Raw genomic sequence first — 57,671 nt, forward strand, 5'->3', positions numbered from 1 at the left:
CTGGCCCAGCTGGGCCACGCGGCGGGCGAAGCCGCGCAGGGTGGGGTCGCTGAACAGTTCGCGCGCCGGCACCGGATGGCCGAAGGCCTTCTCCAGCTGGTGCGACACGGCGATGGCCAGCAGGCTGTGCCCACCCAGGCGGAAGAAATCGTCCTCCCGACCCACGGCGCCGCAGCCCAGCACCTCCCGCCACGCCGCCGCGATGCGCTCTTCAATTGGCCCCTGGGGCGGGCCGCCGACCGGACCGGCGTCAGCCCGCGCGCCCGACAGGGCCAGCAAGGCACGCAGAGCCGCGCGGTCGATCTTGCCGGACGTGGTCATGGGGATGGCGTCCACCACCAGCAACGCGGCCGGGATCATATAGGCCGGCAACCGATCGGCCAGGATCTCGCGCCAGCCCCGGGCCAGCCATTCGCGGGAACCGCCGGCCTGCGGGCGAACGAAGGCCCACAGGCTTTTGCGGCCGGGCTCGCCAGCGGGTTCGCCACTGGGTTCGCCACCGGGGGCGGCCTCCAGCACCACGACGGCCTGGGCCACGGCGGGGTGGGCTTCCAGCGCCGCCTCGATCTCCCCCAACTCCATGCGAATGCCGTTCAGCTTGACCTGATGGTCGCGCCGGCCCAGCACCTCCAGCACCGGCAGGCCGCCGTCATGGCCGCCACGCCAGCGGCCCAGGTCGCCGGTGCGGTAGCGCCGCTGCTCACCCTCACCGATGAAGGCGGCGGCGGTCAGGTCGGGGCGGTTGAGATAGCCCTCCGCCAGATTCAGGCCGCCCAGCCAGATTTCGCCCACCGCTCCGGGGGCCGCCAGGGCGCCGGCGGCGTCGCGGATCTCCACCAGGGTGTTGGGCAGGGGGCGGCCGGTGGCCAGCACGCCGTCCAGCCCAGCCACGGGCAGGTCGCCCATGGTGCTGGTGATGGCGTTTTCCGTGGGGCCGTAGGCGTTGACATAGCGCTGGCGGTTGCCATAGCGCGCCACGTCACCAGCCAGCGGCGCCTCGCCGCCCGTCACCAGGATGCGCACGCTGTCAGGCAGGGCGCCATCCAGCAGGCGCAGATAGGTGGGCGTCAGGTCGGCCACCGTGACACCGCGATCGCGGATAAGGTCCAACAGAGCTGCCGGCCGCTCGATGACCTCCGCCGTCGCCAGACACAGGGTGGCGCCGAACATCAGTGGCAAGCCGATGTCGGACAGGGACACGTCGAACGCCGGGGAGGCAAACATCAGCGTGCGGTCGTCAGCGGTCAGGCCATAGTCCTCGCCCACGCCCAGCAGGGTGTTCAGCAGGGCGGCGTGGCTCACCCGCACACCCTTGGGCAGGCCGGTGGAACCGGAGGTGTAGAGGATGTAGGCGATGTCGTTGGACCGCCCCTGCGGCAGGGCGATGTCGTCCTGGGCCGCCCGCTCCAGGGCCGCCAGCCCATCCGTCGTCAGGTCCAGGATATGGGCCGCGCCCCCGTCGCGAGCCATGAACTCCTGTCGCTCCGCCGGCAGGTCGGCGGCCAGGGGCAGATACACCGCCCCGGCCTGCCAAAGGGCCAGGAGTACCGCCGGCAGGTCGACGGCGCCGCGCGGCGCGACGACGGCGACTACGGTGCCCGGCGTCGCGCCCTGGACCACCAGGCCGCGCGCCAGCCGGTTGGCGCGGCCCAGCAGCGCGGCGTAGGAAACCACGGCCCCGTCCGCCAGGATCAGGGCGGGATGCTCAGGCCGGGCGGCCGCCTGCGCGGCGATCAGGTCAACCGGGCGGGCATCCGGTCGGAAGGCGGCCGAGCCTGCCTGCCAGCGCCCCAGCAGCGCGTGCTCGGACGGCAGCGCGGTGGGCACGGCGCCGTCCATGGACGGACGGTCCGCCAGCCAGGCGGCCAAGTCCAGCAGGCCTTTCAGCCAATGGTATGCGGTATCAACATCATAGATGGCGGCGTTCATCTGCCACTTCAGCACCAGACCGCCGTCGGGCAGGGCCTCATGCGACAGCGCCATATCCTGGCCGGCCCCGTGGGGCGCCAGTTCATAGTGAATGCCCCCGGCCTCGACGGCGCTGAGCCGCACCAGACGGGTGGCCGCCTGGCCGGCGTCACGCGTGCCGGTCAGGTCCGGCGTTTCGGTCACGACGATGTCGAACAGGGGGAAACGGGCGGGGTCGCGCAGGGTGGGCCGCTCCCGCCACAGGTCGTGGCACAAGCGGGCAAAGGGGTAGCGGGCGCGATGTAGTGCGCGTGCCAGCTCATTCCTTACGGTATCGAAACGGCTGGCGAGGTCCTGGCCGGCCGTCAGCTGGAAAGCGACCGGCACCAGGGTCACGGCATAGCCCACGGCCTCCGCCACCGCCGCATCCTCGCGCAGGGAGACGGTGCTGCCGATCAGGAAATTGCTGCGGCCGGTACGGCGGAACACCTCCGCTCCCAAGAGCGTCAGCATCAGGGTGTGCAGGCTGCCCTGGCCGCGGCGGGCCAGGCGGCGCAGGGCGTCGGCCTGGTGGGCGGGCAACACCGCCTCCAGCCGGTGGCTGTGGGCGGGCGCATCCAGACGGCGGGGATGGTCCAGAGACCACTCCGCAAACGCCGCGTCGGGCAGGGCCTGCAGGATCGCACCCCACGCCTGAGCATCGCGGGCGGCGCCGGGGCTGGCCAGGTAGGCGACCTCATGCCGGGCCAATGCCACGGCATCCACGGCGGGGCCCCGGAACTCGTCGCCGCGCAGCAGTTTGCCCAGGTCACGCAGCAGCACCTCCAGCGAAGCGCCGTCGCCCACCGCATGGTGCAAGGCCAGCCAGAAAAGGGTTTCCCCTTCCGCGACCGTCACGACGCCGGCGCGGTACAGCGGTGCCTGGCGCAAGGACAGCGGCGCGCACTGGCGGTCGCGGATATGGGCCAGGGCCGCGGCGCGGTCGGTAACGGTGGTGAATTCCAGTTCCGCGATCACGGCGTCCCCAGGGGCATCCCCAGGGGGCACCACATGCCGGCGCACCACGCCGTCCGCGTCGGCGGCGAAGGTTGTGCGCAGGGCGCCGTGCCGCGCCACCAGCGCCTGCCAGGCCGCATTCCAGCGCGCCGCGCCCGGCAGCGCTCCCTCCACACGGCGGGTCAGCGGCATGGTGAAATGACCGGTGTCGAGGCCCGCAGCCTCCGCCACCCAAAACTCCCGTTCGCCCAGCGTGGCCAGGGTGGGGTCCACATCGGCGATCGCGGTGCTGTCCGCGACGATCTCCGTCACCGCCAGATGAGAGGCGAATTGGGCGAGGGTCGGCGCGATGAACAGGTCGCGCGCCGGCACAGGGCGGCCCAGGACCTGCGCCAACTGGTGCGCCATGGTCACGGCCAGCAGGCTGTTGCCGCCCAGGGCAAAGAAGTTGTCCTCCCGCGCCACGCGGGGCTCACGCTCGGTCAGGCTTGGTCCCAGCAGGGTGGCCCAGACGCCGGCAACCGATTCCTCCAGCGCGGTCGCCGGCGGTGTGCGCGTACCTTCTTCCAGGGCCGGCGCCAAGGCCAGCAGGGCGCGGGCGTCAACCTTGCCGCTGGCGGTGGTGGGGATCGCGGCTACGGGGGTGAAGCTGGCTGGGATCATGTGCGCCGGCAGGCGGGGGGCCAGCCAGGCCTGCCATGCGTCGCGGGTAGGCAGGGCCTGGTCGTCCTTCGCCACCAGGAAGGCGCGCAGGGCCACATGCCCGGCATCGGCGGAGACCAGAACGGTGGCCTGGCGGATCGCGGCATGGCCCAACAGGGCGGCCTCGATCTCGCCCAGTTCCACCCTTTGGCCGTGCAGCTTGACCTGCTGATCCATGCGGCCCAGCAGTTCCAGGCGGCCGTCGGCCGTCCAGCGGCCCAGGTCGCCGCTGCGGTAGGCGCGGCCCTGGTCCGTCATGACGAAGCGGTCCGCCGTCAATTCGGGGTTGTTGAGGTAACCCTGGGCCACGCCGGCGCCGGCCAACCACAGTTCACCTACCTCACCCGGCGGCACGGGCCTACCGTCAGCCCGGCGCAGGCTGATGCGGGTATTGGCGAGGGGGCGGCCGATGGACAGGGGCCGGCGTGGATCGGCATCGCCGTCCACCAGGCCGATGGTGACGATGATGGAGGTCTCGGTCGGCCCGTAGGCGTTCCAGAAGGCGATGGGGGGGCCATGCCGGGCGGCATCGTTGTGACGCGGCGCTTCGCCACCGGTGTTTAGGATACGCAGGCCCTGGAACGGCGTCTCGGCGCTGACACGCAGGTATGAGGGGGCATGGAAAGCGCAGGTGACGCCCAGGCGGGTGTAATGACGCTTCAGCGCCCAGGGATCGTCGCGCAGCGCCGGGCTGATAGGCACCAGGCCGCCGCCGTTCAGCAGCGCCATGCCCAGCTCCCAGGGGCTGGCGTCGAAGCCCGGGGTCGCCACCAGACTGGTACGGTCGGCGGGAGTCAGTCCGACCGTACCGGCATGGGACAGGATGGTGTTGACGTAGCCGCGATGGGTGACGGCGACCCCTTTGGGCCGGCCGGTGGTTCCCGAGGTGTAGATGATATAGGCTAGGTCGTCCGGCCCGGCGCCGGCATGGTCCACAGTCGTGGCGGACGGCAGGGTGCCCGCGTCCAGCACGGGGCCGCGGCCCATCAGCAGGGCCGGCGGCGGTGTCCGTCCGTCCCCGGAGGGAACGGTGATCAGAACCTTGGCGCCCGCATCGGACGCCATGTAGGCTAGGCGCTCGGCCGGCAAGTCGGCGGCCAAGGGAAGGTAGACGGCCCCCGCCTTCCAGATGCCGAGAATGACGGCCGGCAGGGCCGGCGCGCAGTCGGTGAGGACCGCGACGACGCGATCCGGCCCCAGGTCCAGGGCCAGCAGGCGGTTGGCGACGCCGTTGGCGGCAGCATCCAAGTTGGCGTAGCTTTGGGTTTCCTCCAGGGTCACCACGGCCGCGGCGTCCGGCTGACGCCGGGCCCAATCCTCGAACAGGACCTGGGCACCGACGGCCGGCCGCTCCACGGTGGGTCCGGCTTCCCACGCCGCCAGTGTTGCCGCCTCGTGCGCCAGCAGGGCCGGGGGCGACTGGCGCAGCCGGTCGGGATCGGCCGCAAGCCATTCCGCCCAGGCCACCAGGCTGTCCAGCCAGGCTTGCGCCGTCGTGGCGGCATAGACGTCCGGATTCCAGTGCAGGACCAGGCGCAGATCATCGCCGGCCTGGTCATCGGCCACCTCGGCCCATTCATAGCTGAAGGCCAGATCCACACCGGCCAACGGCGGCAGGCCCAAGCCGGGCAGGGGATGGCGTCGCACGCCGTCCGGGGCACCTTCCGTGGCTGGGGGCGGGTTGGCTGTCAGCGTGATGTCGAACAGGCCAGGGCGTTCCGCCGCACGGCGGCCGGGCCAGCGCTGCTGGAACTCCCGCGCGATCCAGCTGCCAGGATAGCGGGCATGGGCCAATGCGGCGCGCAGCGTGTCGCGGCTGTCCGCCAGCCGGCCGGCCAAGGTGTCGTCCGCCTTGCTCAGCACCAGGGGCAGCACGTTGACATAATGGCCAATGGCGGTCTCAGCCCCCGAGGGGCGGATGGAAAAGCCGCTGCCGATGATGACCTGCGGCCGGCCGCTGCGCCGTTGCGCCTCCCACCCCAGCAGGGCCAGCAGCAGGCCGTGCAGGCCGGTTTCCGCCTGGCGGGCCAGCCGGGCCAGGCCCCGGGCCGTGGCGGCGGGGATGACGGCGTGGCGGGGGGCGGCGGGCGCCCGTTGGGGCGTGGCGGGGCGGCTGTAATCGGTGGCGAGATCCGCCAGGATGTCATCGCCGCCAGCCGCCGCTACGTCCAGCTGGTCCCGCCAATAGCGCTGATCCGCCTCTCGCGCGGCGGAGGCCAGGTAGCGCGCCTCGGCCGTTGTGGCGGCCCGGATGCCGTGCGCGGCCGGGCTGGCGACCTCGCCCCGTAGCCGGCGGGCCAGGTCGTCCTGCAGTTGGCCCATGGCCAAGCCATCCACCACCGCATGATGCGCCGCCACCCAGAACAGCAGGCGCCCCCCGTCGGTGGGGAGGCGGATGAGGCCGGCGCGCGCCAGCGGCGCCTGGCTCAGGTCGAAAGGCTCGGCCACGGCGGCGGCCAACCGGCTCCATGCCTCATTCTCGTCGGCACAGTCCCAGAGAACCGGATCCGGTGCCGTCAGGTGAGCCACGGTGTGCCAATGGACGCCACCGTCGGCCTGCTCATTGAAGGCGGTGCGAAAGGCGGGATGGTCGGCGACCAAGCCGTGCCAGGCGGCGCCCCAGTCTTCAACCGTGTCCCGCCCTCCCGCTTTTTCGAGCACCCGGACGACATGGTGCCCGACCCCCGCCAAGCCAAGGCGATGGGCTAGCCAAAAATCGGCTTGGCCCGCGGTGGCGGGCCCCTCGTTCTCTGCGCCGCCATCGTCGGTGACGGTACCGCCAGCCGCCAGATGGGTCGCCAGGCTGCGCACCGTCAGGGTGGACAGCACGTCCTGGACCGTGGCCGCGTGGCCCAGCGCCTGCAGGCGCAAGGCCACCTCGATGGCGCGCAGGCTGGTACCGCCCAGGCTGAAGAAATTATCGTCGCGCAGGATGAGGCCCGGCCCCAGCACCGCCTGCCAGGCGGCGGCCACAGCCTGCTCCAGATCACCCTGGGGCAGGGTATCGGGCGTCGCGACACGGGCCGAACGCTGGTCGCGGGCCAGTGTCAGCAGGGCCTGGCGATCGATCTTGCCGGCGCTGCTGGTAGGCAGACGGGGAAGGGCGATGACGCGTGCAGGCACCATGTACGCCGGCAGCAGGGTCGCGAGATAGGCCGTCCAGTCGGTGCCGGGCGACACCGTTCCGGCCACGAACCCCACCAGGCCGCCGTCGGCCAGCACGACGCTGGCATGGGTGACGCCGGGATGTCGGGCCAGCGCGCGCTCGATCTCCGCCAAAGCCACGGCCTGGCCGGAGACCTTGACCATGTCGTCGCGACGGCCCAGCGCCTCCAGCAAGCCATCCTCGCGCCAGCGGCCCATGTCGCCGGTGCGGTACGCCCGGCCGAAGGCGGTGTCGACAAAGGTGCGCGCGGTCAAGTCCGGCTGGTTCAGATAGCCGGGCGATAGGCCCTCACCCAGGACATGGACCTCGCCCACCTCACCCGCGGGCACCAGGTTGCCGTCGCCATCCAGGATAAGCACCCGGATGCCGGGGAAGGGACGGCCACTGGGCAGGCGGTCGGCATCGGCCCAACCCTCCGGCGTGACGCGCAGCAGGCAGATGGTGCCGCACACCTCCGTCGCGCCGTGCATGTTCCAATAGGCGATACGGTCGCCATAGTGCAGGGCGTCGGCGATGTTGGGCCGCTCCCCCGCCGTCATCAGGCAGCGCAGGCCCGCAGGCACGCGCCCGTTCAGCAAACGCAGGTAGGAAGGGGTGAAGGACGCGACGCTGACCGCGTGACGCTCCATCAGCGCCAGCAGGGCAGTCGGATCATCCAGAAGGGCGCGGGTGGCCGGCACCTGGGCGGCACCCAAATACAGGGGCAGGCACAGCTCTCGAAAGCCCAGGATGAAGCCCGGCGCGCTGGACAGCAGGAAACGGTCGTTCCGGTGGAACCCCTGCGCCTGGGCGTGGCCACGCGCCATATGGTCGATGCCACCATGGCGGATCAGCACGCCCTTGGGCCGGCCAGTGGAACCGGAGGTGAACAGGATGGCGGCGATGTCGTCGGCCGTCCGCCGCGGGACCGACAAAGGGGCCGTATCGCGGGCTTCGGTGGCCAGGACCGTGACCGGATCGATCAACCCGCCGGACAGCCCAGCCAGCCGGTTCATGACCTCCACCGGCGGTACCAGGCTGTCCAAGGCCACGACGAAACGGATGGCCGCATCCTCCACCATGGCCAGCAGGCGGGCGGGCGGATGGTCGGCGGCCAGCGGCACATAGACGGCGCCCGCGCGCTGGATGGCAAGGAACACAAACGGGAGTTGTTCTGAGCGGTGCACGAACACCCCCACCGCCTCGCCCGGCGCCACGCCGTGAGCGGCCAGGGCGGCGGCCAGGACGTTCGCCTTGCGGTTGACGTCGGCGGCGGTCTGGATGCCGCCATCGGTCAGGATCGCCAGATGATGGGGGTGGCTTTGAGCGTGGCCGTCAAAGGCCTGATCGATGGCGATGAAATGCTGACGGTCGCGTGCAGGCTCCGTCATCGTTGACAGGCCGTCGTCTCTGATGGCTTTAGCGCCTAGAACAGACCCGGGCATAGGAACACCATCGGTGAATTTCGGATAAATAGATGGGCGCGATAAATAGATGCCGTCCGCAACAGCGGGCGAAGGCCGCGTTGCCCCATTAAAGTCAAAACCAGTACACGCTACGTAACCGATATTCTAATTTATGAGTTAAGCTATTGTATTGATTTTCCGGAATATGTTGATCATTCATGAACGTATTAAGGCATTTATATAAACAAACCTTGATTTTTTACATGCGCGTCAAATCGGTTGGGATGCCTCGGTGTGTAGGCTCAGTTAACGATCAAGTTCATAAAAGTTGCATTAACGTGATATCGATGCCCGCGCTAATGGGTGGCATGGGTATAGTGCGGCATGCGGAACATCACAAGGATTATTTCCCTGCCACGTTGTATCCAATAGCCTTAACGCACGCTTGCGCCAGCCGCGCAGCGTGCGGCTGACGGGATAGGGGCGACAACTGTGACGTGTGGCAGAGGGAAGGGGGCGAGGGCGGGGCTGTCGGCTCGTCACTCAATCGCCGCTGCCGGGCGCTGTTTCCCGCATCTGCGTGAGGACGGGAAGCACCAGCAGGGCGACCAGGGCGATCATGACGCCGGGGATCAAGGGCCAAGCCGTGCGGATCACCAGCGCGTGGGCGACGAAAGGGGTCAACCCGCCGAACAAGGCCGTTGCCCCGGTGGCACCCAGGGCCAGACCGGTCAGTCGCCCTTCCCCGGGAAACTGCTCGGCCGTCGCCACGGCGCCCACCGCGCTGACGCCGCCGGCCAGGGCTGCCAGCAGGATGGCCCCGACCAAGGCCCTGCTGGTGGACCCACTCACCATCAGCCAGAACAGGGGCGCCGGCAGCAGCGTGCTTCCCAAGGTGAGGCCGATCAGCACGGGCTTGCGCCCCACGCGATCTGACAGTGCGCCGATGGCCGGCGTCACGGCGATGACCGCCACGGCGGCGATGGTGGACAGCCACAGCGACATGCCTTCGCTCAACGACCCTGTGGCGGTGAGGAAGGCCGGAACATAGGTGATGCCAACATAATAAGTGATCGACCCCAGCGCGGAGACGGCGAATGACCGAAAGATGCCCGCGCGGTGGTGGATGAGGGCGTAGACCAGGGGCCGGGCCGGCGCCGCCCCGGCCGCCGCCTGCCGCTCGAAGTCCGGCGACTCCTCCATCGCCGACCGCGCGATCCAGACACCACCCGCCAGCGCGGCCCCCACCAGGAAGGGGATGCGCCAGCCCCAGGATGCCAGGTCCGTCGCGTCCAACAGGTGCACGGTCAGCGCGGACACGCCGACAGCCAGCAGGCCACCCACCTCGCTGGCCGCCGAGGCGCAGGAGGTGACCAGGCCCCGCCGGCCCGGCTTGGCCCCCTCCAGCAGGTAGGCGACGACGCCGGTATATTCCCCACCCACCGAGAAACTCATGACACAGCGCAGCAACAGCAGCAGCCACCCCGCAAGGGCACCAATGGCCGTGTAGGTCGGCAGGAGGGCCGTGACCAGCATCGCCAGGCTCATCATGGCCATGGACAGCAGCATCATGCGCCGGCGCCCGACGTGGTCGCCGACGTGGCCGAACGCCACGGCCCCCAGCGGCCGCAGCAGGTAGGCGATGGCGAATCCCGCCAGCGCGGTGATCAACGACCCCTTGCCATCGCCGAAAAAGATGCCGGCGATGACGGGCGCGAGATAAAGGTACAGCGTGAAGTCATACCATTCCACCACTGTGGAAAATGCCGCGATCGCCATCGAGCGCCGCGAAACGGTTGGACGTGCCTCGGGCAGGGGCTTGAGGTCATCCACCAGGGTTCTCCCTTGTCACCAATTCGCGCCGCGCCGTTCCTGCACAAGGGTAGCGGCCTTCATGTGCGCACTCCAGGACTGATGCCATCGGACCGGAATGTCGCGCTTCGGGATTGAATCCAACCGCCTACATTGCGCCTACATACCAAAAACCGATAAGGATAATTATGGAAAAGAACCCTTGAGCGTGCCCTAGAGGCGACGACAGTTCATATGCGTGCCGCTTAGCCCCGCTTCGGTGAAAGCCGGGCCGTGGACCGGCGGGGAATGAGCGTGGGGGCGGAAACCCTGATCCTGTCGCTCACGGCGGTCGGATCCTCTGTCAGCAAATCAAGCGCGACCGATGCGATCTGGTCGAAGGGCACCCGCAATGTGGTCAATGGCGTTGGCAGGTGGCTAACGATGGGGATGTCATTGTACCCCACGACGGAGACGTCGCCGGGCACCGCATACCCCATTCTGGCAAGCGCTGACAGGGCGCCGATGGCCGTGTTGTCGTTGACCGCGAAAACGGCGGTGGGCTTGGGGTCCAAGCGCATCAGGGCCAAGGCCGCCTCCGCGCCGGACTCAATGCCGAAAGTTGACTCGATGATGTAGGCGGGGTCCTGCGACACCCCGGCCTCGGTGAGCGCCTGCTTGTATCCCTCAACGCGACCGCGCGCGCTGGATGCGTAAGAGGGACCGGCAATCAGGCCAATATGGCGGTGCCCCAGGTCCAGGAGATGCCGGGTGGCGAGATACCCGCCCAACATGTCATCCCCCACGGAGGACGAGCTGCGGCCATCCGTGCGCAGGGCCAGGACATGAGGCACGCCGCGCCGCGTCAGATCGTCCGGGAAGTCATCATCCTGCCGGGCGGTGGACAAGACCAGGCCGTCAACCCCCCGCCGCAACAGGGTTTCCGCCGCCACCCTGTCGGCCTTGGGTCTGTCGTCCGTCGTCGCGACAATGGCGAACCGCCCCGACCGGACGCAAGCCTTGGTGAGCGCCTCATAGAGCATCGCCATCGCCGTGTCGGTCAGGCGCGGCACGATCACGCCAATGGTCATCGTCTTTCCGCGCCGCAGACTGGCGGCCGAGACGTCACGGATATAGCCAAGACCGGCGGCCACTTGCCGGACCCGCCGGGCCGTTTCGCTGTCCGACTGCGGCAACCGCTCATCCAGGATGCGCGATACGGTGGACTTGGACACCCCCGCCGCCGCCGCCACGTCGTGCAAGGTCACACGCCCCGGGGTCCCCCGCGCCGGGCCGCCAGCCATATCTTCCTTTTCCATCAAGACACTCTCCCCGCCATCGACCTGATGCCACCGCGCAGGCCCTGCCCTCCTTTCTGTATGCCCCAAGATCGGGCTTGACTCCAGTAGGCTTTGGATCGATCGTGGGAACGTTCCCGCGATCGATCCCTAAGCAAACAATGGGATGTCGCCTGAAACCGATAACTGTGAGGAAACCCATGAACGCGCCCATCTCCCGACAGGAGAAGTCTGCCTTTCGCACCCCCGTCATGGATTTGCGTGGCCTGAGCCCGGCCCCGGTGACGGCCTTCACCAAGGACGGTAAGGTGGATTACGAAGCCAACGCCGCGCTGGCGAAATGGCTGGTCTCCATCAATGGGGTGAAGAGCCTGGTTTGCCTGGGTCACGCCGGTGAAGGCACCTTCCTGACCCAGGATGAGCAGGTGAAACTCATTGAAACGCTGGTGGAGGCGGTGGGCGGCCAGGTTCCCATCATTGCCGGCATTACCGGCGAAGGCACTGAAGTGGCGGCGAAGGAAGCGCGCCGCGCCGCCGACGCCGGCGCCATCGGGGCACTGGTCTACCCGTCCCATGGCTGGCTGCGTTTCGGCTTCCAGGACGGGGCGCCGCAGGATCGCTACAAGGCCATCCATGAAGAGTCCGGCCTGCAGTGCATCCTGTTCCAGTACCCCGACGTCACCAAGGCCAGTTACAACCTGAAGACCCAGTTGGAGATCGCCGCCCAGCCGGGCGTCGTGGCCACCAAGAACGGCGTGCGCAACATGCGCCGCTGGGACACGGAAATCCCCGTCCTGCGCAACGAATTCCCCGACCTGCAGATCCTCACCTGCCACGATGAGTACCTGCTGCACACCATGTTCGACGTGGACGGCGCGCTGGTCGGATACGGCAACGTGGCGCCTGAGCTGTTGGTGGAGTTCATCGCCGCGGGGAAGGCCAAGGACTATCCCAAGGCCCGGAAGATTCATGACCAGCTGCTGCCGGTCACCAAGGCCATCTATCATCGCGGGTCGCATATGGAGGGCACGGTGGCCCTGAAGATCGCACTGGTGGCCCGCGGCATCCTGAAGAACGCGACGATCCGCTCCCCCCTTCGGGACCTGTCCCCTGAAGCGGAGGCTGAGATCAAGGCCGCGCTGAAGGCGGCGTCCATCATCTGAGTCCGGCTGCGAGGCACCCCAGGCCCGCTGGGGTGCCTTGACCACCCATATAAAGACAATAAGACATGCCACACGCCCGGTACGCTGGGGCGGGAAGGCGTGCGTCAGAGGGAGGGGTCAAATGGATATGATCTTGATGGACGACGCGAAGCGACGGAGCGCCACGTCCATGACCGAAGGTGCCCGCCTCATCGCCCGGCTGGAACGCCTGCCGGTAACCAAGCCCGTCATGTGGGCGCGGGGATGCGTCGGCATGGCGACGTTCTTCGATGGGTACACGACCATCGCCATCGCCTATGCCATGCCCATCCTGTCGAAGGAATGGGCGCTGACGCCGGCGGCCACGGCCGCCATCATTTCCTCCGGATATTTCGGCCAGCTGATCGGCGCGGTTATCTTCGGCTGGTTGGCTGAGCGCCTGGGACGCCTGCCCGTCCTGGCCATCGCCATCGCCATCTTTGCGGCCATGAGCTGCGCCTGCATCTTCGCCTGGGACGCGCACTCCCTCATGCTGTTCCGTTTCCTCCAGGGGATAGGAACAGGCGGCGAGGTTCCCGTGGCCAGCGCCTATGTCAACGAGTTGTCAGGCGCCAAGAAACGGGGGCGTTTCTTTCTGCTGTACGAACTGCTGTTCCTGGTGGGCCTCACATCCGCCGGCGCCATCGGCCTGGTGCTGGTTCCGGAGGCCGGATGGAAGGCCATGTTCATTGTGGGCATGGTGCCAGTCGCCCTGGTCATACCCTTGCGCTTCTTCCTGTCGGAAAGCCCACGCTGGCTGATCGGCAAGGGGCGGCTGGCCCAAGCGGAGGCCATCGTGGCCCGCCTGGAGGCGAGCGCGATCCGCAGCGGCAAGGCTCTGCCGGAACCGGCCGTTGCCACGACGGTGATCGCTCCAAAGGCCCAGGGCTCGGTGAAGGAGCTCTTCGGTCCCCTCTATGGTCCGCGGACGCTGCTGCTGTGGGTCATGTGGTTCGGCGCCTATATGATCAATAACGGCTTGGTCACCTGGCTGCCGACCCTTTACAAGACGGTCTTCAACATGCCGGTCGGGCAGGCCATCGGTTATGGCTTCATCACCACCGGCGCCGCCTTGGTGGCCTCCTTCATCTGCGCCCTGGTCATCGACCGGGTCGGTCGCCGCCGCTGGTATGTCGGTGCCCTGGCCTTCGCCGTCATCCCGCTGGCGGCGCTCTACCTGCAGGGGGCGAGCAGCGCGCTGACCGTCCTCTTGCTCGCCACCCCTGCCTTCGCCGCCATCCAGACCGTCACCTATTCCCTCTACCTTTACTCCGGCGAGCTGTATCCGACGCGCCTGCGCTCCTTGGGGGCCGGCCTGGGCAGCGCCTGGCTGCGCGCCGGATCCATGGCGGGGCCCTGGGTGATCGGCATGGTCGTCGCGCAAGGCTCCGTGGCGCCCGTCTTCCTGGTCTTCGCTGTCGTATCAGCCTTCACAGGCTTGGCCGTGTGGTTGCGCGCGCCGGAGACGACCGGCAAGTCCTTGGAGACCCTGTCGCCCTAAAGCCGGGGCAAAGGCATCCGAACACACTTCGACATTTCAACGGAACTTCGCGCGAGACGAAGTCCGAAAGGGGAGGCTTTATCCATGAAAACGCTGGCGGCGCTGGTGGGGTGCATCGTCTTGGGCACGACCCCCGGCCTGGCTGAAACCACACCTGAAACCGTACAAGAAAAACCGGCTATCATCGCTGAAGGTCAGGCGGCGCCGAACACTGAAACCGATCGTGCCCGGGTCATTCCCCAACTCCACATCCTCCCACCGCCCGGAAGCGGATTCACGCCCCCTCCTCCCGACGGACCTTTCAGCGACATCGGCCAAGCCTTGGCCGACCGGGGCGTTTACCTGCGCGCCCTGGTCGTGGATGAGTTCGCGGCCAACACCACGGGCGGCCAGGGACAGGGCAAGGCCAATTCACTGGCCACCCCCTTCGGCACCGACCTCGACCTCGATAAGATGGTCGGCTGGTCGGGCGCGACATTCCATATGTCGATCAATGACTCCATCGGCACATCCCTGGCTGCCGAGCACACCTTGAACGCCGTCAGCTTTCAGACGCGTTTCAAGACCTACCACAACATGCGCCTTTCCGCCCTGTCGCTGGATCAGGACTTGTTCGATGGCAAGATCAACATCACCGGCGGGCGCGTCTCTGCGCTGACCTTCTTTAACGCCTCAACCATCTACTGCAACTTCCAGAATAATTCCGTCTGCTTCAACCCCGCCGTCCTGCCGATCCAGAACAAGACCCTGTCTTTCTTTCCCTACGGCACCTGGGGCGGACGGGTGAAGGCCAACCTGTCCAAGACCTTCTACGTCCAGGCGGGGGCGTTCGAAGCCAATACCTCCCTCATCCCCACCAACGGGTTTGACTGGTCGACCAAGGGCGGGACCGGGGTGCAAACCGCGGGTGAGATGGGCTTCCAGTCCGCATCGCCCTTGGAAGACCATGCCTATCACGTGCGCCTGGGCGGTTTCCGCAACACCTCCCCCGTCTCCGACCCATTCCTCAACAGCCGCGGCGTATCACGCATCGCCTACAAGGGCGCGGCGCTGGTCCATGACGAAGGCCAAACCGGCTGGTACGCCATGGGGGACATGGTCGTGGCCCGCTTCAGCGGGGACCGGCAGCGCAACCTGACGCTGTTCGGGGGCATGATCGGGTCGACCGCGGATTATACCCAATTCAAGAAGCAGACGTTGCTGGGGTTCGTGCTGACGGGGCCATTCGAAAGCAGACCGGACGACACCTTCGGCATCGTCGGCAGCTATATCCAATTGGGCCCGCGTGAGGTGGATTTCCTGCGCGCCTCGCGTGCCGCGGCCGGCGGCACGGATCCCGTGCACAACGCCGAAGGCATCTTTGAAATCAACTACGGCTACAAGGTCGCGCGCGGCATCAAGGTCAGCCCCAACATCCAGTACGTTCTGGATCCGGATAACATCCTGCGGCCCGGCGCCGTTCATCAGTCCAAGGACATCCTGGCGTTCGGCGTGCGCCTGTCGGTCGAGCTGGGCGCCGTGTTGGGCTTCCCCGTCTGGCGATAAGGTAAGCCTTGAATATGAGGATCGTGACGGGCGACTTGATCACCACCCCGGCATGCGCAGCACCGGCTTCACCGTCCGCCCGGCTTCGGCGTCGTGGATGGCCTGGTTGATCTCCGCCAGGGGATAGAAAGTGATCAGCCGGTCGAAGGGGAACTGCCCGGCGAGGTACAGGTCGATCAGGGCCGGGATGAACTGGTGCGGGTCGGCGTCACCTTCCACGATGCCGCGCACGCTGCGGCCGCCGCTCATCAAGTGGCCGCCGTCCACCGGCAGGATCTGGCCAAAGGGCATGGCGCCCACCAGGCCGCAGACGCCGCGCGGCGCCAGGCAGCGTACGGCGTCGCCCACGACGGCCAGGCGGGCGGTGGTGTCCAGGGCATAGTCGACGCCCATCCCACCGGTTAGCGCCATGATCCCGTCTACCACTGAGGTGCGACCGGGGTTGAACACGTGGGTGGCGCCCAGCTCTCGCGCCAAGTCCAGCCGGGCCTCCACCAAATCGATAGCGATGATGGAGGCCGCCCCCATCACGCGGGCCGCCATCACGGCGCTGAGGCCGACCGCCCCGGTGCCGAAGACGGCCAGGGACTGGCCGCGCGCCACCCGCAGGGCGTTCATGACCGCGCCCGCCCCAGTCAGGACGCCACAGCCCAGCGGCCCCAGGATCTCCAGGGGCGCCGTCGCCGGCACCTTCACCACGTTGCGTTCAGGACACAAAGCATGGGTGGCGAAGGAGGACTGGCCGAAAACGTTGCCGCCCAGCACCCGCCCTTCCCCCGGCCCCGGCCAGCTCAGGCCACTGCTGCCATCGGCGCGCCGGCCGCTGAAGTTGCGGCCGAAGAAATCATGGCAATAGGCTGGAATATGGTCGTGGCAGGAGGGACAGGCGCCGCAGGAATTGAAGCTCATGACCACACGGTCGCCCGGGGCGACGCGGGTGACGCCCGCCCCCACCCGCACGACGATGCCCGCCCCCTCATGCCCCAGCACCGCCGGCGGCGGCACCGGCAATTCCTGGTCGCGCATGGCCATGTCGGTGTGGCAGACGCCGGTGGCCACCACCCGCACCAGCACCTCATCCGGACGGGGGTCCTCGATCTCCACGGTTTCCAGGGTCAAGGGGGCCTTGACGCCGTGGGCCACGGCGGCGGTGATCTGCATGGGTCGCTGTTTCCTCAGCAAGTCAGAAGGGATAGGCGGGGGCCTGGGGCTGGGTAGTGGTCCAGCGCCAAGTGGTGAACTCATCCCAATTGGCGGGGCCGCTGATGCGGCTGCCGTTGCCGGAAGCCCCCATGCCGCCGAAGGGCGCCTGGGGTTCGGCCACCACGGTCTGGTCGTTGATGTGCAGGTGGCCCGTGCGCAGGCGGGCGCCCAGGCGGGCGGCCCGATCGACATTGGCGCCGATGACACCGGCCGCCAGCCCATAGGTGCCCCGATTGGCCAGATCCACCGCTTGGTCATCATCGGTATAGGCCGTGACCACCGCCACCGGGCCGAAGATTTCCTCCTCGAACGCCGGCATGCTGGGAGTGACACCGGCCAGCACGGTGGGGGCGTAGCAGCGGCCATCATGCGTGCCGCCAGCCAGCAGCTTGGCGCCGGCCGCCACGCTGGCCTCGACGATGGCATGCACCCGGGCCACCTGGCCCGGATCGATCAGCGGGCCGACGGCGACACCGTCCAGCGGGTCGCCCACCGGCAGGGCCCGCGCCTTGGCCACCAGGCGCTCCACCAGGGCGTCGTGCAGGCTGTGGTGCACCAGGATGCGGCCCGTGCTCATGCAGATCTGGCCCTGGTGTAGCCAGGCGCCCCAGGCGGCGTTGCGGGCGGCCAGGTCGATGTCGGCGTCGTCCAGGATGACCAGGGCGTTCTTGCCGCCCAGTTCCAGCTGAACCTTCTTCAGGTGGCGCCCGGCCAGCTCCCCCACCGCGCGGCCGGCGCCGGTGGAACCGGTGAAGGTGATCATGGCGATGTCGGGGTCGGCGCACATGGCCTGCCCCACTTCCGCCCCGCCAGGCAGGATGTGCAGCAGTCCCGGCGGCAGGCCGGCGGCGGCGAAGGCCTGGGCGATGAGGAAGCCGCCGGAGACGGGTGTGCGGGGATCGGGCTTCAGCACCACGGCATTGCCGGCGGCCAGGGCCGGCGCCACCGCGCGGATGGACAGGACCAGCGGGAAGTTGAAGGGGGAGATGACGCCCACCACGCCCAGGGGCACCCGCTCCGCCACGCTGGTGCGCGGCGGGGCCGAAGCCAGGATGTGGCCGCAGGGCTCCAAGGCCATGGCAGCAGCGTGGCGCAGGAAGCCCAGCGCGTGCTCATGCTCCACCTGCGCCTTGCCGCCGGCGGACCCGCCCTCGCGCATCAGCCAGCGCACCACGGCGTCGCCCATGGCGCCCATCACCCGGGCCGCGTCCTCCACCACCCGGGCGCGGGCCGCAGCGGGCAAGGCGGCCCAGGCCGGCTGGGCTGCCCGCGCGACCTGGGCGGCGGCGCGGACATCCGCCGGATTCGCCCGCCCCACCAGGGTGAGGAGCCGGCCGGTCGCCGGCTCCGTCACCTCGATTACCCCGCCCCGGGCCGCGACCCAGGCGCCGGTGAAAATCCGCCCCTCGCCTCGAGCATCCCCCGAGGTGTTCCACGGGCCGTCGAGGCGGGCGTCAGACGCATCGGACACCAACTGCTTGGTCATTTCTTCTTTCCCGGGATCAGTATTTGTATTTCAGGGTGGCGAACCACTGGGCCGGCGGGCTGTAGGTGCCGAAGATGACGCCGGCGGCGTCGTTCTCGTTGCCGGTGGTCAGGTAGCGGTCGTTGGTGATGTTGCTGCCGCCCACCGTGGCCTGCCAGCGTTCGTCCGCCGTGGTGTAGGTGACGGAGGCGTTGACCACGTTGGTCGACTGCCGCTCCAGCAGTGCGGTGTTGGCGGTGTCGTTGTACATGGGATTGGTGTGGGTATAGTCGACGGTGACCCGCAGGCTGGCGCCGTTGGCCAGGCTGGCGGTGTAGGCCGGGCTGACGCTGAACTTCAGGTCCGGCGTCTTGGGCAGGCGGCTGTCCAATGTCACGCCCACCACACGGGGATCGACGCTGGTATAGCGGGCGTGCAGGTAGCCCAGCGTGCCGTCCAGGGTGAAGCCGCCACCCAGCAGGGCCTGCGCCTCCACCTCGCCGCCCCAGATTTCGGCGTCCCCAGCGTTGTGCAGGGTGGGCGATACCCCTTCCTGGAAGTTCAGCTGGATGCCGGTGTAGTCGGTGTGGAAACCCGCCACGTTCAGGCGCAGGCGCCGGTCCAGCAGTTCCGACTTCACGCCCAATTCCACCGTTTCCGCCTTTTCCGGGCCGAAGCCGGGGGCGGTGCCGAGCGGGTTGGACAGGCGCGTGGTCCAACTGCCCGACTTGAAGCCCTTGGACCAGGAGGTATAGGCCATGACGTCGTCGGTCAGGTGGTACTCCGCCCCTAGCCGAGGCGTGAAGATGTAGAAGTCCTTGGTGTTGACGCCGGCGGGGTAGTAGCGCAACGGCTCCCCCGACACGGGGAAGCCCAGGGCCGCGCGGCAGGCCTCCGACACCGGATAGCAGCCGGAAATCTTGTAGTTCAGGCCGTTCAGGTCGGATTGGAAGCCCTCGAACGTCTTGTGTTCCCAGGTGTAGCGGCCGCCCAGCGTCAGGCCGATGCGGTCGGTCAGCTGATAGTTCAGGTGGGTGTAGGCGGCGACCGAGGTGGTATCCAGCTTGTTGGGCCCGTCCAGCTGCAGCAGCCCTTCGTCGAAGGTGACGTAGTCGTGCAGGTTGCCGCCTTCGTTGAAGAAATAGAGGCCGTTGACGAAGTGCAGCCGGCCGTCCAGGGCCTTGCCCGTCAGCTGGAATTCTTGCGAGGTCTGGTGCTGGTCCATGCTGAACGACAGCTCGGCGATGGTGAGTGGCGAGCCGTCGGCGTCCAGGCCCGTTCGCCACAGCAGGCGGCGATAGGCGGTGATGGACTTCAGGTCCAGATCCTCGCCCAGCTCCCAGTCCAGGGTGTTGGCGAGGCCGTAGGATTGCAGCCGGGAGAAGCTGAGGCCGTTGCCGTAGGTCTTGTCGATGTCGCCCGTCAGGAACTGGTTGCCGAAGGTCAGGCGCGGACCCGTGGTCAAGGCAGTTCCCACCACTGCGCGAGGCACGGTGCACAGGTTGGTGAAGTTGGGGTTGCCGCCCACGCCGCTGATGGCGTTCAGGGTCGCCACCGGCAAGGTGACGCAAGCGTTATAGAGGGCCGACAGGCCGCCGCCGGTCACCGTGCCCAGCAGGCTGTTGGCCGTGGCCGACTGGTCCTCCTGCGTGTAGTCGGCGACCAGCGTGTCGGTGACGGGGCCAGACCCCTTCCAATAAAGTTTGGCCCGCACCGTCTGGCTGTTCTGCCCGCCCTGGGTGTCCGAGGTACCGTTGCCGGAGCGGGAGAAGGCGGCGGCATCCGTCACCGTGCCGGCCGCTCCGGGATAAGGCACCACCTGCTGATAGCCGTCCCGCTTCTTGGAGGAGACGGTGATGGTGCTGAACAGGGTGTCGGTCAGCGGGATGTCGGCGGAGGCGCCGACATCGATGCGGTTGAAGCTGCCGCCGGTGATGGCCGCCGTGGCGTGATACTGCTCCGACGGTTGGCGGGTGACGATGCTGATGGCGCCGCCGATGGTGTTGCGGCCGAACAGCGTGCCCTGCGGGCCCTTCAGCACCTCGATATGGTCGACGTCCATCAGGTCGCTGTTGGCGCCCACGGTGCGCGCCAGATAGACGCCGTCGACATAGACGCCCACACCAGGGTCCAGGTTGAAGGCGAAGTCATCCTGGCCGATGCCACGGATGGAGGCGGAAAGGACGGAAGTGGAGCCGGAGAAGGGTGAGCCCGCGTCCAAGGTGACGTTGGGAGCCAGGCCGCCGATGCGCTGGACGTCGTCGATGCCCTTGCCCTCCAGGGCGGCGGAGGAAAAGCTGGAGACGGCGATGGGCACGTCCTGCACGTTTTCCGCCCGCTTCTGCGCGGTCACGATCACGTCCTGCAGTTGGTCGACCACAGGGGGCGTTTCCGCCGCCAGGGCCGCCGGCGCCACCACCAGGGCAGAGACGCCGGCCAGCAGGCCCCAGCGCCGCAAGCCCGGCACATGCATGGCTATCCTCATCCTCATCACCTCCCGTTCCTGTCCGGGCCTTGAAACCGGCCCGGTTATCGATGACGACAGAAGAACACGGGTTGCCGCACCGGATCTTGGAACGGAGCGAAGGGGATTTGACGCGGGGCGAAGGAAAAGACACCGGGTCATTGCGGGCCGCGATAGTCACCCCAGGCGACCCGCAGCGCCGCACGCGGATCGCCCTCCTCCCGGTCCGCCGTATCGATGATGCGCGTCAGCCGGGTGTCCGCGTCGTATGTCGGCCAGCCGGGCGACATGCCGTCGGCGAAATTCAGGAAGGCTCCCTGGAAGCGCTGGCTGACCCGCTTGGACGTCTGGCGGCGGAACAGGTCCAGGCGGCCCAAATCCCCCTCCCCCGTCGTGCCGAACAGCAACGGTAGATCCAGCGCGTGGGTGGCGCCACCGAACATCAGGCGGGCCAAGGGCGTCGCATAGTCGATGCGGTACATCCAGGTGTCGGCGACGTCCGCGTGCCCTTCGGCGATCAGGACGGACGGCGCCCAGAAGATGAAGTCGCCCCCCATGTCGACCGCCGACCGGCGGGAGGGGTAGCCGCAATAGGCGGGGGCCACCCGGCCCCGCACCGCCGGGTCCGTGGCCTGGAACATGGCGTCCAGCCGGTTCACGCGGCTGGGCAGCAGGGGCAGGCCCTTGTCGAGGATCGCCCCCTCGCGCGCCATGGTGCCGATGACCAGCGGTATGGGATGAGCCCTTCCCTGGCGGAACGCGTCCACCGGATGCCAAGGCAGGAAATCGCCGTCGATGACCGGTGAGGTCGCCAGGACGCCGGGGTAGGCGTCCGGCCCCTTGTCAAAGAACAGGCGGAACGACGCCTCCACCAGGCGATCGGCGGGCAGGTCGTGCAAGGCCCGCCCCACGGCCGCCTTATCCTTATGATCGATCTGCAACGCGGTCAGCAGGTCGCGCGCCAGACCGGCATGCCGCTGCGGGCCGTAGGCGCATTGGGCGGCCGGACTCATCACGAAGGCGCGGTGGAACAGGCCGGCGGCGACCGGTGCACACATGAGGCACAGCACCGACATGGCGCCCGCCGAATGGCCGGCGAGGGTCACGTTGGCCGGATCCCCGCCAAAGGCGGCGATGTTGCGCTTCACCCACGCCAGGGCGGCCACCTGGTCACGCAGGCCCACATTGCTGTCCAGGGGGCGGGCAGGCATGGACCACGCGTTGAAGTCGCTGAAGCCGAAGACGCCGATCCGGTAGTTCAGGCTGACGAAGATGACGTCGCCGTCCTTGACGATGCGGTCACCGCGATAGAGCGGGCCGCGCGAGCCGCCCAGGGCGAAGGCGCCACCGTAAAGCCAGACCACCACGGGGCGGGGCGCCCTGGCGGGCGCCAAGGGTGCCGTGATGTTGAGGGTCAGGCAATCCTCGGATATGGGCGTCGTGTCGCCAGCGCCGCCCATGTGTTCGAACCCGCGCGGCTGCATGGGAATGGGGCCGAACTCATGCGCCGCGCGGATGCCCCGCCACGGCACGACGGGGCGTGGCGCGCGGAAACGCAACTCCCCCACCGGCGGTGCCGCGTACGGGATCCCGCGCCAGGCCCGCACCCCATCCTCGACCATGCCGAGGACGTCACCCCCTTCCGTCCGTACCCGAAGGGTGTCCGCCTGATCCATCGCCAACATTCGAGTCCCCTTGGCCAACGCACCGCATGCGGGCCCCGAGGGGCCGCTGGACGCAGCTAACCATGCGCGTGGGCGGGAGTTCTTGGCACCGGGCGAAAGGAACTTGGCGTGGGGCGAAAAGAAGCCCCGGCCAGCGTCGCGGCGACATTTTCGTCATCACAATTGTTGTGTCATATAACAATCATGGCTATGCTGACGGCAAGCGGCATTCCGGTGGGCAAGCGGCCCATTCCGCGGATGTCCGAAACAGGGAGGAAAAAGAGCCATGGGCCTCATGGAGCGCTTTTCCGTGGACACCATAGCGCCGGAACAGCGGCGGGCGTGCTGGAACGACATCGTCGCCCAGGCCTTTCCGAATGTGGCCGTCGATCCCCGGGATGAAGGCTTCACCGCCCATCTCGTCCGCCAGCCCCTCGGGCGGCTGGACTTCGCCTATGTCAATTCCAGCCCGGCCAAGGTGTGCCGCCTGCCGCAGGGCCGACCGCAGGCGGCGGAGGAACCCTATTTCAAGATCCACGCCCAACACCGGGGCAGCAGCCTCAACCGTCAAGGGGGGCGCGAGGCTTGGCTGAACGACGGCGACTGGACGCTGTGCGACAGCCGCAGCCCCTATTCCATCGCCTTCGCCGACACCAACCAGATGCTGGTGGTGAAGCTGCCGCAGTCGCTGCTGACCCGGCGGGTGCCGGATCCGGAACGCCTGGTCGGGGTGCGCATGGGGGCCGACCGGCCGGAGTCCCGCATGCTGCTGTCGCTGCTGCGCTCCCTGGCGCCGCAGGCCGATCTGCCGACGGAACCGGGCTGGACCGGCGCCGTGGCCGACATCCTGCTGGACGTACTGGCGCTGGCCTGCCGGGGCGACGCCGCGTGTGAGCCGGCCCCGGACGGCGACGGCGTTCCGGTCCAGGGCGCGCTGGCCCACTGGACCCGGCAGGTGCGGGGGCATGTGGACGCCCATTTGCGCGACCCCTGCCTGAACAGCGCCCGCATCGCAACGGCGCTGGGCATCTCATCCCGCTATGTACAGATGGCGTTCGCCAGCCTGGGCACCACCGCGACCGCCTACATCCTGAGCCGCCGCCTGGAATTGGCCGCCACCACGCTGCGACAGGCGCACTACACCGCCGGCGGCACCATCAGCGACATCGCCTACGATGTCGGCTTCAACGACCTCTCCCACTTCAGCCGCAGCTTCCGCGCCCATTTCGGCGTCAGCCCCCGCGCCTACCGCGCGGGCCGGTTCGCCGCCTGACCCCATTATCGAATTAACCAACCAAAAAGGGGTCGTGCGACCCCGTGACAGGAAAACAGGACCATGACTGCCGATACCGTTGCTTACCATGTCGCCGATGGCATCGCCTGGGTGCGTTTCAACCGGCCTGAAAAGCGCAACTGCATGAACCCCGCCCTGAACCGCCGCATGATGGAGGTGCTGGACGAGCTGGAGTTTCGCGACGACGTCGGCGTGCTGGTCCTGTCGGGTGAGGGCAGCGCCTGGTCAGCCGGCATGGACCTGAAGGAATATTTCCGCGAGACGGAGGCCAAAGGCCTGGGCGCCGTGCGCCAGTCGCAGCGGGAAAGCTATGGCTGGTGGCGGGCCCTGCGCTGGTACCAGAAGCCGACCATCGCCATGGTCAACGGCTGGTGCTTCGGCGGCGGCTATGGCCCGCTCTACGCCTGTGACTTGGCCATCGCCGCCGAGGAGGCCAAGTTCGCCCTGTCAGAGATCAACTGGGGCATCCTGCCCGGTGGCGGCGCGACCAAGGTGGTGGTCGACCTGATGCCCCTGCGCGACGCCATGTACCATGCCCTGACCGGTGAACTGATCGATGGCAAGAAGGCCGCCGAATGGCGACTGGTGAACGAGGCGGTGCCATTGGACCGGTTGCAGGACCGGGTGACGCAGGTGGCCAGGATGCTGCTGGAAAAGAACCCGGCGGCGCTGAAAGCCACGAAGGACGCGGTGCGCCGGGTCAAGGAAATGACCTACGATAATGCCGAGGACTATCTGGTCCGCGCGCAGGAGGCGGCCAATTTCCATGACAACACCGGCCGCAAGGAAGGCATCCGCCAGTTCATCGACGAGAAAAGCTACAAGCCCGGCCTGGGCGCCTACCGGCGGGGATGAGGGCGCCTTCCCCTTTCCCCCGTCCATCCCCCTCGGCAACCGCGAAGCCCGCCGCCATGACCGTGCCCCCCTCCTTCCTGCCCGCACCGGATCCGGTCGCCTTCCAGGCGGCGGCGCAGCCGGACACGCTGGCCCTGGCCGACCTGACCAGTGGCCGGCGGTACACCTATGCCGCGCTGGACCAGGCGGTAAACCGCTGCGCCACCTGGCTGGCGGCGACGCTGGGCGCCCCCGCCGGCCAGCGCATCGCCGTCCTGGGCCGCAACGATGCGGCCATGATCGTGCTGCATCTGGCCGGCGCGCGGCTGGGGTCCATCTTCGCGCCGCTGAACTGGCGCCTCACCGTGCCGGAACTGGCCTTCCAGGTGCAGGACGCCGAACCCGCCCTGTTGCTGGCCGATGCCGAGTTCCTGGAGACCGCCCGCCGGGCGGCGGATGGCACGGGGACACGGGTCATGACCCTGGCGTCGGCCGAAGCCGATTGGGACCAGGCCGTCCCCGTCCGCCCGGCCGGCCCGCCCCATGCCGACGCGCCCAGCACCCTGCTCTACACCTCCGGCACGTCCGGCCGGCCTAAGGGTGCCCTGCTGACGGAAACCAACCTGTTCTTCACCACCATCAATTTCGGGCTGATGAACAGGATCAGCGGCGGTTCCGTCGTGCTGTGCGACATGCCGCTATTCCATGTGGTGGGCCTGGTATCGCTGGCGCGCACGCCGCTGACCCACGGCGGCACGCTGCTGGTGTCCCGGGGGTTCGAACCGGCGGCGACCCTGACCCGCCTGGCCGACCCGGCGCTGGGCGTCACCCATTACATGTGCGTGCCGCAGATGGCCCAGACGCTGCGCCAGCATCCCGACTATGACCCGGCGCGGCTGCGGCGGCTGGTGGCCCTGTGCACCGGCGGCGCGCCCATGCCGGCCGCCCTGATCCAGCGCTTCTGCGACGATGGCATTACCATCGCGGATGGCTACGGCATGAGCGAGGCGGGGACCGTGCTGGGCATGCCCCTGGGCGATCGTGACCGCATTGCCGCCAAGGCGGGGTCGGCCGGTATCCCCGGCCCCACGGTGCGCCTGCGCCTGGTGGACGACGAAGGGCGGGACGTGCCCGATGGCCAGGTGGGGGAGGTGTGGATCAGCGGCCCTAACCTGTCGGCCGGATACTGGCGCCGGCCGGAACTGCCCACGCTGGCGCACCTGGGCGGCTGGCTGCGCACCGGCGATGCCGCCCGGCGGGACGCCGACGGTTACTACTATCTGGTGGACCGCAAGAAGGACATGTTCATCTCCGGCGGGGAAAACGTCTATCCGGCGGAGGTGGAGGCGGCGGTCATGGAGCTGGACTGCGTGGCCGAGGTCGCGGTCATCGGCGTGCCGGACGAGCGCTGGGGGGAGGCCGGCTGGGCCTATGTCGTGGTCCGCGCGGGACAGACCGTGACGCCGGAGCAGGTGCTGGCCCACCTGGATGGCCGCATCGCCCGTTACAAGCGTCCCCAGCGGGTGCTGATCGTGGACAGCCTGCCCCGCACCGGATCCGGCAAGGTGCAGAAGCATGTGCTGCGGCAGCAGGCGGCGGCGGATTGACACCCAAGGAAAAGGCTGGCGGCCCGGTGACGGACCGCCAGCCCGCCCCTCACCTCAGAACTTGGTGTCCAGCCGGATGTAGACCTGCCGGCCCAGCGCATCCTCCAGGCTGGGCAGATAGCCGGTGAACTTGGCCCAGGGCGGGTCGCGGTCCAGCAGGTTGACCGCACCCACGCTGACCCGGACGGCATCCGTGGCCTGGAAGGCGTACTGCGCGTCCCACACCACCCAGGACCCCACCGTGGCCGAACTGGCCGCCCCCAGGTTCACGCCGTAATCGTCGACCACGCCGGAGGTGTAGCGCATGGTCAGGGTGGCGGTGTGGGGCCCGTGTTCCCAGGTCAGATAGGTGTTGTCGCGCCAGCGCGGCGTGACGGGGGCGAAGCTGTTGGCGTTGCGGTGGCCCACCACTTCATAGATGGGGCCGCCAGGATTGTTCTGGATCTCATAGCTGTGGATGTAGGCCAGCGTGCTGCGCAGGGTCACTTCATGACCGTCCAGGTCCCAGGTATAGGCGGCGGAGACGTCGATGCCGTCGGTTGTGACCGCCCCGGCATTGAAATAGCCGACATTGACACCCACCAGCGTGCCGCTGGCGTCGCGGATGACGGCCGGCCCCGTCGGGTCGGCGTTGATCACGGCCTGGGCGTTCTGCAGCGCGATCTTCTTCTTGAAGTCATAGTTCCAGTAATCGACCGACACCTCGGCGTGGCGGATCGGGTTCCAGGTGATGCCCAGATCGTAGTTGGTTGAGGTTTCCGGCTGCAGCTTGTTGTTGGGCACCGTGTTGACGTTGCGGAAGGTACCCTTGTCCCCGGCCACCAGCGGGTCATACAGGTTGGACGTGCCGCCGGTGGCAGCACTGCCCACCGATTGGGCCAGGGCCGGGGCGCGGAAGGCGGTGCTGGCCGCGGCCCGCAGGGTCAGTTCCGGCGTCGCATGCCAGTTGACGCCGATCTTGGGGTCGACGCTGTCGAAGGGGCCGTAATCCTCATATCGGATGGCGCCGTCGACATAGAGGTCTTTCAGGATGGGCAGGCCCAGCTCGGCGAAGCCGCTGCCGATCTGGCGGGTGCCCGATCCCGACACCCCCGGCGGCAGGTAGGCGGTGCGGCCGCTGGTGCGGAAGGCGTCATAGAGGATGGAGCGATATTCGTTACGGAACTGACCGCCCACGGCTAGCGCGCTGGTGCCCCCCGGCAGGTCGAACAGCTTCCCGGTCACCACCCCCTCCGCGATCATGTATTCCGACACGGTGCGCGAAGTGGTGTAGGTGAAGAACTGGTCGATGACCGCCTGGCTGTTGACCTTCTGGTCCTTGCCGAAGGGGCTGAAGTAGGAACAGCCGTTGGTGCCGGGGGCGAAGCTGGCGGTGCCGTTGAAGGACACCGGGCACCCGGCGCCGCCATAGCCGTTGACGGCGTATTGTAGCGACACCAGGTCGGTTTCCTTGACGTCGTAGACCTGCTGTTCACGGGAATAGACGCCGTCCAGCGAATATTCCCAATCGCCCCACAGCTTGCCCTTGGCGCCCAGCACCAGGTGGGTGCCGGTTAAATCCGTCTTATCGTCGTCATGGGGACCGTTCACGCCCATGACACGGCCGAGGAAGGTGACGGGGACGCCGAAGGGATTGCCGGGGTTGCTGGCGGGCACGATGATGTTGCCGCGGGTGATAGGCGTGCTGGCCACCCCGTAGCGGTCGGAATCCTGGAAGTAATAGCGGCCTTCGAAGAAGATCTGCTGGGTGTCCGTCAGGTCATAGGTGCCGCGCACATGCGACAGCACCTGCTTGTAGGCCGGTTGGATGGGGTTCATGGCCTGGTAGCTGAACTGGCAGGCGCCCAGGGGGAAGCTGTTGCCCACGAACACGCCGCCGGTGCCGGGAACATCACAGCTGGGGTCCGCCACCTGCACGTTCTTGGTGGCCGCCACCGTGGGGTTGGCCCCGGCGGCGACGCGGGCCGCCACGGTGTTGTTGTACAGCTGGGTATAATCAATGGCGCCGTTGACGCCGTTGTTGATGACGACGTCGCCGCCGCTGGCCGTGTGCGGGGCCGAGGACAGGATGAAGTTGCCCGGCTGCGACGTGCCCGAGGGGCTGTAGAAGTTCGTCACCCGGCGCTGGGAATTCTGCAGGTTCTTCTGGTGTTCGTAGCTGAACGATCCGACGACGTGGAAGCGGTCGCCGCCGCCGCCGAACATGCCCTCCGCTAGATACTTGGGCGCGCCATCGATGAAGGTGTACTGCCCGCCCGCGGCCACGCCGTTGAACTTGTCATCGGTGATGAAGTTCATGACGCCGGCGATGGCATCGGAGCCGTACAGGGCCGACGCGCCGTCCAGCACCGTCTCCACCCGCTGGATCTCGATCAGCGGCACCAGGGCGTTCAGGTTGACGTAGGGGTTGAGGTTGCTGTCCGTGTCCGTGGCCGCCGTGCGATGGCCGTTCAGCAGCACCAGGGTGGAGGACGGACCCAGGCCGCGCAGGTTGGCGGAGCGGGAGCCGTGGTTTTCCGGCCCGCCCTTGGACAGATCCTGCGCGCCGCCCATGCTGCCGATGTTGGCCGGGGTCAGGTTGGTCAGTTGGCTGAGGTTGCTGACGCCCGAGCGGCTGATGGCGTCGCGGTCCAGGGTCTGGGTCGGGTCGGGAATATCGGCCTGGCTTTTCACCTTGAGATAGGTGCCGGTGACGACGATCTCCGCGATGCCATCGTCGGTCGAATCCGCATCCTTTTGCTGGGCCATGGCGGGATAGGCCCCAGCGCACAAAGAAATGAGCCCCACGACCGAAGCGGTCGCCCGCAGATGAGCTGCAAATCCAGGCGCGGATACACTTCCAATTTTCATTATTTTCCCTCCCCGATTGGCGTTTTATGCCGGCCCACGGCGGCATCGCCTTCTCTATTCATGGGGAGTATTGTAGGGGCCGTTAGATTTGTAAAATTTGTTTTTTACATGCATTAATAAACTGCACTTATCAATGCAACCATCACAAAACCGCCGCCATCGGCATGGCAACGATTGTGATGAATGTGGTTGCCGTGATAAGGAATTTATATGGATGTCAATCTTCGGCAGATCCGCGCCTTCCTGGCGGTGGTCGGGCTCGGCGGCTTCACCCGTGCCGCCGGCGCGCTGAACATTTCCCAGCCCGCCCTGACCATCCGCATCCGCCAGCTGGAGGACCAAATCGGCCTGCGCCTGTTCGACCGCAACACCCGATCGGTGCAGTTGACCCGCGTGGGTCAGGAATTGTTGCCCGTGTTCCAGCGCCTGATGAAGGATTTCGACGGCGCCATGGCCGACATCCGGGAATTTTCGGAAGAGCCGCGCGGCACCATCCGCGTGGCTGTGTTGCCCAGCTTCGCCGCCGGGCCCCTGCCGGCGCTGATCGCGGACTTCCGCGCCCGCAACCCTCGCGTCTCCTTCGTGCTGAAGGATGCCGTGGGCAAGCGTGTGCTGGCCATGGTCCGCAATGAGGAGGTGGATTTCGGAATTGGCGTCGGCGGTGTCGATGAGCCGGACCTCGATACCATCGACGTCTTCGAGGACCGCATGGTGCTGGTCTATCCCCGCGGCCACGCGGCGGGGGAACTGCCCCTGGCCTCCGTCCCCGTCATTTCCCAGTTCCCGCTGGTGCTGATGGACAAGGACACCAGCGTGCGCCGCCTGGTGGACGAGGCCTTCGCCGCTGCCGGCTCCATCGCCACCCCGGCGTGCGAGGCGACCTACATGTCCACGGCGGTCAGCATGGTGCGCGCCGGCCTGGGCCTGGCCATCCTGCCGGCCTCCGCCATCGAGATCCGGGGCTTCGCCGACATCGCCACGCGGCCGATCGACGATGCCGGCTTCGTCCGCCGCATCGTCATCATCAAGCGCCGGGGAAGCTCGCTGCTGCCCGCGGTGGAGGAATTCACCAAGGTGCTGCTGGCGGCGGCCAACTCCTGCGCCACGCCTTCGGCCCCGTGCCTAGATGTCGAGGTCCAGGATGGCGGAGCTGAGGCACTTGCCATGGGCGTCCAAGGCCAATGAGCGTGTGACGCCGCCGCCCAGCGTGCGCGTCAGGACGAAGTTCAGCGCCCCCAGCCCCGGCAGGGCATAGCGCATGACCTCACCCTGGACCAGGGTGCCAAGGTGCTGGCGCACCCGTTCCGCCGTCACCGCCGCCTCCAGCCGCGCGTAATCTTCCGCCCGATAGGCGATGACGGAAATGTTGGAGGTGTTGCCCTTGTCGCCCGTGCGGGAATGGGCCAGGTCACGCAGCTTCATGGCTGAACCTCCAACATATGGATTTGCGGGCTGACCAGGTCGCGGGGGATCAGGGTCGACTGCACGGCGATGACCTCCTTGGCCATCTTGGTGGCGCCGCCGCCGCCGGCCGGGCCGTTGGTGTACAGCCCCTCCACCTCGTTGCCGATGCGCTCGGCATCCTTCAGGGTGTGGGTCCGGCCAGCGACGCGCAGGCGGACCTCATAGGGTTCGGGGGCGGCGGCCGACAGCTCAGGCCCATGGATGGCGTCCACGCCGATGAGGTCCAGCCGCAGCTCACGCAAGGGCACGCCGATGATGCGCAGGCGTTCCGCCACGATGTCGCGGGCCAGGCGCGCCCGCGACAGGGCGCCAGGACCGGCGTAGGAGATCTGGCCCTCGCCGATGTAACCATCGCTGTAACCCAGCGAGACCTTGAGGCTGCCGGGCCGCGCGGCCCCGCCGCCGCCATCCACTCTCACCTGGTCGGGACCCGCCTCGGTGATGGACACGCCGCTGAAATCGGCCGCCACGTCCGGTGTCAGATAGCGCGCGGGATCGTGCACCTCATACAGCAGTTGCTCCCGGCAGGTGGCGCCGGTGATCAGGCCGCCGCTGCCCGCCACCTTGGTGATGGTAACGGCGCCATCGGCCGCGACCTCGGCGATGGGAAAGCCCAGGCGCGCCAGGTTGGGCACGTCCTTGTAGCCGGGATCGGCGAAATAGCCGCCGCTGACCTGGCCGGCGCATTCCATAAGGTGGCCGACCAGCGTGCCCTTGCCCATGAGCGTCCAATCATCCGCCGCCCAGCCGAATTCATGCACCAGCGGCGCCAGGAACAGCGACGGGTCGGCCACCCGGCCGGTGACGACCACGTCGGCCCCATCCTTCAGCGCCCGCACGATGGGCTCCGCCCCCAGGTAGGCGTTGGCGGCCACCAGGTTGTCCGAAAGGCTGGACACCGGGGCGCCGGTTTCCTCAATCGTCAGGTCCTGGCGGGCGCGGATGATCTCCGTCACGTCATCGCCGGTGACGATGGCGATGCGCAACGGCCCCAGCCCCAGGGATCGGGCAACGGCAGCGACGGCAGCGCCGGCGGCATGGGGGTTGGCGGCCCCCATATTGGTGATGATGGTGATGCCATTGCGCCGGCAGGCGGGCAGGACAGCCGCCATGCGATCGGCCAGCAGGGGGTCGAAGCCGGCGGAGGGATCCCGCCGCTTGGCCAATTGGGCCAGGGCGATGGTCCGTTCGGCCAGGCATTCGAAGACCAGATAGCGGATGTCCCCCGCCTCGGCCAGTTCCACCGCCGGCTCGATACGGTCGCCGGAATAGCCGGCGCCGGTGCCTAGTCTGACGCGTTTCAACGCGGATGCCTCCTGGTCGCGGGTCCCTACAGGGGCAGCACGCCGATGACGACGGCGACCACCGTCATCAGCAGCGTGGCGCCGAACAGGTAGGGAATGCTGAATTTCTGGTGCTCCCCCAGGCCGATGCCGGTTAGCCCGATCACCAGGAAGGTGGCGGGCGTCAGGGGGCTGACGGGGAAGCCGGTGGTCATCTGGCCCAGCACGGCGGCCTGCGCCACATGCACGGGCTGGCCGCCCAGGCTGCCGTGAACCGAGGCGATGACCGGCAGGATGCCGAAGTAGAAGGAGTCGGGGTCGAACAGCAGGCTGAGCGGCATGGACAGCACGCCCAGGATGACGGGAATGTGCCCCGCCATGCCGGACGGCATCACGGATACCGCCGCGCCGGCCATGGCCTTCAGCATGCCGCTGCCCTGCATGATGCCGGTGAAGGCGCCGGCGGCCAGCAGGATGCCGGCCATCATCAGCGCCGCCTTGGCATGGGCGTCCACCCGCCGGCGCTGTTCCGCCACGTCGGGATAGTTCAGCATCAGGGCCGCCACCGTGCCCAGCATGAACATGACCACCGGATCGACCCAGCCGCCCACCATGACCGTCATGACGGCGACCGTCAGGGCCAGGTTCAGCCAGAACAGCCGGGGGCGGCGCAACGCCCGCTCCTCCGCCGTCAACGGCCGTTCCGCGACCGGGACGGGCCCGGCGCCGGCCCCCGATCCAACCAGGGACAGACGGCGTTCCTCCCGCCGACCCAGCCACCAGGCGGCGGCGAAGACAAAGGCAAGGCCCGCCGCCTGCACCGGCAGCAGCGGCCGAAAGATGTCGGACACCGGCAGGTGCAGGGCGGCGGCGGCGCGGATCATGGGGCCCGTCCAGGGCAGGAAATTCACCCCCGCCGCCAGCGAGGTGACGCAGGCCAGGATGCGTCGGTCCATACCCAGCCGGTCGAACAGCGGCAGCATGGCGGGAATGGTCACCAGGAAGGTCACCGCCCCCGACCCGTCCAGATGGATCAGCAGTGCCAAAAAGGCGGCACCCACGGTGATGCGCCAGGGCCGGTGCCCCACCAGGCGCAGGATCCGGCTGATGATGGGGTCCAGCATGCCGGCGTCGGTGACCACGCCGAAATAGAGGATGGCGAAGACGAACATGCCGGCCACCGGGGCGATGGCCTTGATGCCGTCCAGGATGAACCGGCTGGTCTCCAGCCCGAAACCGCCCAGCAGCGCCCCGGTGACGGGCACGACGATCAGGGCCACCAGGGGCGACAGCCGGTTGCTGAGGATGGCCAGGAACAGGACGGTGACCGTGCCGAAACCCAGTACCGCGATCATGCCTCTCCCCCTTCTCTCGCGTCCGGTTCAGCCCGGACGTCGTGGCCCCTGGCGCCTGATGGTTGGATCCCTAGGGTTAAGGAGCAGGACCCGATAAGGGAAATAGATTTGTTCTATATTTGCGATAGTAAAGTTTAATGAATTCCGCGCCGGCCCGCCGGGGTCGGGCGGCAGCGATAATCAAAATCTATCAATCGCATAAAGTTAATCTAATTCCTTCCACCCTTCCGCCGTGGCATTCCCGGGAACAGAACACGGGAACAGGCTGGGGAGGATGAGCATGCGCGTGATGACCTGGACGGGGGCGGCGGCCGGTGCCCTGCTCACATGGGCCGTAACGACACAAGCGGCCCAGGCGGCCCCCCCAACCACAGACTGCGCCAGCCTGGCCAGGCGAAGTTTGCCCGAAGCGCGCATCCTGTCGGCCGAGCCCGTGGCTGCCGGCCCCTACAAGGCGCCTGACGGCACCGTCACCTTCCCCAACCTGCCCGCCTTCTGCCGCGTGACGGCCATGGCCGAGACGGATGTGAAGGTGGAGGTCTGGCTGCCCGAAACGGCGTGGAACGGCCGCTTCCAGGGCGTGGGCAACGGCGGCTTCGCCGGCAACTTCAGCTATTACGCCATGGGGCCGGCCCTGCGCGCCGGCTATGCCGTGGCCGGCACCGACACGGGCCATGGCCCGGCGGAAGGCAAGCCGGGTACCCGCCTGGACTGGATGCACGACCCCACCCAACTGGCCAACTGGGGCCACAACTCCATCCACCGCATGACCGTTGCAGCCAAGGCCATTGTCGCCGCCCGCTATGGCACGCCGGCGGCCAAGGCCTATTTCGAAGGCTGCTCCACCGGCGGCGCCCAGGCCATGACGGAGGCGGAGTATTTTCCCGGCGACTATGACGGCATCCACGCCGGCGCACCGGGCATGAACTACACCCGCCTGATGATGAGCTTCCTGTGGAGTTCGCGGGCGACGCTGCTGGATCCCGCCAGCACCCTGGCGCCGGAAAAGCTGACCCTGCTGCACCAGGCGGTGCTGAACGCCTGCGACGCCGCAGACGGCGTCAAGGACGGGCTGATCGAGAATCCGCAGGCCTGCCGGTTCGACCCCGCCGCGCTGCAATGTAAGCCTGATGCCACGGACACTACGGCCTGCCTGACGGCGCCGCAGGTGGCCGCCGTGCGCGCGCTCTATGCCGGCCCGCGCAACCCGCGCACGGGTGAGGCGATATATCCCGGCCTGGTGCCGGGCAGTGAATGGGGCTGGGACCTGCAGCAGGGCAAGTTGCTGGAGGCCTACGTCATCCCCCTGTTCCAGAACATGGTTTATGACAACCTGTCCTGGCGCTGGAAGGACTTCGACTTCGACCGGGACGTGACGCTGACGGACGAAAAGGTCGGCGCCACCATCACCGCCGTGTCGCCCGACCTGTCCGCCTTCAAGGCGCGGGGCGGCAAACTGATCATGAGCCAGGGCTGGGCCGACCAACTGAACGCCCAGACCTATCCCATCCAGTATTACCAGGCCGTGGCGGGCACGTCGGATCCGGCCCAGGCCCGGGCGCGGCTGGGCGGCTACTTCCGTCTGTTCATGGTGCCGGGCATGGGCCACTGCTACGGGGGGCCAGGTCCCAACCGTTTCGATGCCGTAACCGCCCTGCGCGCCTGGGTGGAACAGGGCAAGGCACCGGACCGGCTGGTGGCGGCCAAACACGAAAAGGACCTGGACCCCACCTCCGCCGTGCTGCGCACCCGGCCCCTGTGCCCCTACCCCGCCGTCGCCCACTGGACCGGCAAAGGCTCCAGCGACGAGGCGGCGAACTTCACCTGCCGGTGACGGCTCAGGCCAGCATCATGCCGCGCGCGGCGGCAATGCGGTCGGCGATATGCTCGCGCACGGCGGCGATGCGCCGGGTGTGGTGGCTGTCGGGATGGCTGAGCAGCCAATAAGTGCGGGTGAAGCGGATGTCCGGCAGCACCCGCACCAGTTCCGGAAAGCCCGCGGCCGCGTAATCGTGCAGCACGCCGATGCCGTGGCCCGACCGCACCGCCTCGATCTGGGCGACGACGCTGCCGCATTCGTAATGACGGTCGGTGTGGCGGCCGACCTCCCCGGCATAGTCCAGGGCCCGGCTGTAGGCGAAGTCCTCCACATGGGTGACGAACAGCCGCCCAGCCAGATCCGCCGCCGCGCGCAGCGGGCCATGGCGATCCAGGTGCCTCTGGCTGGCGTAAAGGCTCAAGGAATAGTCGGTCAGCTTGCGCACCATCAGCCGGCCGTGGTCCGGCTGTTCCAGGGTGATGACCAGGTCCGCCTCGCGCCGGGAAAGGGAGAAGGTGCGCGGCAGGGGCACCAACTGGATGGTCAGGCCGGGATGCCGTTCCGCCAGGGCGCCCAGTTCCCGCGCCAGAAAATAGGTGCCGATGCCGTCCGGCGCGCCCACCCGCACCGTGCCGGTCAGCCGGTCGGCACTGCCGGAGAGGATGGAACCGGCCTGCAGCAACTCGGACTCCATGCGCTCGGCCGCGGCCATCAGCGTCTCACCCGCCGGTGTCAGGGTGCAACCCTGCGGCCGCCGCTCCACCAGCAGCACGCCCAGGGATGTTTCCAGCGCCGTCAGGTGTCGGGCCACCGTGGCGTGGTTCAGGCCCAGGCGCTGGCCAGCCCCCAGGATTTGCCCAGCACGAGCGACGGCCAGGAAGACGCGAACCTGATCCCATTCCATAGGCCCGTCCAGACTATAAAATCCGCACAACGAAGCCGCGACATTGCAGGTTGATGCGCAGTTCTGCAAGCCGGATAAGCGAGGGGATAAGACCCGGCGGAGGAACGAGCGTCATGACCAAATCCATCCCCCATCACATCGCAGGCCGCCCCCAAGCTGGCCAGTCCGGCCGCACCGCGCCCGTCTATAACCCGGCCACGGGTGAGGAGACGGCCCGCGTCGACCTCGCCTCCGTCGATGAGGTGGCGGCGGCCGTGGCGGCGGCATCGGCCGCCTTTCCCGCCTGGGCCGCCACGCCGCCCTTGCGCCGCGCCCGCATCCTGAACCGCTTCCTGCGCATCCTGGAGGACCGGGCGGACGAACTGGCCGCCGTCATCGTGTCCGAACACGGCAAGGTGCATTCCGACGCGCTGGGCGAAATCCAGCGGGGCATGGAGGTGGTGGAGTTCGCCACGGCCGCCCCCACCCTGCTGAAGGGCGAGGTGACGGAAAATGTCGGCACGCGGGTGGATAGCCATTCGCTGCGCCAGCCCCTGGGCGTGGTCGCCGGCATCACCCCGTTCAACTTCCCGGCCATGGTGCCCATGTGGATGTTCCCCGTGGCGTTGGCCGCCGGCAACACCTTCATCCTGAAACCTTCGGAACGGGATCCGTCGGCCGCCCTGGTCATCGCCCGGTGGCTGGAGGAAGCGGGCCTGCCCGCCGGCGTCTTCAACGTGGTGAACGGGGACAAGGTCGCGGTCGACGCGCTGCTGACCGCCCCGCAGGTGCAGGCCGTCAGCTTCGTAGGCTCCACCCCCATCGCCCAGTACATCTATGAGACGGCCGCGCGCCACGGCAAGCGCTGCCAGGCCCTGGGCGGGGCCAAGAACCACATGGTCATCCTGCCCGACGCCGACCTGGACCAGGCGGTGGACGCCCTGATGGGCGCCGCCTACGGTTCGGCGGGCGAGCGCTGCATGGCCATTTCCGTCGCGGTGCCGGTGGGCCAGGCCACGGCCGACGCCCTTGTCGGCCGCCTGGCCGACCGGCTGCGCACGCTGAAGGTGGGGCCAGGCACCGACCCTCAGTCGGAAATGGGCCCCCTGGTCACCCGCCAGCATCTGGACAAGGTACGTGGCTATATCGAGGCGGGTGTGGCCGAAGGCGCTAAACTGGTGGTGGATGGCCGCGATATCCGTCTGCAGGGCTATGAGAATGGCTATTTCCTGGGCGGCACGCTGTTCGACCACGTGACGCCGGACATGAGCATTTACCGGGAGGAGATCTTCGGCCCTGTCTTGTCGGTGGTGCGGGCGCACAGCTACGACCAGGCGGCCCAGTTGATCAACGATCACCCCTATGGCAACGGCACCGCCATCTTCACCCGCGATGGCGACGCCGCCCGTGAGTTCGCCCACCAGATCCAGGTGGGCATGGTGGGCATCAACGTGCCCATCCCCGTGCCCATGGCCTTCCATTCCTTCGGCGGCTGGAAGCAGTCGCTGTTCGGCGACCACCACATGCATGGGCCCGAGGGCATCCGCTTCTACACCCGGCTGAAGACCATCACCACCCGGTGGCCCACGGGCATCCGCGCCGGCGCGGAGTTCGTCATGCCGACGATGAAGTAAGGGTTGGGTCTTATACCAAGTAGCGATGATCCTGACCTATGGCCAGGCCCATCGCCCTCAATCGCCGGCGCCGCCATCCGGCGGCTTGGCTTCCGCGCCTCACGGCGCGCGGCGGCAGTCGCCGCCGATACCAAGGAGCGATGAATGGAAATTATCGCTCCTTGGTATTACTGCTCGGCCAGGCTGAAGATACGCTCCGCCGGCACCCATTTCTCCCCCAGCTTGGCCCAGGGTAGGGGGCGCTGAAAGGTATCCATCAGCGCCTCCCACGCCTGGACGTCCGCATCGGCGATATCGGCTTCAGCCTTGGCCTCGGGGTCGTAGTCATCCGTCACCTCCACGATCATCGCCAGCCGGTCGCCGCAGAGATGGATTTCCATCTCCAGGATGCCGGCCCGGCGGATGGCGCGCACCACGGCCGACGGTACCTTGCCCGGCGCGTGCCACTGGCGATAACGCTCGATCAAGGCGGGATCGGACTTCAGATCCAGTATCAGGACATGGCGGTTCATCATTGTCTTTCTTGTAATATTCACACCTTAACCGGTGCGAAGGACGGCGGCCGGTCGGCCGCGTCGGCACCGAAGCGGGGGTTGGGCTTCGGCCCCATCTGGAAGGTCAGCCGTCCGCCCGCCGCCAGGCTGGCATGGCTGATCCAGCTCTTGGTATAGGCCGCGCCGTTCCAGGAGACGGACTGGATATAGGGACTGTCGGGCCCGTTGCCCGGCGCCTCCACCACCAGCCGGCGGCCCTGCCCCACGGCCAGCTCCGCCCGCCGGAACAGCGGCGAGCCGAAGACGTAGATGGGCGTCACCGGGTCGACGGCATAGAGGCCCAGCGCGCTCATCAGGTACCAGGCGCTCATCTGGCCGCAGTCCTCATTTCCCGCCAGCCCGTCCGGCTGGTCCTGGTGCATGGTGCGCAACAGCATGCGCACTCGCGCCTGGGTCTTATGAGGGGCGCCGGCGTAGGCGTAGAGATAGGCCACGTGGTGGCTGGGCTCATTGCCGTGGGCGTATTGGCCCACAAGGCCGGCGATGTCGGGCGGCGCGTCCGCCGGCATCTCCGAACTGGTGGTGAACAGCTCATCCAGCTTGCGCTCGAACGCGTCGGCCCCGCCGAACATGTCCATATAGCCGTAGAGGTCATGCTGGTTCAGGAAGGTGGCCTGCCAGGCGTTGCTCTCGGTGAAGTCCCGCCACCTCTTCATGTGGCCCATGGCGCGGGGATCGAACGGCTCGATCCACTTGCCGGCGCTGTCGCGGGCGCGCACGAAGGTCAGCGCCGGGTCGAACACATGGCGGTAGTTGCGGGAACGGTCGGCCAGGGCGCGGGCGTCGTCACGGGCGCCGGCCCCCGCCGCCAGATGGGCCAGGGCCCAGTCATCATAGGCGTACTCCAGGGTCTTGCTGACCGCCTCGTCCACCGTGTCGCTGGGGATGTAGCCCAGGCGGCGGTACTCGCCCATACCCAGGGTGGTGTCCTCGAACGCGCGCTTGCGGAACACTGGCCAGGCGGCCTTGTAGTCGATGCCCTTGAAGCCCTTGGCCTGCGCCTCCGCCAGCACGACGGCCGAATGCCAGCCGATCATGCAGCCCGTTTCCCGCCCCTGCAGCGGCCAGACGGGCGGGCCGGCCGGGCTTTCCACCGCCATGCGCACCAGCCCGTCCACCAGGTCGGGCACGCGATCGGGCTGCACCAGCGTGAACAGGGGGTGCAGGGCGCGATAGGTGTCCCACAGCGAATAGGTGGAATAGGTGTGGCGCCCCGCCGGCATCTGGTGGACGGCGTCGTCCATGCCGCGATAGCGCCCGTCAACGTCGCTGAACAGCGTGGGCGCCAGCAGGGCATGGTAGAGGGCGGTGTAGAAGATGCGGCGATCGGTGTCGCTGTCCGCGTCGATGCGGATACGGGACAGTTCCGATTGCCAGGCGTCGCGAGCGGCACCGCGCACGCGGTCGAAATCCCAGCCGGGAATGTCGCCCTGCAGGTTGCGCAACGCGCCCGCCTCGTCCACGGCGGACAGGCCGACCTTGACCAGCAGGGGCGCCTGGGCGGCGTCGGGATAATGTAGCGCGCACTTCAGGTTGGTGCCGGCCGCCTGGTCGCCCGCCACCGGCTGGTCGTCGGAATACAGCTGGGCCGTGGCGAAAGGCCGCGACAGCTTCAGGGCGAAATAGATGCGGCGCCCATCGGCCCACTGATGCACTCGCCGACCACCCGCGAGGGTGTCGTTGCCCACCAGCCGCAGGCTGGCGTCGGTCACCCGCGTGGGCACGCCGTGCTTGTCCTGCATGCCGTGGTGGAAGTCGATCAGCAGGTGCGCCCCGTCCTTTCCCTGCGGGAAGGTATAGCGGTGCAGACCGGCACGCGCCGTGGCCGTCAGTTCCGCCGCGATGCCGCTATCCTTCAGCCGCACGCGGTAATAGCCGGGCGATGCCTGTTCGTCGGCATGGTCGAAGCGGGCGCGGTAGCCGCCCTCGGGGGCCTCAAGGCTACCCGGCTGCAGCACCACCGGGCCGACCCTGGGCACCACCAGCACGTCCAGCATGTCGCCCACGCCGGTGCCGCTGAGATGGGTGTGGGAAAAGCCCATCAGGGTGCGGTCATCATGGTGATAGCCCGAGCAAGAGTCCCAGCGGCCGTTGTCGGTGTCCGGGCTCAGTTGCACCATGCCGAAGGGCACGGTGGCGCCGGGGTAGGTGTGGCCATGCCCGCCGGTGCCGATGAAGGGATCGACCCAGCGGGTCAGATCCTGGCCTTCTTCCGCCCGGGCTGCGGTTAGCGGCAGCCCGCTTCCGCCCAGCAAGGCCAGGCCGGCGGTGCCCCCCAGCAACGTCCGACGTGTCAGCATGATCTTCTCCTTCCCCATCGCGTCCTCGCCTGCTCGCGGGGCCGCTCACGGCGCCGCCGTCCCACACGGGGATCGGCGGGCTCATTGTGTGGACACCTATTCCTTGACCTGTCCGGGCAGGTCCCAAATCTGCGCGTGGACGCCAGCCAGGCTGGCGTCCGGGACCGGGTGCAGGTCGAAAACGACCACCTCGTTCACCCCGACCTTGAGAAAGCTCTCCGGCACGAACAGGGTGCGTTGCGGCCCGACCGACCAATGGCGGCCGAGGTTATGGCCGTTGACCCAGGCGTAGCCTTTGCCCCAGCCACGCATGTCGAGGAAGGTGTAACCGGCCTCCTTGATCTCGAACGTGCCGCGGTGGAAGGCGGGGCCGTCGCCCGTCATGCCAGCCCGGAACGCCAGGCCGTCCAGGTCGTCCAACGGCAGCCCCTCGTGGGTCCAGCCCTGCAAAGGTTGGCCCTCCAGCGTCACCCCGCCGATAAGGCCCTTCTGGTCCCGGCCGATGCGCTCGCCATAATTGACGTGCCCCATGGTATCGACCAGGACCTCCAGGCTGTCCCCCGCCTGGACGGACAGAGTGATTTCCCGCTCGGTCAGGCGCCGATCCAGCACGCCGACGCGGCGGCCGTTGACCGACACCACGGCATAATCGCGAACCTCGCCGATGCGCAGGGTGCCCTTGGCGGCCTTGGCGAACCGGTGGCGATAGCGCATGAGCCCATGGCTTTGGCCCAGCGATTCCAGCGTGCGGGGGACCGACGCCGCCACCGGCCTGCCGAACAGGGGCGTGACCGCCGCCGTCTCCGTCAGTCGGAAGCGGGGGATTTCCAGCGCCTTCTGCGGCGCCGGCAGGGGGGCGAACCGCTCCGCCGGCAGGTAGCGCCTCATCACCTCCAGCACCGCGCTGAATTTCGGCGTGGGGCGCCCGGCCTCATCGAACAGGGCGTCATAGTCATAGCTGGAGATGTCGGGCTGATAGGTTTCGGTCTTGCGATCGAAGTTGGCGCCGGCATCGAACCCGAACGACGTGCCGCCATGCGCCATGTAGAAGCTGACCGAGATTTGGCGGTCCAGCATCCATGTCAGGCTGTCGAGCAAGGGCGGCGCCGGCATCGCGGAATGCACCTCGCCGAAATGATCGAACCATCCGCCCCACAGTTCGGTGCAGATGCGGGGACCGGACGGCTTGAACGCGGCGTAGCGCTTGAACTCCTCCTCCGCCTTGTCCGTGGTACCGAAGTTGACACCGTTGATCAGCGACGGCAGGGCGCCCTTCTCAATGACCGACGCGCCGTCCACCGTGTACAGCGCGCCATCGAAGCCCGCCGACCGGATCTGGTCGCGCACGGCCTCCATATAGGCGCGGTCCTGACCGAAGGAGCCGTATTCATTCTCCACCTGGGTCATCAGGACCGGCCCGCCCTTGTCGATCTCCAGATGGGCGACTTCCTGCCCCAGCCGCTTCAGCCAGCGGCCGGACAGGTTCATATAGGTGGGGTCCAGCGACCGGGCCTTGACGCTTTCGTCGGGGAAAACCCAGGCGGGCAGCGCGCCGCCGTCCCATTCCGCGCAGGCATAGGGCCCGACGCGCAGCAGGACGTGCAGGCCCTCCTCCTGCGCCAGGGCCAGCCAGGCGGACAGGTCCAGGTTGCCGGTGAAGTCATACCGCCCCGGCGCCTTTTCATGGGCGTTCCAGAAGACGTAGGCGCTAAGCGTGTTCAGGCCCAGGCTCTTCAGCTTGCGCAGGCGGTCGCGCCAGTCCGCGCGGGCGATGCGGGGGTAGTGCAGTTCCCCGGCCAGGATCTGCAGGGGCTGGCCGTCCAGCAGGAAGTGGTCGCCGCTGGTGGTGAACCGGCTGGTGCCGGCCCGTGCGCCCGTGAAGGGCGCCATGGCGGCAGCGGTGACACCGGCGGCGCCGGCCAGGAAGGTTCTGCGGGGGATCATGGCTATCCGGTTCAAGAGGTCCTGGGGAGGCGCCGGTCAGGCGTCGGCATGCGTGTCCTGTCCACTCAGCGCAGGGGCGCGCGCAGCAGCGCCGGCTTGCGGGCCAGCAGGTCGATCATCAGTTCGCCGAACAGGGTGTTGGCCCAGGCGAACCAGGATCGGGTGAAATGGGTGGGATCATCCTGGTCGAACGCTTCATGCATGAAGCCGGTGCCGGCGTGCGTGGTCTTCAGCCAGCCCAGGCACTGGCGGATCTCCGCGTCGTCGTCGCTGGTCAGGGCGCGGACGATGATGGCCATGGGCCAGATCATGCGCAGGCCCTCATGCGGACCGCCGACGCCTTCGGCGGCGGCGCCCTGGAAGAAATAGGGGTTGTCGCCGCTCCATACCCGCGCCCGGGTGCGGCGGTACAGGGGATCATCGGCAGCGCAGCAGCCCAGGTAGGGCAGGCCCAGCAGGCTGGGCACGTTGGCGTCGTCCATGAACAGGCGGTTGCCGAAGCCGTCGACCTCATAGGCCCAGATGTCCTGGCCGGCTGCGTCGGACAGACGGCCATGGGCATGCACCGCGGCCTCCACCTCCACCGCCAGGGCCAGCGCGTCCTGGGCCAGCGCTTCCTCCCCACCCACGGCGCGCCAGAGGGGCACCAGCAGGCGGAGGGCTGTGACCGCGAACAGGTTGCCGGGGATGTTAAAGGCATACAGGCAGGCGTCATCCGAGGGGCGGAACATGGCGTGGATCATGCCCACCTTGCGCGTGGGGAAGCCGTAGCCGTCCAACGCCAAGGTTTCCGTCGGCGTCTCCGCCTTGCGCTGAAAGCGATAGGGGCCGGGGCCGTCCTTGCGTTGCTGCTGGCGGAAGGTGGCCACCACCAGGCGCATGGCCGCCCGCCATTCCTCATCGAAGGGCGCCACATCCCCCGTGGCCCGCCAATAGCCATGGGCCAGGCGGATGGGATAGCACAGGCTGTCGATCTCCCACTTCCGCTCCGCGACGCCGGGCTTCATCTCCGTCAGGTCGCCCACGGCCCATTTGTTGGGGGTGGTGCCCTTGGGGTCCGGCAGGAAGGCGTTGGCGTAGGGGTCGATCAGGATGCAGCGCGCCTGGCGATGGATCAGGCCCTGGAACACTTGGCGCAAAACGGCGTCGTTCCTGGCCAGCGGCAGGTAAGGCCACACCTGGGCGGAGCTGTCGCGCAGCCACAGGCATTCGATGTCGCCGGTGATGACGAAGCTGTCGGCCTTGCCATCCAGCCGCCCCAGTTCCACCGTCGTGTCCAGGGTGTTGGGGAAGCAGTTCTCGAACAGCCAGGCCAGCTCCGGATCCGCGATGGCGGCCTTCACCCGCGCCAACTCCCGCTCCACCGCCGGGCTGGACACCTTGCGTTGGGCCGGCGGCGGGCGCCGGCTGGCAAGGGGGGCGGCATGGGTGCGCTTTGCCGGCAGGGCTCCTGCCAAAACGCCACCCGCCAGACCCCACAGCGTGTCACGACGGCTGATCATCCCGCGTCCCTCATTTCGGCCCCGTTCATTTTGGCAGGGCCTGGCGACCCTGGATGTCGACCGTCTTCTCGATGCCCGGGGTGAAGTCCGGCTGGCCGCCACCCACGAAAACCTGATAGCGCCCCGCCTCCACCGTGCGGTTACCGGCGGCGTCCACGCCACCGATGTCCCGGGGCTGCACCTGGAAGGTCACGCGCTTGCTCTCCCCCGGTTCCAGGTGCACGCGCTGGAACCCAGCCAGCAGGCGGCGCGGCGCCAGGGGGCCGGACGGCGGCGTGACATACAGCTGCGCCACCTCCTCACCCGGATGGTCGCCTACGTTCCTGACCGTGACGCTGGCCGTCAGCGGCTGGCCGGCCGGCAGATCGGTCGCGGACAGCGTCAGATCGTCATAGGCGTAGCGGGTGTAGCTGAGGCCGAAGCCGAAGGGGTACAGCGGCGTGCCCTCGAAATAGCGGTAGGTGCGCCCGGCCATGGCATAGTCAACGAACGGCGGCAGGTCGCGGACGGAGCGGTAGAAGGTCACCGGCAGGCGGCCCGAGGGGTTGTTGCTGCCCGTCAGCGTCTCGGCGAGCGCCCGGCCGCCGCGCTCCCCCGGGTACCAGGCGGCCAGCACGGCGTCGGCATGATCCTGCGCCCAGGTCAGGGCCACGGCGCTGCCGGACATCAGCACCACGACCAAAGGCTTGCCGGTCGTGGCCAGGGCCTCCAGCAATTGGCGTTGCGGCAGAGGCAGACCGATATCGGTGCGGTCGCCGCCATCGAAGCCCGGTACGGCGATGCCCAGTTCCTCCCCCTCCACGTCCGGCGACAGGCCGACGAAGGCGATGATGGCGTCTGCGCCTTTGGTGGCGGCCAAAGCCTCCGCCCGCTGGACCTCCGCCGGGGCCAGCCACATCAGGCGCACACCCTGGTCCTGGCCGCTGTGCACCAGCTCCAGGCGCAGGCGGTGGGGGCTGGTGCCCTCGACATGCAAGGACACCATGAGGTCACTGTCCTTGCCGGTGCCGGGGTCGTTCAGCACCAGCCGACCGTCCAGGTACAGGCGCACGGGGTCATGCCCTTGACAGTCGAAGCAGCGGTCCATCCGCACCGCCAGGGTGTAGTCGCCTGGCCCCGGCGGCACCAGCAGGCCGGTCCAGCGCGCGGCGTAGCGGCGCGCGTCCATGCCGGGAACCGGCGGCACCTTGTCCCAGTCGAAATCGACGGTGCGGTCGGTGCGGGTCAGGCGCGGTTCGCCGCTGAAATCCAGGCTGTCGAAATAGTCGCCGGTCAGGCCGGCCTCCGCCCCGCTGCCCGCCCCCGTCTTCAGCGCCGTCTCCGGCACCAGCACGGGCACGCCCTCCGCCAGGGTCGACCCTTGGGCGTAGCGGACGGTGCCCACGCCCGGGGCCATGCGCAGCGCCGCCAGGGGCGTGTAGGCTTGGACGGCGGTGCCGTGATAATTGGCCTCCAGCACGCCCAGCGCGTCGGCGTTAGGGCCAACCACTGCCAAGTTGGAGCCGGGGGCCAGCGGCAGCGCGTTGTTGCGGTTCTTCAGCAGCACGATGGATTTGCGCGCCGCCTCCAGCGCCAGGGCGCGGGCGTTCACGTCGTCGATGCGCTCCGCCCCGATGTCGGCGTAAGGGTCGGCGGCGGTGAAGGCGCCCAGCCGGGCGCGGGCGGCCATGACGCGCCGCGCCGCCTGGTCCACCGCACCCTCCGTCACCAGATGCTGGCTGACGGCGGCATTCAGGTCTGCATAGGCGTAGCGGCCGCCGCCGCCGCAGTTCAGATCAGTGCCAGCCAGCAGCGCAGCGGCGGCCGAGCCGGCATTGTCGGCGCGGTAGTGGTGGAAGCGTGTCATGTCGTCCACGGCGTCGCAGTCGGACACGACATAGCCCTTGAACCCCCAATCCCGCCGCAGCCGGCCGTTCAGCAGTTCCGGATCGGCGCAGACGGGGGTGCCGTGCAGGGCGTTGTAGGCGCACATGACGGACCCCACCTGCCCTTCCGTGACGGCCGCGCGGAAGGCCGGCAGGTAGGTCGCCTCCAGATCATGGGGCGAGACGTCGACATCGAAGGCGTGGCGCCCGGCCTCCGGCCCGCTGTGCACGACGAAATGCTTGGCGGTGGCGATGGCCTTGGGATGGGCTGGATCCGGCCCCTGGATGCCCTGGATGAAGGCCACGGCCAGCCGGCCGGTCAGGTAGGGATCCTCGCCATAGGTTTCCTGCCCCCGGCCCCAGCGCGGGTCGCGGAAGATGTTGATATTGGGCGACCAGATGGTTAGGCCCTGGTAGCGGTCATGATCGGCTTTGGGGCCGGCGGCGTTGAACTTCGCCCGCGCCTCGGTAGACACGGTATCGCCCACCCGGCGCAGCAGGTCGGTGTCCCAGGTCGCGGCCAGGCCGATGGCCTGGGGGAAAACGGTGGCGTAGCCGGCACGGGCGACGCCGTGCAACCCTTCGTTCCACCATTCGTAGGCCGGCAGATCCAGGCGCGGGATGGCGGGGGCTGCGCTTTGAATCTGGCCGATCTTTTCGGCCAGGGTCATGCGGTTGACCAGAACCTCGCTATCCGTCTGCGACCAAGCCCCGGTGGGCAGGACCAGGGACAGCAGCGCCGCCCCCAGCGCGAGAACCCGCCTCACGACCGCGCCCCCTTGGTGGCGCCGGCCAGGGAGCGCACGGACAGGGCCTGGCGCAGGGCGGCGATGTCGGCGGCACTGCGCACGGCCAGCGTCACCGTCTGGCCCGGCAGCAGGTCGAAGGCGTTGTCCGACAGGCTGGCGTCCCTGTCACCGAATTCCACCCAGACGCCACGCGCCAAGCGCTGCGCCTTGATCGTCAGGGTATAGCCGTCGGCGGCGGGCTGCAGGTCGGCGGTCAGCCCCGGATCCGTCAGGGCCAGGTCGATGGCGTCGGCGAAATAGACGATCTCGCGCGATACCGGCTGGCCGCCCTGCAGCAGTTCCACCACCGCGACGGTGCGGGCCGGATCGGCCCCCTTCAACAGGGCGGCATCCTCGAAGGTACCGACATCCGTGCTGGACAGCGGCGCCAGGGTGACCGGCGTGGTCCGCTCCTGCCGCACAGTGCCGTCCAGATCCATGACCCGCAGGCGCCATTGCACCGCCAGCGGCGCGGTCAGGTCCGACACCAAGTGGATGTCGGTCTTGCCGTTATGGCGTTGGGCCGCGGCCAGCAGCGGGGCGTAGAAGCGTCGGGCGTGGAACTGCAGCGCCTTCCACCGGCCGAAATAGTCGATGCTGGACCAGGAGGCACCCGGCCACACGTCATTCAGCTGCCAGTACAGCGAGCCCATGCTATGCGGCCGCGAGGCGCGCAGATGCTCCGCCGCCATCTGTATGCCTTCCGCCTGCATCACCTGGCTAAGGTAGACAAAGGCGGCGAAGTCTTTGGGCTCGCCATAATATTTGCGGATGTAAAACAGCAGGCGGTCATTGCCGCTGCCATTGGCGAACTTCTGGTGCGCCCGCATGACCGGCGAATTCGGGCTGGCCAGATCCTCTGCATTGGCGAAGGCGCGCACCGTGCGCATCACGGGGAAGGATTGCAGGCCGTACTCGGACTGGAAGCGCGGCGTGGTGTCCAGGTAATCCTCCAGCGGGGCGGAGCCGGACCACACCTTCCAGTAGTGCTTGTCGCCGTCGTCCATCTGGTCGGCGGGGCCGTCGAAATCGGTGCTGGGGGTGCTGGCCCAATAGGGCACGCCGCCGGCATACTTGGCGACCACGCCGCGCAGCACGTCACCAAACAGCACGGTCATGCCGGTGACGATGCGCTCCCGCTCCACCGGGGCGATGCTGTCCTTGAACGTCTGGCGGTCGGGCCAGGATTCCCAGCCGGTCTGCACCTCGTTGTTGCCGCACCAGAGGACGATGCTGGGGTGGTCGCGCAGGCGCTTCACCTGGTCCACCGCCTCGGCCCGGCTGCTCTCGCGGAAGGCCACGTCATAGGGGGTGATGGCGCCGCCGAACATGAAATCCTGCCACACCATGATGCCCATCTCGTCCGCCAGGTCGTAGAAGGCGTCGTCCTGGTAGTGGCCGCCGCCCCACATGCGCAGCATGTTCATGTTGGCGTCGCGGGCCGATTGCAGCAGGGCGCGAGCGGTTTCCGCCGGCGCCCGGCTGGGGAAGCTGTCCATGGGGATCAGATTGGCGCCCTTGGCGAAGACGGGGATGCCGTTCACCACGAACTCGAAGCTCTTGCCCCACTGGTCCGGCGCGCGGCGCAGTTCCACCTGGCGCAGGCCGGTGCGCCGCGCGGAGGTCGCCACCACCTCCGCGCCATCGCTGATGGTCGCCTTGAAGGTGTAGAGGTCGGGCGCGCCATAGCCCACCGGATACCACAGGCGGGGATGGTCGATACGCACCGGCAGGCTGACTTGGTTGGTGCCGGCGTCCAGCGCCACGTCCTGGGTAACGGCGGGCAGCGCCGTGCCATCCGGCGCGGTGGGGATGACGGTCACGCGCACCGTGCCCGGCCGGTCGGCGGCGATCTCGAACTCCGCCCGCACCGCCGCCGTCTCGGTTCCCACCTTCTGCTGATCGACGTGGAAATCGGCCAGGCGAGGGCCATCCCAAGCCTCAAGCCGCACCGGCCGCCAGATGCCCAGGGTGACGTAGCGGGGACCCCAATCCCAGCCATACTGGTAGTTGGCCTTGCGCACGTAGTTGGAGGTCTGCTTGCCCACCGGCTCATCGCCGAAGGCACTGTCGAACTCGCCCGGCAAGGCATAGGGCTGCTTCAGCAACCAGGGTTGCAGCTTGGCAATGGGGGAGTGCAGCGCCACCGACAGGGTGTTGGCGCCGGGGCGCAGCGCCTGCTTCACCGGCACGCGCCAGCGGCGGAACATGTTGTCGGCCGATAGCAACGGTTTGCCGTTCACGCTGACATCGGCGAAGGTGTCCAGCCCCTCGAACACCAGGTCGACATGGTCATGGCGCAGCGTCGCCTCATCCACGGCCAGGGTGGTGCGGTAGTCCCAGTCGGCCAGGCCAATCCATTGCAGGCCCGCCTCGGCGTCACGGTAGAACGGATCGCCGATGCGGCCCAGGGCCAGAAGGTCGGTCTGCACCGCGCCAGGCACGGTGGCCGCCCGCCATTGCGTCTCTCCTCCATGCGTCTTGGCGGCCGGATCCTGCGGCGCCAGGCGGAAGGTCCAGCCTTGGTCCAGGTCCCGCGTCACCGGCGCCGCTTCGGCCAGGCCGGGCGCCATCAGCGCCAAGACGAACGCCAGGGACAGGGAGCGGTTCAGGGCGCGCGGCATGGGAAATTTCCTCTGGTGCGGCATCAGCTTAGTCATGGTTCGGCCTGCAGGCTGACACTTCCGATGGCATATAGCGGACCATGGATAGACGCGGTGTACGTCAGGCATAGGTCATGCTCCCCCGTCGTCACCGGCAGCGGGGTGGTCAGGGGGAACTGTGCCGGCGCCTTGGCCGGCGATGGCAGGGGCACGGTGGCGGCCACCGGCCCGTCGCACCCGTCCATCCTCACCACCAGCTCGCCGTTCGGCGTGGCCGCGGGATGGCTGCGCACCTTGACGGCGTCATGGGCCAAACCGTAGTTGCGCGGCAGGCGGGCCGCCTGCACCGTCAGCGCGGTGACGCCGTTCAGCCGGGCCTTGGGATAGACCCAGCAGGCATCGAACAGGTTGACGTTGAACACAGGGGCGCGGGTGGTCGCGTCCGGCGTCAGGGGAATGCGCAGGCCCATTTCGCCTTCGGGACAGGCCGACAGCTCCCCACTCTGCCGCGTGCGCAACGCATCGGCGGTCAGATCATATCGGCGGGGGGCCGCCAGCATCTGGCCGGCGTCGCTGAACACGGCCGCGTTCAGGATGGCAGGCAGGGTGAGGTGCAGCGGCGCCTCGTAGCGGGCGGACGCGGGCGTCGGCGCGCTGCCGTCGGTGGTGTAGCGGATGGTGCCGAAGCTGGCCTGGTTGGACAGGGCCACGGTGGCGGCACCGGCGGCCAACGCGGCGTTGGGCCCGCCCTCCACCGTGAAATCGACGGCGAAGGCGCTGTCGGCTGCGTCCACGCCCAGGTGACGGTAACGGGCCAGCTGCGCCGGCAAACGCCCCAGGAAATCCCGCCAATCGCGCCGATCCTTAGGCGACCACAGCCCTTCCGCCAGGGCGTCGATGCGGGGGTAGATGGCATGGGTCACATGCCACGGCGTCATCATGTATTCCGTCCAGAGGTTGCCCTGACCGCCCAGCACATGGCGCGCCTGCTCCGCATCCAGTTCCGCCGGCAGGGCGTCGTAGGCATAGATGTCCGCCAGGGTGACGATGGCCAGGCGGCCGGACGGCTCATCATTCCGCCGGCTTTGCAGGCTGTCCAGGTACAGGGTGGGCGCCGGGGACAGGATCACGTCGTGGTTCATGCGGGCGGCATCCACGGCACCCTTGGTGCCGCGCCAGGACATGATCGTGGCCGTGGGCGGGATGCCGCCTTCCAGAATCTCGTCCCAGCCGATCATGCGCCGGCCATGGGCCGCCAAATACTGGCCCACGCGCTCGATGAACCAGGTCTGCAGCGCGTTTTCATCCTTCAGGCCCAGGGCCCGCATGCGTGCCTGCACCTTGGGTGAGCCCTTCCACTCATCCTTCAGCGCCTCGTCCCCCCCGACGTGGATGTAGGTGGACGGGAACAGCGCCATCACCTCATCCAGCACGGTCTGGATGAAGGTGAAGCTGGCCTCATCCACATTGAACAGGTAGGGGTTCACGCCCCAATCCACCGCCACGGCGGGCCGGGCACCGGTGACGCCGATCTTGGGATAGGAGGCCATGACCGCCTGGCCGTGGCCGGGCATGTCGATCTCCGGCACGATGGTGACATGCCGGGCGGCGGCATAGGCCACCAGGTCACGGATCTGATCCTGGGTGTAGAAGCCGCCATAAGGCCCCGATACGACGCCGGGCCCCGATACGACGCTGGGCGGGGTGCGCCAGGCGCCGATCTTGGTCAGCTCCGGATAATGCTTGATCTCCAGCCGCCAGCCCTGGTCGTCGGTGAGATGGAGATGCAGGCGGTTCAGCTTGTGCGCCGCCATCTGGTCAATCAGGGCCTTGACGCTGTCCAGCGGCTGGAAGTGCCTGGCCACGTCAAGCATCATGCCGCGCCAGGAAAAGCGCGGCCAGTCACGGATTTCCTGCGCCGGTATGGTCACCGGCCCTTGGTCCGCCCCGGGTGCGCCCTCCGGCGTCAGCAGTTGGGCCAGGGACATGGCCCCGTAATAGAGACCGGCCTCGTCCCGGGCGGTGACATGGGCGCCGCTGGGCGTCACCTCCAGGGTGTAACCTTCCGCCTGGGCGACCGGCGCATCGGCCTGAAGGGCCAGGGTGATCGCGGCCCCCTGCCGGGCCTTGCGCACCATCAGGTCCAGCCCACGGACACGGCGGACCTGATCGGCCAATTGGGCGGCGGCGAACCGGGCCTGGGCGTCGCCGGCGGGCACGGCAATGACCGCCCCCGCCGGCAGGGTGAAGGTGCCCTGCCCGGAATTGACTTGGGCCGCGAGGGGAATCAAGGGCGGCGGTGCCGTCTCCGCGGCGGATGCCATCAAGGGTGCGCCCCCTTGGTTGCCCACAGCGACACCCAAGGCCATGGCCAGGATCGCCGTCGCGGTCCGCTTCCCCAGTCCCCTCACACCCGTCCCCTTTCGTGCGTCAGCGCTGCGACTTCGGCAGCTCGTCCCAGACCTTGGGATCTTCCGATCCCAGGACCCAGGAGCAGAAGCCTTCCAGGCCGTATTCCTTCACCAGGGCATAGCGGTCGTGGAAGCTGCGGGCTTCCGGCATGAACACCCATTCCCGCATCTGGTCGCGGTAGAAGTAATAGAACGCCTCATGCTCCACCGGATCCCACTGGATCTGCGCGCCATACTGCTTGGCCTGCGGGATGGACTCGTCGGCGTCGAAGTAGGCGCCGGCGATGTTGGACGCCTCGGTCCCATCCGGCTTCACCGGGTTGTCGGTGTACCAGCGGTAGCCATAGAGCGGGATGCCCAGCGACAGCTTTTCCTTGGGAATGAACTGCAGGGCGTACTTCAGGTGCTCCATCACCCAGGGCATGCCGGCGACGGGGCCGGGCACGGTCCAGCGGGTGTGCTCGTCATAGGTCATCAGGCAGAACAGGTCGACGGCGTCGCCGATGGCCTTGTAGTCGAAGGCGCCGCGCCAGAATTCCCACATCCACTTGGAGAAGGGGCCGCGGCCGGCATGCCCCGGCGCGTTGGGCACCACGGCGATGGATAGCTTCAGGTCGGCGCCATGCAGGGCGGTCGCCGTCTGCTTGATCAGCAGGGTAAAGGCGTCGCGGTCGGTCCAGGCGATATTCTCGAAGTCGAACTGATAGCCGATCAGGCCGTGTTCCTTGGCCTGCTGCAACAGCGAGGCGATCATGGCCTTCTTGGCCGGCTCACTGGTGATCAGCTCATGGAACTTCTGCTTGTCCACCGGCGAGATGATGGGCATCACCGGCACCTTGTTCTCGTGGGCCAGCTTCAGCACATAGGGGTTGGGCTGCCCATACACCAGACCGTTCTGATCGACGCCGTACCAGGTGGGAACCAACAGGTCGATCTTGTCGATATGCTGCTCGAACGAGTTAATCGATTTCTGGGTTTCCATCATATAGAACAAGGCGGTAGGCGCCTTAGTCCCAGTGGCGGCCCCAGTGGCGGCCCAGGCGGTGGACGCGGACCCGGCGGCCACCAGCATAGACAGGCCGGCGGCCAGCGTTCCCAACAGTCGTTTCATGACATCTCCTTCAAGGCGGCCTTGACGCCGCTCACTGCATCTCGATGCGGTAGACGTAGGCGGCGATGGCGCCCGCCGGCCGCTGCGGCAGGGTCAGGTGCAGGCCATCGGCATCCTGGCGGAAGGTCAGCGTGCCGCCTCCGGTACCCAGCAGGGTCACGGCCTTCACCTTGTCCTCCGCCTTCAGGCTGTGGATCACGGCCTCCCCTTCCGCCGGCCAGCCAAGCTCGATGGCGTAGAGCGCCCCGCCCTTGGTGGTGAAACGGAAATCCTGGGCCGTGTAGGGCTTGGTCTTGGTTTCCTGGAAGGAGCCGCTGGCCACCTCGGTCGGGCCTTCGCCGAACTGTCGCCAGGGCCGGGTGCCGTAGATGGCCTCGCCATTCACCGTCAGCCAGCCGCCCATGGCCATCAGCGTGTCCTGCGCCCCTTGAGGAATGCTGCCATCGGCGCGCGGGCCGATGTTCAGCAACAGGTTGCCGTTCTTGGACACCACGTCGGCCAGCAGGTGGATCAGCGCCTGCGGCGATTTGTAGGTGTCGTTCTCGACGTAGCCCCAGCTGTCGTTGCTGATGGAGGTGCACGTCTGCCAGACGCGCGGCTGGATGCCCGGCAGCTGGCCACGCTCAATGTCCAGCACGCCGGCGCCTTCGGGGAAAGCGCCGATCTTGTAGTTGACGATGGCGGATCCGCCCAGCTTGGCCTGGCTGTTGTAATAATAGGCCAGGAACTTGGGCAACGTGCTTCGGAACGCCGGGTGGCTGATCCACCAGTCGAAGTAGATCAGGTCGGGGTGGTAGAGATCCACCAGCTCAGCCGACCGGGCCAGCCAGTCGCTGAGCCAGGCCTGCGATACCGGCGTGAAGTCGCCGAACACGTCGGCGTCGTCCGACCCCTTCTCCTTCACCCGCAGCTGGGCGGGTCCGTAGAAATCGGCGTAGCGTGGATCATTGACGTCTGAAGGGATCTTGCGCCCTTCGTCAAAGAACCAGTCATGCTCCGCCCGGTGGGACGACAGGCCAAGATGCAGGCCCTGGGCCCGCACCGCCCGCGCCAAGTCACCGATCAGGTCGCGCTTGGGCCCCATGCGCACCGCCGACCAGTCCGACAGCCTGGTGTCGTACATTGCGAAGCCGTCATGATGTTCCGCCACCGGCACCACGTACTGGGCACCGGCCGCCCGGAACAGGGCGGCCCAGGCGCGGGGATCGTACTTCTCCGCCTTGAACAGGGGGATGAAGTCCTTGTAGCCGAACTTGTCCTGGGGGCCGAAGGTCTTGATGTGGTGGTCGTATTCCTTGGTGCCCTTGGTGTACATGAGGCGCGAGTACCACTCGCTGCCAAAGGCGGGAACGGAATACAGGCCCCAGTGGATGAAGACACCGAACTTGGCGTCCGCGTACCATTGCGGCACCTGATAGGTCTTCAGCGAGGCCCAGTCCGGCCGGAACGGGCCCTGCCCATCCCCCTGCTCCACCTGCTTCAGCTCGGCGGCGACGTCGGACACATGCTTGGCGCCGCGCTTTTCCCATTGCAGATCGATTTGCGCCGGCGACAGGGTGTCGGCGGTGGGAGCGGTCGCCGGCGCTGATGGCTGCTTGGCCGCGAGAGCCGCCCCTGCCGGAACGGACAGCGCCGTCGCCAGCAGGCCGGCCCGGATCAGGCGCCCCCCGGTCAAGCGTGAAGAGCGGCGGATCATAGCTTGGCCTCCGGTTCGGACAGGTGAGTCGGTCGGCGGGCAGTGGCGCTGCCCCGCCGCAGGGGGCGGATCTGTCAACCGAGCTCCATTCTGCCAAATTTTTTCTTTAATTTAAAAAAGAATGGGCCGCCGCCAAAGCGCGAGGCGACGGCCCAGGGGAGGGAGACTTACATCTTGTAGGACATGCTGACGGAGTAAACGCTGCCGTTGCGGTAGTAACCGATCGGCGCGGCCTTCGTGCCGCTGTACGAGTAGTACAACTCGTCCAGCAGGTTGGTGGCATTCACCGTCGCCTGCAGGTTCTCCGTGATGCTGTAAGTGGCGGAGAAGTCCAGCTGCATGTACGAGTCGGTCATGTTGTTCGAGTTCAAGCGACCGATGCTGGTGAAGTAGGACGAACGCCACCCCAGGCTTACACGCGCCTGCAGCGGCCCCTGCTCATAATAGGGGATGAAGTTCACTGTGTGCCGCGACAGGTACGGCATGTTCAGGCCACTGGCCGTGTCGGCGATCGCATAAGTGTAGTTGGTCTGGACACCAAACCCATAGGCGATGTTCGTCTGATAAAGGGCAGAGAAGCCCTTAACATTCGCATCAGAGAAGTTCTGAGGCGTTGTGATCGAGTAATCATGAACCAGGCCGTCGCGCTGACTGACAAGCGGGACGTTATCCTTCGTGACGCTCACGATATACGACGAAATCTGGCGGAAGAAGAATTCGCCAGAAACCAATGAGTCCTTATTGAAGTACCACTCCGCGGAAACGTCGTAGTTGTTCGATTCGTACGGCTTCAGGTTGGGGTTGCCACCACTGCCGTTAAAGCTGGTGTCATCCTTCGAGAAGGCGCCGGCGTAGTCGGCGTAACGCGGACGGGCAATAACCTTGGCGGCGCCGAAACGAACCACCACATCGTCCGTGGCGTCATAAGCGACGTTGAAGGACGGCAGGAAGCGGCCATAACGGTTATTCGTGGTCACCGACTGATAGCTGTTGCCGTTGTCACTGGTGTTCCAGAACTTTATATCGTCGTCACTGTGCACATAGCGCACACCCAAATTACCGCGGTAATTGGTGCCGGCAAAGTTGGCCTGCACGTACGCATTCCCATTCTTCTCGGTCACCTTATATTCGGAACCGTAATCCCGATAGTAGGTGGTGTTCAGCCCATCCAGATAGTTAACCACCGCTTCTTTGCTGATGGTGGAGAAGTGGATGAGGTCGCCGCTCGCATTCAGGTCGTCGAACACGCTGCTCGGCACCGGCGACGCGCCCAGACTGGTCAGGGAAACCGCGCCATTGGACATGGTCCGGCTGCCGTAGGCGCGGACCGTGTTCAGGTGATCGGTGTATTTCACACCGGCCTGGACGCTGGTGATCGGACCCAAGTTGATATCATGGGTCACGTCCATCTGGCCGTAGGCCTCGGAGTCGGCATTCAGCTGAGCCGCGATACCGCCCGCTTGCCCGCCCGCAGCCCGGGTCGACAGCGCATTGCCGGACGCGGAGCCATTGGTGTAGGTGACGTTCGTGTTGGTGCCGTCATACGCAAAGCTGTACGGCGCCGACGAATAGAACGAGAGCAGGTATTCGGGGTCCTTGCCACCGAAGGCGCGGGTGTAGCCGACGTCGGTGTGGACCTTCCAATCCTTGGTCGGCGTCCAGGTGCCCGCCAAGTTCAGGCGAGCGGTCTGCACCGTGGTCTGGCGATAATTCGTGTCCAGTTCGGTGTAGGCGCCATTACCCAACGTCGCGTTGGTGATCAACCCGTCCTTCACCGTGGCAGTCTGGAACGCACTCTTGCTGCCAGCCGGGTAGATAAAGCGAGATTGGCTGAAGTTGTTATAGTCGCCATGAATGTAGATACCCGACAGATCAAAATCGAGGGTGTCGGTCGGCTGGTACTGAATGGCGGCCTGCACGCCCTCGCGTTCACGGGTCTGCTGGAAGTAGGCGGCGTTGATGCCAGCCGGGTACTTGGCGGAATTAATGTCGCCGCCCGTGACGGCCACATTCGGATTGGCCGCCGTGATGTCCTTGCCGCTGCCATAACCGAAGAATTCGATACCGGCGCGCGACAAGTCTTCCTTATCGTAAGTGCCGGCGACCATCACGCCGAAGTTGCTGGCGGCGTTCTTCCAGCTGTAGAGCAGCGACCCCCGCGGATTTCCTTGCTCAGACCGCGTGTTGTACGAATAACCGACCGAGCCGCGCAGGGTGTTGGCGTCCAGATCCAGCGGCTTGCGCGTGTGGATGATGACGGTACCACCCAAGCTGCCTTCGTCGATGCGGGCTTCCGTCGACTTGTACACCTCGGCCTGGTCGATGATTTCCGGCGACAGCAGGCTGTAGTTGAAGGTGCGGCTGTTCGGGTCGTTGGGGTTGCCGCCCCAGTCGGCCGAGGCGATGCTCTGGCCATCGACCAGGATGCGGTTCAGCGCCGGGTCCGTACCCAGGATGCTGATCTTCTCGCCTTCGCCGAACTGGTGATCGACACTGATGCCGGGTAGGTGCGACAGGGATTCCGCCACGTTGGTGTCGGGGAACTTGCCCACGCCCTCGGCCGAAATGACGTCGACGATAGCATTCGCCTCGCGCTTCACCTCGATGGAGCGCTCCAAACTCTTGCGGATACTTGTTACAACGATCTCTTGCAGATCGTCGTCAGCATTGGCATCCGCCGCGTACGCCTGGATGGATATGAACGATGTCGCCCCCACGCCCATCAGCATGGTGGTAACCAAGGCATACTTCTTAATTCCCATGATGTGGTTTCCCCTGCTGCGCTTTATTTTTCTGAGTTCTGCCGATGTCTTTGATTTCGATCCGATCCGTATCGGCATTACTGCGTCGGTGTTAACGGTAACCAAAGTGCCGCAGAGCCTCGCGCTCGTCAATTTTTTTTTAATTTGCTTTCATAATTCCTCTTTTGCCCTGATGATGAGACAAACGGGCGATGGCGGAAGTGAGGAGTACCAGCAGGATGCGGGCCGGCCGGCCCATCCCGTCCGGGAAGCGGTGACAACGCCCCCGACACTGATCTACCCACCCGTTCCATTCACGATCACGGACAAGGATGGCGCCCATGGCCCCTGTGAAACCGTCCCCTTCCCCGCATCAGAACCGCGCATCCATGGTCGTCATCGGGGTTCTGTTCTTCATCTTCGGCTTCGTCACCTGGCTGAACGGGCCGCTGATCACGTTCGTGAAACTGGCGTTCACGCTGGACGACGTGAACGCCTTCCTGATCCCCATGGTCTTCTACTTGTCCTACCTGTTCCTTTCCCTGCCTTCCTCCTGGGTGCTTCGGCGGACGGGCATGAAGAAGGGGATGGGGGCTGGGCTGTTCGTCATGGCCATCGGCGCAGCACTTTTCGGCGAATGCGCCACGATTCGGGTCTATCCCGGCGCGCTGGCCGGCCTGTTCGTCATCGGCGCCGGCCTGTCGCTGCTGCAGACGGCGGCCAATCCCTACATCAGCATCCTGGGGCCCATCGACAGCGCCGCCCAGCGCATCGCCGTCATGGGCATCTGCAACAAGGTGGCGGGCATGCTGGCGCCGGTGGCCATCGGCGCACTGGTGCTGAGCGGCATCGACACCCTGGACC

Annotated in this window: 32 protein-coding genes (1 of these 32 running past the window's edge); 10 read left to right on the forward strand and 22 right to left on the reverse strand. The window is 67.5% G+C overall.

The features are described from left to right. The 3 genes from FBZ87_RS17655 to FBZ87_RS17665 all read right to left on the reverse strand — a co-directional run. The coding region (locus tag FBZ87_RS17655; protein WP_186454822.1) for a non-ribosomal peptide synthetase at nucleotides 1-8,142 on the reverse strand (8,142 nt) is incomplete at its 3' end. 558 nt (nucleotides 8,143-8,700) lie between these two features. After that, on the reverse strand, nucleotides 8,701-9,990 hold the full coding sequence (locus FBZ87_RS17660) for an MFS transporter (protein WP_211106976.1): 1,290 nt from the start codon (nucleotides 9,988-9,990) through the stop codon (nucleotides 8,701-8,703). A 224-nt stretch (nucleotides 9,991-10,214) separates the two neighbouring features. After that, the gene (locus FBZ87_RS17665; protein ID WP_246134461.1) at nucleotides 10,215-11,201 is read right to left on the reverse strand and encodes a LacI family DNA-binding transcriptional regulator; all 987 of its coding nucleotides are present in this window, start codon (nucleotides 11,199-11,201) and stop codon (nucleotides 10,215-10,217) included. A gap of 245 nt (nucleotides 11,202-11,446) precedes the next feature. On the opposite strand from FBZ87_RS17665, the gene FBZ87_RS17670 reads away from it, so the two are divergent. From FBZ87_RS17670 to FBZ87_RS17680, 3 genes are all read left to right on the forward strand, one after another. Further along, nucleotides 11,447-12,409 carry a dihydrodipicolinate synthase family protein gene (locus tag FBZ87_RS17670; RefSeq protein ID WP_211106977.1) on the forward strand — a complete coding sequence of 321 codons (963 nt, stop codon included), beginning with the start codon at nucleotides 11,447-11,449 and terminating at the stop codon, nucleotides 12,407-12,409. A 121-nt stretch (nucleotides 12,410-12,530) separates the two neighbouring features. Beyond that, on the forward strand, nucleotides 12,531-13,928 hold the full coding sequence (locus FBZ87_RS17675; protein ID WP_246134462.1) for an MFS transporter: 1,398 nt from the start codon (nucleotides 12,531-12,533) through the stop codon (nucleotides 13,926-13,928). Nucleotides 13,929-14,249: 321 nt separating this feature from the next. Beyond that, entirely contained in the window at nucleotides 14,250-15,473 is a 1,224-nt protein-coding gene (locus tag FBZ87_RS17680) for a carbohydrate porin (RefSeq protein ID WP_186454823.1), read from the forward strand. A 39-nt stretch (nucleotides 15,474-15,512) separates the two neighbouring features. Here FBZ87_RS17680 and FBZ87_RS17685 read toward each other — a convergent pair whose 3' ends face one another. From FBZ87_RS17685 to FBZ87_RS17700, 4 genes are all read right to left on the reverse strand, one after another. Beyond that, nucleotides 15,513-16,634, reverse strand: a complete 1,122-nt coding sequence (locus tag FBZ87_RS17685; RefSeq protein ID WP_145611801.1) for an NAD(P)-dependent alcohol dehydrogenase — start codon at nucleotides 16,632-16,634, stop codon at nucleotides 15,513-15,515. A 22-nt stretch (nucleotides 16,635-16,656) separates the two neighbouring features. Beyond that, a complete protein-coding gene (locus FBZ87_RS17690) occupies nucleotides 16,657-18,162 on the reverse strand; it encodes a benzaldehyde dehydrogenase (RefSeq protein WP_145611804.1) in 1,506 nt (501 codons plus the stop codon). 16 nt (nucleotides 18,163-18,178) lie between these two features. Then, nucleotides 18,179-20,626: a TonB-dependent receptor gene (locus tag FBZ87_RS17695; protein WP_211106978.1), complete on the reverse strand. Its 2,448-nt coding sequence runs from the start codon at nucleotides 20,624-20,626 to the stop codon at nucleotides 18,179-18,181. A 137-nt stretch (nucleotides 20,627-20,763) separates the two neighbouring features. Continuing rightward, nucleotides 20,764-22,290 (reverse strand): carboxylesterase/lipase family protein, encoded by a 1,527-nt coding sequence (locus tag FBZ87_RS17700; protein WP_145611806.1) that lies wholly within the window; start codon nucleotides 22,288-22,290, stop codon nucleotides 20,764-20,766. A gap of 265 nt (nucleotides 22,291-22,555) precedes the next feature. Between FBZ87_RS17700 and FBZ87_RS17705 the strand changes: the two genes are divergently transcribed. From FBZ87_RS17705 to FBZ87_RS17715, 3 genes are all read left to right on the forward strand, one after another. Beyond that, a complete protein-coding gene (locus FBZ87_RS17705) occupies nucleotides 22,556-23,542 on the forward strand; it encodes an AraC-like ligand-binding domain-containing protein (protein ID WP_145611808.1) in 987 nt (328 codons plus the stop codon). Between the two features lie 63 nt (nucleotides 23,543-23,605). Next, the gene (locus FBZ87_RS17710; protein ID WP_145611810.1) at nucleotides 23,606-24,418 is read left to right on the forward strand and encodes a p-hydroxycinnamoyl CoA hydratase/lyase; all 813 of its coding nucleotides are present in this window, start codon (nucleotides 23,606-23,608) and stop codon (nucleotides 24,416-24,418) included. 56 nt (nucleotides 24,419-24,474) lie between these two features. Next, nucleotides 24,475-26,004: an AMP-binding protein gene (locus FBZ87_RS17715; RefSeq protein WP_186454824.1), complete on the forward strand. Its 1,530-nt coding sequence runs from the start codon at nucleotides 24,475-24,477 to the stop codon at nucleotides 26,002-26,004. Nucleotides 26,005-26,058: 54 nt separating this feature from the next. On the opposite strand, the gene FBZ87_RS17720 is transcribed toward FBZ87_RS17715, so the two are convergent. Beyond that, nucleotides 26,059-28,752 (reverse strand): TonB-dependent receptor plug domain-containing protein, encoded by a 2,694-nt coding sequence (locus FBZ87_RS17720; RefSeq protein WP_186454825.1) that lies wholly within the window; start codon nucleotides 28,750-28,752, stop codon nucleotides 26,059-26,061. Between the two features lie 312 nt (nucleotides 28,753-29,064). Between FBZ87_RS17720 and FBZ87_RS17725 the strand changes: the two genes are divergently transcribed. Next, the gene (locus FBZ87_RS17725) at nucleotides 29,065-30,039 is read left to right on the forward strand and encodes a LysR family transcriptional regulator (protein WP_145611813.1); all 975 of its coding nucleotides are present in this window, start codon (nucleotides 29,065-29,067) and stop codon (nucleotides 30,037-30,039) included. On the opposite strand, the gene FBZ87_RS17730 is transcribed toward FBZ87_RS17725, so the two are convergent. Genes FBZ87_RS17730 through FBZ87_RS17740 form a run of 3 tightly spaced genes read right to left on the reverse strand, consistent with a single transcriptional unit; the run spans nucleotide 29,977 to nucleotide 32,956 of the window. After that, nucleotides 29,977-30,276: an AtuA-related protein gene (locus FBZ87_RS17730; RefSeq protein ID WP_145611815.1), complete on the reverse strand. Its 300-nt coding sequence runs from the start codon at nucleotides 30,274-30,276 to the stop codon at nucleotides 29,977-29,979. The genes FBZ87_RS17725 and FBZ87_RS17730 overlap by 63 nt on opposite strands. Beyond that, the gene (locus FBZ87_RS17735; RefSeq protein WP_145611817.1) at nucleotides 30,273-31,622 is read right to left on the reverse strand and encodes an acyclic terpene utilization AtuA family protein; all 1,350 of its coding nucleotides are present in this window, start codon (nucleotides 31,620-31,622) and stop codon (nucleotides 30,273-30,275) included. Before FBZ87_RS17735 ends, FBZ87_RS17730 begins: the two co-directional genes overlap by 4 nt. 26 nt (nucleotides 31,623-31,648) lie before the next feature. Next, a complete protein-coding gene (locus FBZ87_RS17740; protein WP_145611819.1) occupies nucleotides 31,649-32,956 on the reverse strand; it encodes a CitMHS family transporter in 1,308 nt (435 codons plus the stop codon). 280 nt (nucleotides 32,957-33,236) lie between these two features. Here FBZ87_RS17740 and FBZ87_RS17745 point away from each other — a divergent pair, with 280 nt between their 5' ends. Further along, on the forward strand, nucleotides 33,237-34,790 hold the full coding sequence (locus tag FBZ87_RS17745; RefSeq protein WP_186454826.1) for a tannase/feruloyl esterase family alpha/beta hydrolase: 1,554 nt from the start codon (nucleotides 33,237-33,239) through the stop codon (nucleotides 34,788-34,790). 4 nt (nucleotides 34,791-34,794) lie between these two features. On the opposite strand, the gene FBZ87_RS17750 is transcribed toward FBZ87_RS17745, so the two are convergent. After that, a complete protein-coding gene (locus FBZ87_RS17750; RefSeq protein WP_145611822.1) occupies nucleotides 34,795-35,679 on the reverse strand; it encodes a LysR family transcriptional regulator in 885 nt (294 codons plus the stop codon). Between the two features lie 113 nt (nucleotides 35,680-35,792). On the opposite strand from FBZ87_RS17750, the gene FBZ87_RS17755 reads away from it, so the two are divergent. Next, nucleotides 35,793-37,292, forward strand: coding sequence for a CoA-acylating methylmalonate-semialdehyde dehydrogenase (locus tag FBZ87_RS17755; RefSeq protein ID WP_145611824.1), 1,500 nt, complete (start codon nucleotides 35,793-35,795; stop codon nucleotides 37,290-37,292). A 167-nt stretch (nucleotides 37,293-37,459) separates the two neighbouring features. Here FBZ87_RS17755 and FBZ87_RS17760 read toward each other — a convergent pair whose 3' ends face one another. The 10 genes from FBZ87_RS17760 to FBZ87_RS17805 all read right to left on the reverse strand — a co-directional run bounded on the left by FBZ87_RS17760 (nucleotide 37,460) and on the right by FBZ87_RS17805 (nucleotide 56,828). Then, complete coding sequence (locus FBZ87_RS17760) at nucleotides 37,460-37,807, reverse strand: L-rhamnose mutarotase (RefSeq protein ID WP_211106979.1); 348 nt, start codon at nucleotides 37,805-37,807, stop codon at nucleotides 37,460-37,462. Nucleotides 37,808-37,824: 17 nt separating this feature from the next. Then, nucleotides 37,825-40,146, reverse strand: a complete 2,322-nt coding sequence (locus tag FBZ87_RS17765; RefSeq protein WP_145611826.1) for a GH92 family glycosyl hydrolase — start codon at nucleotides 40,144-40,146, stop codon at nucleotides 37,825-37,827. A 96-nt stretch (nucleotides 40,147-40,242) separates the two neighbouring features. Beyond that, nucleotides 40,243-42,090, reverse strand: coding sequence for a glycoside hydrolase family 35 protein (locus FBZ87_RS17770; protein ID WP_246134463.1), 1,848 nt, complete (start codon nucleotides 42,088-42,090; stop codon nucleotides 40,243-40,245). A gap of 65 nt (nucleotides 42,091-42,155) precedes the next feature. After that, the gene (locus FBZ87_RS17775; protein ID WP_186454827.1) at nucleotides 42,156-43,592 is read right to left on the reverse strand and encodes a glycoside hydrolase family 125 protein; all 1,437 of its coding nucleotides are present in this window, start codon (nucleotides 43,590-43,592) and stop codon (nucleotides 42,156-42,158) included. Between the two features lie 25 nt (nucleotides 43,593-43,617). Further along, a complete protein-coding gene (locus FBZ87_RS17780) occupies nucleotides 43,618-46,224 on the reverse strand; it encodes a glycoside hydrolase family 3 protein (protein ID WP_211106980.1) in 2,607 nt (868 codons plus the stop codon). Then, on the reverse strand, nucleotides 46,221-48,869 hold the full coding sequence (locus FBZ87_RS17785; RefSeq protein WP_246134464.1) for a beta-mannosidase: 2,649 nt from the start codon (nucleotides 48,867-48,869) through the stop codon (nucleotides 46,221-46,223). The genes FBZ87_RS17780 and FBZ87_RS17785 overlap by 4 nt, the downstream gene beginning before the upstream one ends. Before the next feature lie 32 nt (nucleotides 48,870-48,901). Beyond that, a complete protein-coding gene (locus tag FBZ87_RS17790) occupies nucleotides 48,902-51,172 on the reverse strand; it encodes a family 20 glycosylhydrolase (RefSeq protein WP_246134465.1) in 2,271 nt (756 codons plus the stop codon). Between the two features lie 106 nt (nucleotides 51,173-51,278). Then, a complete protein-coding gene (locus tag FBZ87_RS17795) occupies nucleotides 51,279-52,370 on the reverse strand; it encodes a glycosyl hydrolase family 18 protein (RefSeq protein WP_145611827.1) in 1,092 nt (363 codons plus the stop codon). 31 nt (nucleotides 52,371-52,401) lie between these two features. Continuing rightward, a complete protein-coding gene (locus FBZ87_RS17800) occupies nucleotides 52,402-54,066 on the reverse strand; it encodes an alpha-L-fucosidase (RefSeq protein ID WP_145611829.1) in 1,665 nt (554 codons plus the stop codon). Between the two features lie 167 nt (nucleotides 54,067-54,233). Then, on the reverse strand, nucleotides 54,234-56,828 hold the full coding sequence (locus FBZ87_RS17805) for a TonB-dependent receptor (protein WP_246134466.1): 2,595 nt from the start codon (nucleotides 56,826-56,828) through the stop codon (nucleotides 54,234-54,236). A 320-nt stretch (nucleotides 56,829-57,148) separates the two neighbouring features. Here FBZ87_RS17805 and FBZ87_RS17810 point away from each other — a divergent pair, with 320 nt between their 5' ends. Continuing rightward, nucleotides 57,149-57,671, forward strand: partial view of a sugar MFS transporter gene (locus FBZ87_RS17810; protein WP_145611832.1) — the 5' end (the start) only. Its footprint extends 782 nt past the window's final position; 523 of the gene's 1,305 nt are visible here — the first part of the coding sequence; its start codon is at nucleotides 57,149-57,151; the stop codon falls past the right edge of the window.

It is taken from the genome of Nitrospirillum amazonense (genome assembly GCF_007828035.1).
Taxonomy (GTDB): domain Bacteria; phylum Pseudomonadota; class Alphaproteobacteria; order Azospirillales; family Azospirillaceae; genus Nitrospirillum; species Nitrospirillum amazonense.

Bases quoted from the DNA above. Each gene is read 5' to 3' on its own strand.
- FBZ87_RS17725 (WP_145611813.1), top strand. From the start codon at position 29,065: ATGGATGTCAATCTTCGGCAGATCCGCGCCTTCCTGGCGGTGGTCGGG.
- FBZ87_RS17710 (WP_145611810.1), top strand. From the start codon at position 23,606: ATGACTGCCGATACCGTTGCTTACCATGTCGCCGATGGCATCGCCTGG.
- FBZ87_RS17745 (WP_186454826.1), top strand. From the start codon at position 33,237: ATGCGCGTGATGACCTGGACGGGGGCGGCGGCCGGTGCCCTGCTCACA.
- FBZ87_RS17795 (WP_145611827.1), bottom strand. From the start codon at position 52,370: ATGAAACGACTGTTGGGAACGCTGGCCGCCGGCCTGTCTATGCTGGTG.
- FBZ87_RS17715 (WP_186454824.1), top strand. From the start codon at position 24,475: ATGACCGTGCCCCCCTCCTTCCTGCCCGCACCGGATCCGGTCGCCTTC.
- FBZ87_RS17755 (WP_145611824.1), top strand. From the start codon at position 35,793: ATGACCAAATCCATCCCCCATCACATCGCAGGCCGCCCCCAAGCTGGC.
- FBZ87_RS17720 (WP_186454825.1), bottom strand. From the start codon at position 28,752: ATGGCCCAGCAAAAGGATGCGGATTCGACCGACGATGGCATCGCGGAG.
- FBZ87_RS17765 (WP_145611826.1), bottom strand. From the start codon at position 40,146: ATGCTGACACGTCGGACGTTGCTGGGGGGCACCGCCGGCCTGGCCTTG.
- FBZ87_RS17670 (WP_211106977.1), top strand. From the start codon at position 11,447: ATGAACGCGCCCATCTCCCGACAGGAGAAGTCTGCCTTTCGCACCCCC.
- FBZ87_RS17690 (WP_145611804.1), bottom strand. From the start codon at position 18,162: ATGACCAAGCAGTTGGTGTCCGATGCGTCTGACGCCCGCCTCGACGGC.
- FBZ87_RS17805 (WP_246134466.1), bottom strand. From the start codon at position 56,828: ATGGGAATTAAGAAGTATGCCTTGGTTACCACCATGCTGATGGGCGTG.
- FBZ87_RS17705 (WP_145611808.1), top strand. From the start codon at position 22,556: ATGGGCCTCATGGAGCGCTTTTCCGTGGACACCATAGCGCCGGAACAG.
- FBZ87_RS17800 (WP_145611829.1), bottom strand. From the start codon at position 54,066: ATGATCCGCCGCTCTTCACGCTTGACCGGGGGGCGCCTGATCCGGGCC.
- FBZ87_RS17750 (WP_145611822.1), bottom strand. From the start codon at position 35,679: ATGGAATGGGATCAGGTTCGCGTCTTCCTGGCCGTCGCTCGTGCTGGG.
- FBZ87_RS17675 (WP_246134462.1), top strand. From the start codon at position 12,531: ATGGATATGATCTTGATGGACGACGCGAAGCGACGGAGCGCCACGTCC.
- FBZ87_RS17740 (WP_145611819.1), bottom strand. From the start codon at position 32,956: ATGATCGCGGTACTGGGTTTCGGCACGGTCACCGTCCTGTTCCTGGCC.
- FBZ87_RS17785 (WP_246134464.1), bottom strand. From the start codon at position 48,869: ATGCCGCGCGCCCTGAACCGCTCCCTGTCCCTGGCGTTCGTCTTGGCG.
- FBZ87_RS17790 (WP_246134465.1), bottom strand. From the start codon at position 51,172: ATGGCATCCGCCGCGGAGACGGCACCGCCGCCCTTGATTCCCCTCGCG.
- FBZ87_RS17700 (WP_145611806.1), bottom strand. From the start codon at position 22,290: ATGTTGGCGATGGATCAGGCGGACACCCTTCGGGTACGGACGGAAGGG.
- FBZ87_RS17695 (WP_211106978.1), bottom strand. From the start codon at position 20,626: ATGAGGATAGCCATGCATGTGCCGGGCTTGCGGCGCTGGGGCCTGCTG.
- FBZ87_RS17730 (WP_145611815.1), bottom strand. From the start codon at position 30,276: ATGAAGCTGCGTGACCTGGCCCATTCCCGCACGGGCGACAAGGGCAAC.
- FBZ87_RS17775 (WP_186454827.1), bottom strand. From the start codon at position 43,592: ATGATCAGCCGTCGTGACACGCTGTGGGGTCTGGCGGGTGGCGTTTTG.
- FBZ87_RS17685 (WP_145611801.1), bottom strand. From the start codon at position 16,634: ATGCAGATCACCGCCGCCGTGGCCCACGGCGTCAAGGCCCCCTTGACC.
- FBZ87_RS17770 (WP_246134463.1), bottom strand. From the start codon at position 42,090: ATGATCCCCCGCAGAACCTTCCTGGCCGGCGCCGCCGGTGTCACCGCT.
- FBZ87_RS17760 (WP_211106979.1), bottom strand. From the start codon at position 37,807: ATGATGAACCGCCATGTCCTGATACTGGATCTGAAGTCCGATCCCGCC.